The 55865-nt window shown below is 72.1% G+C and carries 56 protein-coding genes and 1 pseudogene (1 of these 57 cut by a window edge); 35 read left to right on the top strand and 22 right to left on the bottom strand.

The genetic code is table 11. From position 1 onward, the window contains the following. Window positions 1-118: 118 nt before the first annotated feature. Entirely contained in the window at window positions 119-1057 is a 939-nt protein-coding gene (locus Pen02_RS42800; protein ID WP_203865716.1) for a golvesin C-terminal-like domain-containing protein, read from the top strand. Window positions 1058-1181: 124 nt separating this feature from the next. Here Pen02_RS42800 and Pen02_RS10285 read toward each other — a convergent pair whose 3' ends face one another. Further along, on the bottom strand, window positions 1182-2216 hold the full coding sequence (locus Pen02_RS10285) for a TRM11 family SAM-dependent methyltransferase (RefSeq protein WP_203865715.1): 1035 nt from the start codon (window positions 2214-2216) through the stop codon (window positions 1182-1184). Window positions 2217-2446: 230 nt separating this feature from the next. Between Pen02_RS10285 and Pen02_RS10280 the strand changes: the two genes are divergently transcribed. Continuing rightward, window positions 2447-4843, top strand: coding sequence for a M64 family metallopeptidase (locus tag Pen02_RS10280; protein WP_203865714.1), 2397 nt, complete (start codon window positions 2447-2449; stop codon window positions 4841-4843). Between the two features lie 67 nt (window positions 4844-4910). Here Pen02_RS10280 and Pen02_RS10275 read toward each other — a convergent pair whose 3' ends face one another. Further along, complete coding sequence (locus Pen02_RS10275) at window positions 4911-5762, bottom strand: SAM-dependent methyltransferase (protein WP_203865713.1); 852 nt, start codon at window positions 5760-5762, stop codon at window positions 4911-4913. Window positions 5763-5910: 148 nt separating this feature from the next. After that, on the bottom strand, window positions 5911-6717 hold the full coding sequence (locus tag Pen02_RS10270; protein WP_239140409.1) for a hypothetical protein: 807 nt from the start codon (window positions 6715-6717) through the stop codon (window positions 5911-5913). A 187-nt stretch (window positions 6718-6904) separates the two neighbouring features. Here Pen02_RS10270 and Pen02_RS10265 point away from each other — a divergent pair, with 187 nt between their 5' ends. From Pen02_RS10265 to Pen02_RS10240, 6 genes are all read left to right on the top strand, one after another. Then, window positions 6905-8077, top strand: coding sequence for an NsdA family TPR-like regulatory protein (locus Pen02_RS10265; protein WP_203865712.1), 1173 nt, complete (start codon window positions 6905-6907; stop codon window positions 8075-8077). A 245-nt stretch (window positions 8078-8322) separates the two neighbouring features. Then, complete coding sequence (locus Pen02_RS10260) at window positions 8323-8532, top strand: hypothetical protein (protein ID WP_203865711.1); 210 nt, start codon at window positions 8323-8325, stop codon at window positions 8530-8532. Next, window positions 8529-8978 carry a hypothetical protein gene (locus Pen02_RS10255; RefSeq protein WP_203865710.1) on the top strand — a complete coding sequence of 150 codons (450 nt, stop codon included), beginning with the start codon at window positions 8529-8531 and terminating at the stop codon, window positions 8976-8978. Before Pen02_RS10260 ends, Pen02_RS10255 begins: the two co-directional genes overlap by 4 nt. 329 nt (window positions 8979-9307) lie before the next feature. Then, on the top strand, window positions 9308-9805 hold the full coding sequence (locus Pen02_RS10250; protein WP_372445599.1) for a (2Fe-2S)-binding protein: 498 nt from the start codon (window positions 9308-9310) through the stop codon (window positions 9803-9805). Next, the gene (locus tag Pen02_RS10245) at window positions 9802-10779 is read left to right on the top strand and encodes an FAD binding domain-containing protein (RefSeq protein ID WP_203865708.1); all 978 of its coding nucleotides are present in this window, start codon (window positions 9802-9804) and stop codon (window positions 10777-10779) included. Before Pen02_RS10250 ends, Pen02_RS10245 begins: the two co-directional genes overlap by 4 nt. Continuing rightward, window positions 10776-12992, top strand: coding sequence for a xanthine dehydrogenase family protein molybdopterin-binding subunit (locus Pen02_RS10240; protein ID WP_203865707.1), 2217 nt, complete (start codon window positions 10776-10778; stop codon window positions 12990-12992). The genes Pen02_RS10245 and Pen02_RS10240 overlap by 4 nt, the downstream gene beginning before the upstream one ends. Here Pen02_RS10240 and Pen02_RS10235 read toward each other — a convergent pair. Next, window positions 12960-14423 carry a hypothetical protein gene (locus tag Pen02_RS10235; RefSeq protein ID WP_203865706.1) on the bottom strand — a complete coding sequence of 488 codons (1464 nt, stop codon included), beginning with the start codon at window positions 14421-14423 and terminating at the stop codon, window positions 12960-12962. The genes Pen02_RS10240 and Pen02_RS10235 overlap by 33 nt on opposite strands. Window positions 14424-14492: 69 nt before the next feature. On the opposite strand from Pen02_RS10235, the gene Pen02_RS10230 reads away from it, so the two are divergent. Then, on the top strand, window positions 14493-14843 hold the full coding sequence (locus Pen02_RS10230; protein WP_203865705.1) for an MmcQ/YjbR family DNA-binding protein: 351 nt from the start codon (window positions 14493-14495) through the stop codon (window positions 14841-14843). Between the two features lie 148 nt (window positions 14844-14991). On the opposite strand, the gene Pen02_RS10225 is transcribed toward Pen02_RS10230, so the two are convergent. After that, window positions 14992-16479, bottom strand: a complete 1488-nt coding sequence (locus Pen02_RS10225) for an MFS transporter (protein ID WP_203865704.1) — start codon at window positions 16477-16479, stop codon at window positions 14992-14994. A gap of 244 nt (window positions 16480-16723) precedes the next feature. Here Pen02_RS10225 and Pen02_RS10220 point away from each other — a divergent pair, with 244 nt between their 5' ends. Beyond that, window positions 16724-17317 carry a TetR/AcrR family transcriptional regulator gene (locus Pen02_RS10220; RefSeq protein ID WP_203865703.1) on the top strand — a complete coding sequence of 198 codons (594 nt, stop codon included), beginning with the start codon at window positions 16724-16726 and terminating at the stop codon, window positions 17315-17317. 17 nt (window positions 17318-17334) lie between these two features. Here the strand turns inward: Pen02_RS10220 and Pen02_RS10215 are convergent, their stop codons facing one another. Genes Pen02_RS10215 through fabG form a run of 4 tightly spaced genes read right to left on the bottom strand, consistent with a single transcriptional unit; the run spans window position 17335 to window position 20032 of the window. Next, entirely contained in the window at window positions 17335-17661 is a 327-nt protein-coding gene (locus Pen02_RS10215) for a TetR/AcrR family transcriptional regulator (protein WP_203865702.1), read from the bottom strand. After that, complete coding sequence (locus Pen02_RS10210) at window positions 17607-18074, bottom strand: MaoC family dehydratase (protein WP_203865701.1); 468 nt, start codon at window positions 18072-18074, stop codon at window positions 17607-17609. The genes Pen02_RS10215 and Pen02_RS10210 overlap by 55 nt, the downstream gene beginning before the upstream one ends. Then, a complete protein-coding gene (locus Pen02_RS10205; protein ID WP_203865700.1) occupies window positions 18071-19243 on the bottom strand; it encodes an acyl-CoA dehydrogenase family protein in 1173 nt (390 codons plus the stop codon). The genes Pen02_RS10210 and Pen02_RS10205 overlap by 4 nt, the downstream gene beginning before the upstream one ends. Before the next feature lie 30 nt (window positions 19244-19273). Continuing rightward, window positions 19274-20032, bottom strand: coding sequence for a 3-oxoacyl-ACP reductase FabG (fabG, locus tag Pen02_RS10200; RefSeq protein WP_203865699.1), 759 nt, complete (start codon window positions 20030-20032; stop codon window positions 19274-19276). 245 nt (window positions 20033-20277) lie between these two features. On the opposite strand from fabG, the gene Pen02_RS10195 reads away from it, so the two are divergent. Beyond that, complete coding sequence (locus Pen02_RS10195) at window positions 20278-20940, top strand: TetR/AcrR family transcriptional regulator (protein ID WP_203865698.1); 663 nt, start codon at window positions 20278-20280, stop codon at window positions 20938-20940. 17 nt (window positions 20941-20957) lie between these two features. On the opposite strand, the gene Pen02_RS41700 is transcribed toward Pen02_RS10195, so the two are convergent. Beyond that, on the bottom strand, window positions 20958-21425 hold the full coding sequence (locus Pen02_RS41700; protein ID WP_239140407.1) for a hypothetical protein: 468 nt from the start codon (window positions 21423-21425) through the stop codon (window positions 20958-20960). Here Pen02_RS41700 and Pen02_RS10185 point away from each other — a divergent pair. The 3 genes and pseudogenes from Pen02_RS10185 to Pen02_RS10175 all read left to right on the top strand — a co-directional run bounded on the left by Pen02_RS10185 (window position 21349) and on the right by Pen02_RS10175 (window position 22227). Continuing rightward, window positions 21349-21749, top strand: a pseudogene (locus tag Pen02_RS10185) (DUF5753 domain-containing protein). The gene Pen02_RS41700 and the pseudogene Pen02_RS10185 overlap by 77 nt on opposite strands. Next, window positions 21749-21973: a DUF397 domain-containing protein gene (locus Pen02_RS10180; RefSeq protein ID WP_203865696.1), complete on the top strand. Its 225-nt coding sequence runs from the start codon at window positions 21749-21751 to the stop codon at window positions 21971-21973. Before Pen02_RS10185 ends, Pen02_RS10180 begins: the two are co-directional and overlap by 1 nt. 29 nt (window positions 21974-22002) lie before the next feature. Beyond that, window positions 22003-22227: a DUF397 domain-containing protein gene (locus Pen02_RS10175; protein WP_203865695.1), complete on the top strand. Its 225-nt coding sequence runs from the start codon at window positions 22003-22005 to the stop codon at window positions 22225-22227. 31 nt (window positions 22228-22258) lie between these two features. On the opposite strand, the gene Pen02_RS10170 is transcribed toward Pen02_RS10175, so the two are convergent. After that, window positions 22259-26767, bottom strand: coding sequence for a serine protease (locus Pen02_RS10170; protein ID WP_203865694.1), 4509 nt, complete (start codon window positions 26765-26767; stop codon window positions 22259-22261). A gap of 96 nt (window positions 26768-26863) precedes the next feature. On the opposite strand from Pen02_RS10170, the gene Pen02_RS10165 reads away from it, so the two are divergent. After that, window positions 26864-27190: a CU044_2847 family protein gene (locus tag Pen02_RS10165; RefSeq protein ID WP_203865693.1), complete on the top strand. Its 327-nt coding sequence runs from the start codon at window positions 26864-26866 to the stop codon at window positions 27188-27190. 28 nt (window positions 27191-27218) lie between these two features. Here the strand turns inward: Pen02_RS10165 and Pen02_RS10160 are convergent, their stop codons facing one another. Next, window positions 27219-28118: a LysR family transcriptional regulator gene (locus tag Pen02_RS10160; protein ID WP_203865692.1), complete on the bottom strand. Its 900-nt coding sequence runs from the start codon at window positions 28116-28118 to the stop codon at window positions 27219-27221. 68 nt (window positions 28119-28186) lie between these two features. Between Pen02_RS10160 and Pen02_RS10155 the strand changes: the two genes are divergently transcribed. Then, on the top strand, window positions 28187-29302 hold the full coding sequence (locus Pen02_RS10155) for an EamA family transporter (protein ID WP_203865691.1): 1116 nt from the start codon (window positions 28187-28189) through the stop codon (window positions 29300-29302). A 207-nt stretch (window positions 29303-29509) separates the two neighbouring features. Here the strand turns inward: Pen02_RS10155 and Pen02_RS10150 are convergent, their stop codons facing one another. Together Pen02_RS10150 and Pen02_RS10145 are read right to left on the bottom strand one after the other, a co-directional pair. After that, window positions 29510-30160, bottom strand: coding sequence for a DsbA family oxidoreductase (locus Pen02_RS10150; RefSeq protein ID WP_203865690.1), 651 nt, complete (start codon window positions 30158-30160; stop codon window positions 29510-29512). Window positions 30161-30176: 16 nt separating this feature from the next. Then, complete coding sequence (locus tag Pen02_RS10145; protein WP_203865689.1) at window positions 30177-30374, bottom strand: hypothetical protein; 198 nt, start codon at window positions 30372-30374, stop codon at window positions 30177-30179. A 75-nt stretch (window positions 30375-30449) separates the two neighbouring features. Here Pen02_RS10145 and Pen02_RS10140 point away from each other — a divergent pair, with 75 nt between their 5' ends. Beyond that, a complete protein-coding gene (locus tag Pen02_RS10140; RefSeq protein ID WP_203865688.1) occupies window positions 30450-30845 on the top strand; it encodes a winged helix-turn-helix transcriptional regulator in 396 nt (131 codons plus the stop codon). A gap of 245 nt (window positions 30846-31090) precedes the next feature. Here the strand turns inward: Pen02_RS10140 and Pen02_RS10135 are convergent, their stop codons facing one another. Beyond that, window positions 31091-31963 carry a sigma-70 family RNA polymerase sigma factor gene (locus Pen02_RS10135; protein ID WP_203865687.1) on the bottom strand — a complete coding sequence of 291 codons (873 nt, stop codon included), beginning with the start codon at window positions 31961-31963 and terminating at the stop codon, window positions 31091-31093. A gap of 156 nt (window positions 31964-32119) precedes the next feature. Here Pen02_RS10135 and Pen02_RS10130 point away from each other — a divergent pair, with 156 nt between their 5' ends. From Pen02_RS10130 to Pen02_RS10120, 3 genes are all read left to right on the top strand, one after another. Continuing rightward, the gene (locus Pen02_RS10130; RefSeq protein ID WP_203865686.1) at window positions 32120-32578 is read left to right on the top strand and encodes a carboxymuconolactone decarboxylase family protein; all 459 of its coding nucleotides are present in this window, start codon (window positions 32120-32122) and stop codon (window positions 32576-32578) included. A gap of 34 nt (window positions 32579-32612) precedes the next feature. Beyond that, window positions 32613-33329: an alpha/beta fold hydrolase gene (locus Pen02_RS10125; RefSeq protein ID WP_203865685.1), complete on the top strand. Its 717-nt coding sequence runs from the start codon at window positions 32613-32615 to the stop codon at window positions 33327-33329. A 229-nt stretch (window positions 33330-33558) separates the two neighbouring features. After that, complete coding sequence (locus Pen02_RS10120; protein WP_203865684.1) at window positions 33559-34233, top strand: RICIN domain-containing protein; 675 nt, start codon at window positions 33559-33561, stop codon at window positions 34231-34233. Window positions 34234-34297: 64 nt separating this feature from the next. Here Pen02_RS10120 and Pen02_RS10115 read toward each other — a convergent pair whose 3' ends face one another. From Pen02_RS10115 to shbA, 3 genes are all read right to left on the bottom strand, one after another. Next, entirely contained in the window at window positions 34298-34732 is a 435-nt protein-coding gene (locus Pen02_RS10115) for a hypothetical protein (protein WP_239140405.1), read from the bottom strand. 153 nt (window positions 34733-34885) lie between these two features. Further along, complete coding sequence (locus Pen02_RS10110) at window positions 34886-36115, bottom strand: hypothetical protein (RefSeq protein WP_203865682.1); 1230 nt, start codon at window positions 36113-36115, stop codon at window positions 34886-34888. Next, window positions 36112-36690: an RNA polymerase sigma factor ShbA gene (gene shbA / locus Pen02_RS10105; RefSeq protein WP_203865681.1), complete on the bottom strand. Its 579-nt coding sequence runs from the start codon at window positions 36688-36690 to the stop codon at window positions 36112-36114. The genes Pen02_RS10110 and shbA overlap by 4 nt, the downstream gene beginning before the upstream one ends. A gap of 297 nt (window positions 36691-36987) precedes the next feature. Here shbA and Pen02_RS10100 point away from each other — a divergent pair, with 297 nt between their 5' ends. The 12 genes from Pen02_RS10100 (at window position 36988) to Pen02_RS10045 (ending at window position 50519) form a co-directional block, all read left to right on the top strand. Then, window positions 36988-37962: an ABC transporter ATP-binding protein gene (locus Pen02_RS10100; RefSeq protein WP_203865680.1), complete on the top strand. Its 975-nt coding sequence runs from the start codon at window positions 36988-36990 to the stop codon at window positions 37960-37962. Beyond that, a complete protein-coding gene (locus Pen02_RS10095; protein ID WP_239140402.1) occupies window positions 37959-38852 on the top strand; it encodes an MlaE family ABC transporter permease in 894 nt (297 codons plus the stop codon). The genes Pen02_RS10100 and Pen02_RS10095 overlap by 4 nt, the downstream gene beginning before the upstream one ends. Before the next feature lie 7 nt (window positions 38853-38859). Continuing rightward, on the top strand, window positions 38860-39657 hold the full coding sequence (locus Pen02_RS10090) for an MlaE family ABC transporter permease (RefSeq protein ID WP_203865679.1): 798 nt from the start codon (window positions 38860-38862) through the stop codon (window positions 39655-39657). 4 nt (window positions 39658-39661) lie between these two features. Then, window positions 39662-40987: an MCE family protein gene (locus Pen02_RS10085; RefSeq protein WP_203865678.1), complete on the top strand. Its 1326-nt coding sequence runs from the start codon at window positions 39662-39664 to the stop codon at window positions 40985-40987. Next, window positions 40984-42018 carry an MCE family protein gene (locus Pen02_RS10080; protein ID WP_203865677.1) on the top strand — a complete coding sequence of 345 codons (1035 nt, stop codon included), beginning with the start codon at window positions 40984-40986 and terminating at the stop codon, window positions 42016-42018. Before Pen02_RS10085 ends, Pen02_RS10080 begins: the two co-directional genes overlap by 4 nt. Then, window positions 42015-42998: an MCE family protein gene (locus tag Pen02_RS10075; protein ID WP_203865676.1), complete on the top strand. Its 984-nt coding sequence runs from the start codon at window positions 42015-42017 to the stop codon at window positions 42996-42998. Before Pen02_RS10080 ends, Pen02_RS10075 begins: the two co-directional genes overlap by 4 nt. Continuing rightward, window positions 42998-44260, top strand: coding sequence for an MCE family protein (locus Pen02_RS10070; RefSeq protein WP_203865675.1), 1263 nt, complete (start codon window positions 42998-43000; stop codon window positions 44258-44260). Before Pen02_RS10075 ends, Pen02_RS10070 begins: the two co-directional genes overlap by 1 nt. A 32-nt stretch (window positions 44261-44292) precedes the next feature. Then, window positions 44293-45741, top strand: a complete 1449-nt coding sequence (locus Pen02_RS10065) for an MCE family protein (protein WP_239140400.1) — start codon at window positions 44293-44295, stop codon at window positions 45739-45741. Then, window positions 45738-47024 carry an MCE family protein gene (locus tag Pen02_RS10060; protein WP_203865673.1) on the top strand — a complete coding sequence of 429 codons (1287 nt, stop codon included), beginning with the start codon at window positions 45738-45740 and terminating at the stop codon, window positions 47022-47024. The genes Pen02_RS10065 and Pen02_RS10060 overlap by 4 nt, the downstream gene beginning before the upstream one ends. Before the next feature lie 20 nt (window positions 47025-47044). Beyond that, window positions 47045-48049 (top strand): Rv1363c family protein, encoded by a 1005-nt coding sequence (locus Pen02_RS10055; protein WP_203865672.1) that lies wholly within the window; start codon window positions 47045-47047, stop codon window positions 48047-48049. Between the two features lie 27 nt (window positions 48050-48076). Continuing rightward, on the top strand, window positions 48077-48718 hold the full coding sequence (locus Pen02_RS10050; protein ID WP_203865671.1) for a hypothetical protein: 642 nt from the start codon (window positions 48077-48079) through the stop codon (window positions 48716-48718). Window positions 48719-48815: 97 nt separating this feature from the next. After that, window positions 48816-50519, top strand: coding sequence for a metallophosphoesterase family protein (locus Pen02_RS10045; RefSeq protein WP_203865670.1), 1704 nt, complete (start codon window positions 48816-48818; stop codon window positions 50517-50519). A gap of 199 nt (window positions 50520-50718) precedes the next feature. On the opposite strand, the gene Pen02_RS10040 is transcribed toward Pen02_RS10045, so the two are convergent. Beyond that, window positions 50719-50988 carry a hypothetical protein gene (locus Pen02_RS10040; protein ID WP_203865669.1) on the bottom strand — a complete coding sequence of 90 codons (270 nt, stop codon included), beginning with the start codon at window positions 50986-50988 and terminating at the stop codon, window positions 50719-50721. A 228-nt stretch (window positions 50989-51216) separates the two neighbouring features. On the opposite strand from Pen02_RS10040, the gene Pen02_RS10035 reads away from it, so the two are divergent. Continuing rightward, window positions 51217-51522, top strand: coding sequence for a hypothetical protein (locus Pen02_RS10035; protein WP_203865668.1), 306 nt, complete (start codon window positions 51217-51219; stop codon window positions 51520-51522). 77 nt (window positions 51523-51599) lie between these two features. After that, a complete protein-coding gene (locus Pen02_RS10030) occupies window positions 51600-52628 on the top strand; it encodes a phosphotransferase family protein (RefSeq protein WP_203865667.1) in 1029 nt (342 codons plus the stop codon). 17 nt (window positions 52629-52645) lie between these two features. On the opposite strand, the gene Pen02_RS10025 is transcribed toward Pen02_RS10030, so the two are convergent. The 3 genes from Pen02_RS10025 to Pen02_RS10015 all read right to left on the bottom strand — a co-directional run bounded on the left by Pen02_RS10025 (window position 52646) and on the right by Pen02_RS10015 (window position 55428). After that, entirely contained in the window at window positions 52646-53878 is a 1233-nt protein-coding gene (locus tag Pen02_RS10025; protein WP_203865666.1) for an SGNH/GDSL hydrolase family protein, read from the bottom strand. Window positions 53879-53907: 29 nt separating this feature from the next. After that, window positions 53908-54705 (bottom strand): class I SAM-dependent methyltransferase, encoded by a 798-nt coding sequence (locus Pen02_RS10020; protein ID WP_203865665.1) that lies wholly within the window; start codon window positions 54703-54705, stop codon window positions 53908-53910. A 147-nt stretch (window positions 54706-54852) separates the two neighbouring features. Continuing rightward, complete coding sequence (locus Pen02_RS10015; RefSeq protein ID WP_203865664.1) at window positions 54853-55428, bottom strand: TetR/AcrR family transcriptional regulator; 576 nt, start codon at window positions 55426-55428, stop codon at window positions 54853-54855. Window positions 55429-55488: 60 nt separating this feature from the next. Here Pen02_RS10015 and Pen02_RS10010 point away from each other — a divergent pair, with 60 nt between their 5' ends. Continuing rightward, window positions 55489-55865, top strand: the 5' portion of a protein-coding gene (locus Pen02_RS10010; protein WP_203865663.1) for an FBP domain-containing protein. 109 nt of this gene lie beyond the right edge of the window; 377 of the gene's 486 nt are visible here — the first part of the coding sequence; it begins with the start codon at window positions 55489-55491; its stop codon lies off the right edge, out of view.

The following is a 55865-nucleotide window of genomic DNA, read 5'->3' as shown; positions in this document are numbered from 1 at the left end:
GTTGACCTCGGCGCCGACCTACACAGCCGTGTATCGATGTAGAAGTCTTTCCAAGCACGCTTGCGATTGGTTAAATACCTTCAACTTTTCGCCTCGCCTGCGCCCGAAGGGCTCATCGATGAAGACCGGATACGCACGTAGCCTGGCCATCCTGACCGCGGCGGCACTGGCCGCCCCGATCCTGCTCACGGCGACTCCCGCCAGCGCCGCGACGGTGACCGTGGACAACGCCACCGCCGGCCGCTTCACCGCCAGCGCCAACTGGGGTACGTCCACCTGGTCCACCGACCGGCAGGGCCCCGACTACCGCTTCGCCACCCCCGACACCACCGCCAGCGACGCCGCCTGGTTCAAGGTCAACGTCCCGAGCGCCGGCAGTTACCTGGTGGAGGTCTTCTACCCCGCCGACCCCGGTTACAACAACGCCACCCCGTTCATCGTCGCCGCCACGAACGGCAACCAGAGCATCGCGGTCAACCAGCGGACCAACGGCGGCCGGTGGGTCGCCCTGGGCACCTTCCCGCTCGCCGCCGGGGACTACAACGCGGTCGGCGTCAGCCGGTGGACCAACGGCACCGGGTACGTCGTCGCCGACGCGGTCCGGATCACCACCGCCACCGGTGGCGGCACCAGCTTCTCGATGCCGCTCCCCAAGTCCGCGCTGCCGCGCAGCGAGTACGACGACCCGCACCACGACTACCCGGCGATCGACCTGCCGGTGCCGACCGGCACCGCCGCGTACGCCGTCCGGGCCGGCACCGTGGTCCGGATCAACGACAGCAGTTGCGGCCAGGGCATCAACCTGACCGGCACCGACGGGGCGGTCTACACGTACTGCCACTTCTCCGCCTGGTCGGTGGCGTCCGGTGCCACCGTCACGGCCGGACAGCGGATCGGCTCGACCGGCAACACCGGCAACTCGACCGGCCCACACCTGCACTTCGGCATCCGCACCAGCGGTACCCTCCGCTGCCCGCAGAACTTCCTGCTGGCTCTCTACGACGGCGTCACCCCGCCGGCCGCGACCAGCCTGCCCACCAGCGGTTGCAGCTACTGACCCGGTAACCGGGCACCGTCCGGCCACCCCGCCCCGGCCGGACGGTGCCCGGCCCGATGTCCGAGCCGCGCACACCGCCGGACGGTGCCCTACCTCACCTCCGGGTCGGGCACCGCAAGCGCGGTCAGTTCCTGCGGGCGACCAGCACGTCCCGGACGATCGCCTGGTCGACGCGGTGGCCGAACTCCAGGTACGGGCCGTCGTCCAGCACCTCCAGCCCGGCGTCGGCGAGGATCCGGGCCGCCTCGGACCGACGGGCCACGTTGGTGTTCCAGGAGATGCCGAGCGCGCCACCGGGCCGGAGCAGGTCCGCCCAGACCGGCACCGCCTCGGCGAGCAGGTCGAGCGGGCTGCGCGCCAGCCCCCGCCCGGCGCTCCGGCTGCCGTGCTGTACGCCGTACGGGGCGTCCGCCACCAGGACGTCCTGGGTGCCGGGCCGGAAGAACTCGCCACTGCGCACCGTGTCCGCCTGCACCACGTCCAGCAGTTGGGTCTGCCCCGCCCGGTAGGACTCCTTGTCGGCGGCCAGGCTGACCTGCAACCGGCGGGCCACCACCTGCCGGTTTCGGCGTACCGGCCCGGACTCGGCCCGGTGCTTCACCCGCTTACGCTTCAGCCACGTCTGGATGTACGTCGAGTACGCCTCGAAGTCGGTCCGGTCGTGGTCCACCCCGGCGGCGTCGTACCCGTACATCAGCGCCTGGTTGAGCGTGGTGCCCCGGCCGCAGAGCGGGTCGAGCACCCGGATCTTCCGGTCCAGCATCTCGGGGGCGAACGCCGAGCCGAGCAGCGTCACGTTGAGCAGCAGTTTCGTGAACTGCTCGTTGGTCTTGCCCGGGTACTTCGGGATGGTCAGCAGGTCGTCGTCGAAGCGGTCCAGCGGGCGCAGCTCGACCGGCCGGAGCAGCCCACCGGTGACCTCGAACAACACGTAGATCGACGACAGGTTCGCCAGGTACGCGACGTCCCGTTCGTCGAGCCGGTCGGCGGCGAAGGTGACGTAGCGGACGCCGCCGAGCACCGTCTCCGTGATGTCGGAGAGCCGGCCGCCGAGCACGGCCCGGTCGAAGACCGCCAACTCGGCCCGGGTCAGCGCGACCGAGGCGTCCGCGTAGACGCGGTTCGACGACGGGGAAATCAACAACGCGTACTGGCTCATCTGCCCTTCCGGCAATTCGCGTGGCTGCGACCGGTAGATGGTAGACGGCCGCCCGGAACCGCTCCGGGCGAGGTCAGCAGTGGTGTCGGGACGGCGGCGGATACTTGCGGCAATTGATGGATGACCGGCCGTGCCGCACCGGGTTAGCCTTCCCCGATGATCTATGCCGACTGTTCCGTTCCGGGCATGATCCCGGAGCCGACCACCCCCGAGTCCGGCAGGTGACGTCGATGAGACCACAGTTCCTTTCGCGCAGACCGACGATGTCGGGCCGGTTGAGGATCGCCGGGCTGGCCACGCTCGCCCTGGTAGCCGGGATGCTGACCCTGGCCCAGCCCGGCCGGGCCGCCGCCGAGCCCGAGGTCGGCAGTGCCCGCCTCGTTCCGCTCCAGGTCACCGGCCCGGCCAGCGAGCGGCTCAACCTGATCCTGCTCGGTGACGGCTACACCGCCGCCGAGCTGCCGAAGTTCCACGCCGACGTGGACCGGCACATGAACGTGCAGTGGAGCATCGAGCCGTACCGCAGCTACCGGAACTACTTCAACGTCTACGTGATCGAGATCGTCTCCGGTGCCTCCGGCATCCGCTGCGACCCGGACGACGACCCGCCGGACCCGAACCGGATCACCCCGCTCGGGCTGCACTACTCGGACGGCTGCACCAACCCGTTGGCCCGGGGCATCACCTTCCAGCAGTACGGCACCCAGGCGCTGAACCGCTATCTCCAGCAGCTCGTCGCCCCGCTCGGGGTGACCGCCAACAACCGGCAGATCCTGGCGATCGCCAACACCGACACGTACGGCGGGATCGGCGGCACCAACGCCACCACCTCGGGCGGCGCACCGCAGGGACCGCTGATCAGCCCGCACGAGCTGGGCCACTCCCTCGGACAGTTGCAGGACGAGTACCCGTACTCGAACCGGCCCGACCCCGGCGGACCGTACTGCACCACCAACTGCGCGGAGCCGGACTCCCGGCACCACACCCGGCTCACGGAACAGCAGATGATCGACCAGCAGGCGAAGTGGTGGCGCTGGCTCGGCGAGGAGAGCGAGTCCGGCGGGAAGATCGGCCGCTACGAGAGCGGCATGTACTCCACCTCCGGCGTCTGGCGGCCCAGCGAGCACTCCATCATGCGTTGGATCGGCTTCCACTACGACCAGGTCAGCCGGGAGATCATGACGCAGCGGATCTCCGGTCGGCGGGGCACCAACGCGCTGGCGCTCTCCTCGACCCCGACGGACCGGGCGGTCGGGCGCGACGACGTGCTCTGGGTGGAGACTCCGCATCCGGCCTACCACGAACTGGACGTGCGCTGGGCGGTCGACGGTGTGGCGGTGCCGGACACGAACAACAGCCGGAACCTCGACCTCGCCGACCTGGACGTCCAGCCCGGCGACGTCGTACGGGTGACGGTCTCGGACCCGACCGAGTTCGTCCGGGACCCGGCGATCCGCAACGGGCCGGCGTTCACCCAGAGCCGGCAGTGGACGGTCGGCGCCGAGCCGACCGCACCGTCGCCGGTGGACGTGGCGTTCACCGCCTCCACCCAGACCGACGAGCGCTCGGTCGGCGGCCAGGACGTGGTGTACGTCGAGACCACGCACCCGGTCGACCGGGTGCTGGACGTGACCTGGCGGCTGGACGGCAAGGTACTGGCCAACCCGCACAACAGCCGTAACCTCGACCTCGGGGCGCTGCGGCTGGTGCCGGGCAGCTACCAGCTCACCGCCACGGTGACCGATCCGGCCGCGCCGGGCGGCGACTCGGACACCCGGACCTGGACCGTCGACAACATCGAGGCGGGCACCACGGCGACGCTGTCGACCCCGGTCACGACGCTGCCGGGCGCCACCCCGCACCCGGTCTACTTCGAGCGGTTCACGATGGGGCTCGACCCGACCGACGACCGGCCCGGGTTCACCGTCGGCGAGTTCCGGCTGGACCGGGACGGCTGGTTCAACTACTTCGGCTGGCCCGACGCCCCGGCCGGTACGCCGTTCCTGTTCACCCCGACCGGTACGGTCGTCAAGTCGCTGGTCTACGGCAACCTCGGCTCGGGCGGGCTGTCCAAGGCGGTCTTCGAGGAGACCGAGCCGGGCTACGGCACGCACACCGTCGAGCACCGGGCGATCGACGCGGCCGGCAACATCGGCTCGGCGGACGAGTTCAAGGCCACCGTACTGCCCGGTTCGTCACCGGCCTGCACCAGGACGATCTCCGGGGCCCAGGCCGGCAACCTGACCGTCGACAGCGGGGTGACCTGCCTGCGGGACGCGCGGGTGGCCGGCCGGATCAGCGTACGTCCGGGGGCCTCGCTGGTCGTCTCGGGCGGCACGGTGGCCGGCGGGATCAGCACCGACCGGGCCGCCGTGGTGCAGTTTCTCGGCACCACGGTCAGCGGATCGGTCCAGGTCAGCGGGACGACGGGCTCGGTCACGAGCGCCGGCAGCACGTTCAGCGGCGCGGTCCGGTTGACCGGCAACGCGGCCGGTGCACACGGGCTGACGCTGGCCGGCAACCGGATCACCGGCGCGCTCTCCTGCACCGGCAACGGCACGGTCGCCGACTTCGGCGCCCGCAACGAGGTCCGGGGGCTGCGCTCCGGCGACTGCGCCCGGCTCTGACCTGACGCGGTGACACCTGTGGTGGGGCGGTGCCCCGGCATCGTCCCACCACAGGCGGCCCGAGCCGTCAGGGCCGGCGCAGCACGCCACCGTACTCGTAGAACCGGGTCTCCTCGGCACCCTTGCCCAGGTAGGGGCGGAGCGCCTCGTCGACCGGCGCCAGCGGCGGCTGGTCGGGATCCGGGCGCCACGTCTTGACGTCGACCAGCCCCGGCTCGACCGGCTCGAAGTCGCGGACGAACTCGGCCACCTCGTCGACCATCCGGTTCTTCCAGGTGATGCCCATCTTCGCCACCATCGCGTTGCCGGCGTCCACCCCCGCCTGGTCCGTACCGGCCAACTGCGAGTAGCACAGGTAGCTGTCCGAACTCATCGCCTCGCGGATCACTGCGAGTAGGTGCCGGATCTTGTCGTCGTCGACGATGGAATGGGTCACGGAGAGCAACAGCACTCCGACCGGCCGAGAGAAGTCGATCATCTTGCGGACGTCCTCGTCGGCCAGGATCCGCTCCGGCTCGGTGACGTCGGCGGCGATCACCCGGGTCGTCTCGTCGTCGGCCAGCAGGGCACGCCCGTGCGCCAGCACGATCGGGTCGGAGTCGACGTAGACCACCCGGGCGCCGGGCTGGAACCGCTGCGCCACCTGGTGCACGTTCGCCTGGGTCGGCAGCCCGCTGCCCAGGTCGAGGAACTGCTGGATGCCCAGGTCACGGGCGAGGAACCGGACCGCCCGGTAGAGGAAGAGCCGGTTCTCCCGGGTCACGTCCAGACTGGCCGGATACTGCGAGTTGACGAACTGCACCGCCGCCCGGTCCACCGGGAAGTTGTCCTTGCCGCCGAGGGAATAGTCGTACATCCGGGCGGAGGTCGGGACGTCGATCGGGAAGGCGGGGTAGCCTCCGTCGTTGGGGGCGGTCACGAGAGGTCGGGGGCGGTCACGAGATCAACTCTCCGTACGGATCAGGGGGACGGAACACCAGGGTATCCCCTCCGTCGACCCTCGCTTTGCGAGCGTTGATCGGATCGCGTGTCACGCTCCGTGCCGGAAGGCGCCGCCCCTGGCGGACTCAGCGACCGCAGCCGACCCGGTGCGGGGCGAGGGCGATGTCGTCCAGCCACAGGTCGAAGTGGTCCGGCGTGGGGCCACCCTGGTAGAGCTGCCAGCCGATCTTCACCGTGTCGGCCCGGGGCAGCACGAAGTCGACCGGGTTGCCGCCGTGTTCGGTGGTGTTCACCGTCATCTCCGGCTGGGCGACGCCGTCGATCCAGACCGCGACCCGGTTGTCGGCGGCGTCCCACTGCCACTCGAAGCACTGCCACCGGTCCTCGACGGTCGGCGCGGACTCCCGCCAGTTGGTCCAGTCGCCGGTCGGGCCGCCGTCGGCGCCGATCCCCCAGTACGACGCGCCGAGCGGTGGGGCCCACTGGCCGCCGATCGGCCGGACCACCTCGGCGCTGCCCGGACCGGTCGCCTCCACGAGGGTGAAGTGCGCCCAGTCGGGTGCGGTCGGGAAGGCGTCCACCTTCAACCGGATCCGGCCGTAGAAGCTGTTGCCGGGTGCGGCGAAGTCGTCCACCTTGAGAAAGGCCCGGCCGTTCCCCTCGGTGTGCACCCGCAGCACCTTGTCACGCCGCTGCCGCTCGACGGTCAGCGTCCCGTCCTTGGTGTCGATCCCCCAGGCCAGCGACGCGGCGCCGCCGGTCGGCAGCCGTTCGAAGTCCTCGCAGAACAGCAACGTACGCGGACCGCAGGCGCCTGGACCGCCACCGCCGTGCCCGGACGGGCCGTCGCCGGCCTGCGCGGCGCCGCCGCTGGCGAGCACCGCGACGGCGGTGAGGAGGATCAGGGGAACCCGCTTCGTCAACCCGGCCATGGCGCAGAAGCATGACAGATATCGATGGAGGTCGCTACCCCGCCTCAACTGGTGGGCGGCGAGGGGCGGCGGCACGCATCCCACAACCGGCAGAACCGGTACGGTGACGTCGCCGCTCTTGTACCGTCCGAACCAACGGCCCGCCACAGTAGCGGCCGGCGGGGCGTCACCCAGTCCGCTACCTGGGATGGGATCCACCGTGCCCGACGTCGACCCGTACTTCGCCCAGACCCTCCGTCGACTCCGACTCGACCGTGGCCTGTCGCTGCGCGACCTCGGTCGGCTGGCTCATCGCGCCAAGAGCCACCTGCACGAGTTGGAGACCGGTCGGAAGCAGCCCAGCACGGAAGTCGCCCACCACCTTGACCAGGTTCTGGACGCGAACGGCCGCCTTGCCTCGCTTGTCGCGGCATCGACATCGGACCGGGACGAGGCCGAGGCGCTGGAACTGCTCCGCCTGGCCGACGCAAGTGGCGTAGGCGCGGATGTGCTCGACCACATCGAGCGCGCGGTCGACGATCTGGCGAGCGGGTACGCGACGACCCGTCCTACGGATCTGCTTCCTCAGGTCCGGCAGGCTCTGGCCCAGATCGGCAGGCTGTTGGGCAGCCGGTGCACGCTCGAACAGCACCGTCGGCTGCTCGTGGCCGGCGGATGGTTGGCACTGCTCCGGGCCACCGTGCACATCGACCTGCGGCAGCGGGCGGCGGCGGATCGACACCTGGCCGCAGCCGCGCAACTTGCCGGTCACGCCGAGCACCGGGAGATCCAGGCGTGGTGCCTGGAGACCCGCGCATGGGAGGTGTTGACCGGCGGCGACTACCGCCGGGCGCTCGACCTGTCCCGGCAGGCGCAGGCTGTGGCACCACGGGGCAGTTCGGCGTACATCCAGGCGACCGCCCAGGAGGGGCGCGCCTGGGCACGGATGGGACACCGACGCGAGACCCGTTCGGCGCTGGACCGGGTCGCCCGACTGGCTTCCCCGCTGCCGCCCCCTGACCGCCCCGAACACCACTACCGGTACGACCCGGGCAAGGCACTGTCGTACACCGCGACGACGCTGGCCTGGGTCGGCGACCCTGCCGCCGAGAGGTACGCCCGCGAGGTGGTCGCGGATCTCGACGGCGCCGGCCGGCCGAGACGTACGGCGTCGGCACGGCTCGACCTCGGCTTGGCGTTACTGGCCGCAGGCAAGCCCGACGAAGCTTCAGCCGTAGCCGAAGCCGCGATCACGTCCGGCAGGGTGGTGGCGTCGAACTGGTGGCGCGCGACGGAGGTCGTCACCCGGGTCGAGGGCACCGGCATCAGCGAGGCACGAGATCTTCGAGATGCCTACGAGACGTACCGGCCGTATCGCTGACGTCTCCCACGCCGCCAGCGGACGGCGGCCTACGCCAGCGGACGGCCTTACCCTGGCCTGGCACCCTGCGTTGCTCTGAGACTACCGACAGGAAAGCGTGATCGGGCTCCCAGCGGAGCCCACCGCACACGCCTTCCGGCCGGTCCGGGCTTGGTCCCCCGTTCAGGCCCGGACCGGCGCCGAATCAGGTGGAGAGTGGCGCTCCGTGATCTGAGATCCGGGGCGCCACGACCGGAAGGAGCGTGATGGTGACTATTCCGGAGCTGCTGGCCACAGACCAGCGGATATTCGAGGCGCACACCAACGGCGGCCGGTGCGACGAGTGCGCTCCTCGAGGTGGGTGCATGGCACTGCTCGGCGCGGTACGCCGACGGACCGACCAGGAGTGGTTGCGGAGCCACGCGGCGGCGATCCTGATGAACGCAACCTGGCCGAGCCCGGACGGGACGCCGTGAGCATGGTGCCGGAGGAACCGGAGGGATCCCCGAGCACCGCCGCCCACCGCATTGTCCGCGAGCACGCCGAGGGCGACTGCCGGCACTGCCGCGACCGGCGCTGCTGGATGCTGGAGTGGGCGTTGAAGGTGACGATCCTGGAAGCCGGCAAGGTCCCGGACGACCTGGAGTGGCCGGTCAGGTTGGCGGCCCGCCGGGTGGCCGAAGTGCACTGGCCCGGCGACGACGGGCTCTGCTCCCCATGTCTGCTGCCGGACTGCGAGCCCGGCGGAATCGCCTTGACCTGGTTGAACACGGTGCACGACTCGTGGATGCCACCGATACCGAACCCGCGCATCGAGCGGGCGTTGCGGGGGCCAACCCCGTCGGTGGCCGACCTCCGCCGGATCACCGGCCTGGGGTCGGACGGACGCGACGTGTACGGATCGGAAGCCGGACCGGATTGACCGATCGCGATCATTCGAGCACGATCGGTACGAATGCGGGCCGACAGAGCGTCGACATCGACGATCTTCTTTGGTTAACTGGGAGGCCCCGGCCGTGTTCCGGTGCCCCACCGCACCGCGCGTACCCGTACGCGCCCCGCACCGGCCGGCGGCACGTCCGGAGGTGTGTCATGAGTAGTGGGTCCGGATCGGGCTCGCCCCCTGTCGACTTCCCACCGTCCACAGTGTCCCGGCGCGGGGTGCTGCGCGGTACCGCCGTCGCGTCGGCCGGACTGGCCGTCGGCAGCACCGCCGGGACGGCGATCGACACCGGACTCGCGGCGCCGGCCGTGGCGGCACCGGCACCCGAGCCGGCCGGCACGGCGACCGTCGAGATCGCACTGGTGGTCAACGGCCGTACCGAGCGGCTGCGGGTCGACGCCCGGGTGACCCTGCTGGACGCGCTGCGCGAACGGCTCGGCCTGACCGGCTCGAAGAAGGGCTGCGACCGGGGCCAGTGCGGCGCCTGCACGGTGCACGTCGACGGTCGCCGGGTGCTCGCCTGCCTGACCCTGGTGGCGGCCACCGCCGGCCGCCGGGTCACCACCGTCGAGGGCCTGGCCGACGGCGACCAACTGCACCCGGTACAGCAGGCGTTCATCGACTGCGACGCCTTCCAGTGCGGGTTCTGCACCTCCGGGCAGATCATGTCGGCGGTGGCGCTGCTCGACGAGGGGCACACCGGCTCGGACGACGAGATCCGCGAACACATGTCCGGCAACATCTGCCGCTGCGGGGCGTACGAGAACATCGTGGCGGCGGTCCGGCAGGCGGGAGCGGACCGGTGAGGCCCTTCGAGTACGCGAGCGCGCAGAGCGTGCCGCAGGCGCTGGCCGGCGGCGGTACCGGCACGGCGTACCTGGCCGGCGGGACGACCCTGGTGGACCTGATGAAGCTGGAGGTGATGACCCCGCAGCGGGTGGTCGACATCAACCGGCTGCCACTGCGCGGCGTCTCGGCCGACCGGGACGGGCTGCACATCGGCGCACTGGAACGGATGACCGACGTCGCCGGACACCCACTGGTCGGCACGGGCTATCCGGTGATCGCCCAGGCTCTGCTGCGCAGCGCGTCGCCGCAGTTGCGCAACATGGCGAGCATCGGCGGCAACCTGCTGCAACGGGTCCGCTGCGGATACTTCCGGGACACCAGTACCCCGTGCAACAAGCGGCAGCCCGGTTCCGGCTGCCCGGCCGTCGACGGCGAGAACCGGGGGCACGCCATCCTCGGCACCAGTGACTCCTGCGTCGCCACCCACCCCAGCGATCTGGCGGTGGCCCTGGTCGCGCTGGACGCCCGGGTCCGGCTGACCGGCCGCACCGGAACCCGGGACGTCCGGCTCGCCGACTTCTACCTGCTGCCCGGGGACACCCCGGAGCGGGAACACGACCTGCGCCCTGGCGAACTGGTCACCCGGATCACGGTGCCGGCGCTGCCCTGGGCGACGCGGTCGGCGTACCTGAAGATCCGGGACCGGCAGTCCTACGAGTTCGCGCTCGCCTCGGCGGCGGTGGCGCTGGACCTGCGCGGTGGCGTGATCCGGGACGTACGGGTGGCGGTCGGCGGGGTCGGCACCCGGCCGTGGCGGCTGCCGACGGTGGAGGACGCGCTACGCGGCAAGGCGGCCCGGCCGGAGGTGTACGAGGCGGCAGCCGCACTCGCCGTCGAGGCGGCCCGCCCGCTGGCGCACAACGGGTTCAAGACGACGCTGGTCCGGCGCACCATCGTGCGCGCCCTGACGAACCTGGGAGGATCGAGGTGAGCGGCACCGCACGGACGGTCTCGGTCAACCGGGTCGACGGCCGACTCAAGGTCACCGGCGCCGCCCGGTACGCCGCCGACCAGCCCGTCGAGCGGCTCGGCTACGGCTACCTGGTGCTCAGCACCGTCGCCCGGGGCACCATCCGGGCGATGGACGTCGCCGCCGCCGAACGCTCCCCCGGGGTGCTGGCGGTCTACACCCCCTTCCAGTCACTGGCCCTGCGCGGCGGGGGCAACCCGTTCAGCGTCGGGCACAGTTGGCTGCCGTTGCAGGACGCCGAGGTGCGCTACCACGGCCAGGCGATCGGGCTGGTCGTGGCGGAGACGTTCGAGCAGGCCCGGGACGCCGCCGCGCTGGTCCGGGCCGACTACGAGGTACGCCCGGCGGCGGTCTCCTTCACAGACGGCATTCCGGGGGCCACCGACCCGGGCCCGTTCATGGGCGAGCCGGCCCGGCTGGAGTTCCTGGCCGACGGGGTCGACTCGATCGACGAGGCGCTGGCGGCCAGCGAGGTGACCGTCACCGGCACCTACCAGCAGCCGGGCAAGCACCACAGCGCGATGGAGCCGCACGCCTGCGTGGCCGACTGGCAGGGCGGGCAACTCGTGCTCTACAGCGGCACCCAGAGCACCTCGCTGACGGTCGGCACGATGGCAGCGGCACTGGGCATCGAGGCGGCCCAGGTGCGGGTGGTCAGTCCACACGTCGGCGGCGGCTTCGGCAACAAGATCGCCACCTGGGCACATCCGCTGCTCGCGGCGGCTGCCGCGCGTACCCTGGGCCGGCCGGTGAAGGTGGTGCTGACCCGGGAGCAGACCTTCACGGTCAGCGGCAACCGTTCCGCCGTACGCCAGACGGTCAGCCTCGGCGCCCGCCGCGACGGCACCCTGGTCGCGGTCAAGCACCAGGTGTGGTCCAGCCAGTCCGCCTCGGGCGGCATCTTCGAGAGTTCGGCGCACACCACCTCGCGCTACCTCTACAAGACGGAGAACCTGCACCTGGACCAGAAGATCGTGACGCTGGACGTACCGCCGCCGACCTGGATGCGGGCGCCCGGCCAGGAGTCCGGCTCGTTCGCCCTGGAGACGGCGCTCGACGAACTCGCCACCGAACTGCGGCTGGACCCGGTCGAGCTGCGGCTGCGCAACAATGCCACCGTCTATCCCGGCCGGAACGTGCCGTGGTCGAGCAAGCACCTGGCCGAGTGCTACCGGGTCGGGGCACAGCGGTTCGGCTGGGACCGCCGCAACCCGGTGCCGGGCGCCGTCGTACGCGGCGAGTGGCTGGTCGGGATGGGGACGGCGACCGCCAACTATCCGGGCGAGCGGTTCCCGGCCTCGGTGCAGGTACGGTTCCAGCCGGACGGGGACGTGTCGGTCTCCAGCGCCACCGCCGACCTCGGCACCGGGATGTGGACCGTGCTGGCCGTACTCGGCGCGCAGGCGCTCGGCCTGCCGATCTCCCGGGTCCGCAGCGACCTCGGCGACTCCACCCTGGCCGCCAACATCGGAGCGTTCGGCTCGGGGGCCACCGCGAGTACCGGACCGGCGGTGGCCGCCGCCGCGCAGGCCGCGATCACCGCGCTGATCACCCTCGCCGTCACCGACGAACGCTCGCCGCTGCACGGCGTACCCGCCGCCGACGTCCGGTACGACCAAGGGCAACTCGTCGCCCCCGACCAGCGGATCGCCTTCCCGGACCTGTTGCGCGCGGTCGACTCGCCCGGTGTCGGGGCGACCGGCACCGCCGCCCCCGGCCCGGAGCACGGGCAGCACGCGTTCACCTCGTTCGGCGCGCACTTCTGCGAGGTCCGGGTCAACCGGTTCACCGGCGAACCTCGGCTGAGCCGGATCACCACCGTGATCGACGGCGGCGCGATCATCAACGCCAAGACCGCCCGCAGCCAGATCGTCGGCGCCGTCATCTTCGGCATCGGCCAGGCGCTGCTGGAGGGTGCCGTCGTCGAGCCGGAGACCGGCCGGATCGCCAACGGCAACTTCGCCGACTACCTGCTGCCGGTGAACGCCGACGTCCCCGCGATCGACGTGCACTTCCTGAACCACCCGGACCTGCTGTTCAACCCGTTGGGTGCCCGGGGCATCGGCGAACTGGGCACGGTCGGCGTCGCCGCCGCGATCGGCAACGCCGTGCACAACGCCACCGGCCGGCGGATCCGCGAGCTACCGATCACCCTGGACAAGCTGCTCGCCTGACCCCGGCGGCCCGCCCGACGGCCGCGCCCCGCCACCGGGAGGCAGCACCTCGGCAGAAGGTCGCACTTCAGCAGGAGGCGGGGCCTCGGCAGAAGGCAGCACCCCGGCAGAACGCAGCAGCTTTGCGGGAAGCGGCGCCTCGGCAGAGGGTGGCGGGCCACCCCGGGACGGCGCGGGCCGGCGGCGGCGCCGGGCGAGGAGCGCCGGCAGCCAGGGGGCCGCGCCGACCAGCACCAGCAGGGTGAGCAGCGGCAGTCGCCACCAGCCGGAGATCGATTCCGGCGGAGCGGCGGCGGGCGCCGACACCCATGGCCTGGCCGTCTTCGACCAGGCCAGGAAGGCGTCGCCGATCGGCATCGCACCGAAGGCGTACCGCTTGGACCACGGAGTGTCCACGGGTACGCCGGCCAGCTCGCCGTAGTTCGCCAGTGCGCCGGCGAGGGCGGCGTCGCCGTGCACCTGGGCGGTGCCCAGGGTCACCACGGTCGCGGAGAGGCTGACCCCGAGCAGCAGCGGGCCGGAGTCGACGTCACCCGGGCCGGACATCCCCGTCGGGTACTCCCGGACGGCCGGGCCGAGCCCGAGCGGGGTGGGCACGAACCGGTCCCGGAAGCCGAGATACTGCTCGCGGGCGAAGGCCGGGTCGACGTCGACCAGGAAGCGCAGGAGCATGCTCTGCGACGTGGCCCGGGCCACCTCCACCGGCTCCCCGGTCTCCGCGTCGACCCGGTGCGGCAGCAGCCCGGTCCCCGGATCGAGCCGCTGGCGCACCCCGGCCAGCCAGCGGTCGACGGTACCGCCGAACCGGGCCGGCAGCAGTGCGTCGTGCAGCCGCAGCGAGGCGACCGCCACGGTGGAGTCGACCGGCCACGCCTGTCCCGGGTACGCCGGCAGGTACGGCGACGCCGACGCGTCGAAGGCCGCCCCGAGCGCGACCGAGTCGTCGGTGAACCGGGCCAGTTCGGCCGGATCGCGGGACCGATCGGGTTGCAGGCTCAGTACCCCGCCGCGCAGCCAGTTGGCCCAGCCCCGGTAGAAGACCCCGTACGACGGGGTGAGGTCGGGGCTGAACGGTTCACGGCCGGCCGGTGAATCCAGCCGGTCCAGCGCCCAGCGCGCCTCCCGCAGCGCGGTTTCCCGGTCGTCCTCGGCCGCCCGCTGACCCAGCTCGACCCAGCTCAGCCCGTAGAGGGTGTGCAGGAAGAAGTAGCCCTCGGGAAAGAGCTGCTGTGCGGCCGTACCGGCGCCGCTGTCCAGTTCGGCGCGGAGGAAGGAGAGCTGGCGGCGTACCCCGGGCGGGTCGGCGGTGGGACCGGCCGTGGCGGGCGCGACCAGCCGGACCACCCCGATCGCCGCGCCGGCCGTGACCACGACGGCGAGGAACAGGTACGACCAGCGCAGCACCCGGCGCGCGACGGATCTTCCGGACACCCCGCCGAGGCTAGGTCGTCTGTCAAGATGGGCCGGTCGAGCGTTTGCCGATCCGCGAGGAGGATGCCGGTGACCTGGGCGGATATCCGCGACTACTGCCTGGCGAAGCCGGGCGCCTGGCCGGACGAGCCGTGGGACGGCGACGTGGTGGTCAAGGTCGGACCGAAGATCTTCGCCTTCCTGGGCCAGGAGTCGCGGTCGGCCGTCGGCGTCAAGTGCGGCCCGAACCGGGAGGTGGCCGACGAGTGGCTGCTCCGGTTCCCCGACGACGCGTCGGTGATGGCCTACATCGGCCGGTCCGGCTGGAACACCCTGCGGATCGGCGCCGGCATCCCCGACGACGAACTGTGGGAGGCGGTCGACGCCTCCTACGCCGCCGTGGTGGCCAAGCTGCCGAAACGCGACCGCCCGACGACCTGACCGCCACAGCGGGGGCCGTCGGGCGGGGCCGAGCGTGCTCAGTCAGCCGTTCACCGGGGACGAGCCGATCGCCGATTGCCCGCCGGCCGAGCGTCAGCCGATCGGCGGTCGCTCGCTCGCCGGTCGAGCGTCAGCCGTTCGCCGGCCGTCAGCCGTTCGCGGGTGCTGGCAGGGCCGGCCCGACCACTGCGGCGGGTACCGGCTCGTCGGTCTGGGCCGGCTGTTCGGTGCCGGCCCGACGGAGGTCGCGGACGGTCCGGCGGCCGGAGGGCACCAGCAGCGCCGCCGCCATCGCGGCCAGGGACAGCACGGTCAGCATCGCGAAACCGGCGGTGAAGGCGGCCTCCCGGGGCAGGCCGTTCGGCTGCGGATGTGCGGTGACGATGCTGCTCATCACGGCCGCGCCGATCGCGCCGCCGATGGTGCGGATGTTGGCGTTCATCCCGGTCGCGGCCCCGGTCTGGCTGCTCGGGACGCTCCGGACCACGAGGTTGGTCATCGACGAAAAGGCCAGCCCGATGCCGAGGCCGAAGAGCCCGGCGGCGGCCGCGATCTGCCAACGGGCGTCGTGGGCGAAGACCAGCGAGGCGCCGGAAAGCGTGCTGAGCGCGGTACCGGTGGCAAGCTGGGCGCGGGCGCTGAACCTCGGCTCCAGCCGCCCGCTGACCAGCCCGGCCACGAACATGGTGACCAGCATCGGCAGCATCAGCAGTCCGGCGGAGGTGATGCTGGCGCCGAAGCCGTAGCCGGCACTGGTCGGGGTCTGCACGAACTGCGGCAGGAAGGCGTAGATGGCGAACATCGCCGCGCCGTAGAGCAGCGCCACCAGGTTGGTGGTCCACACCCCGGGGTGGCGCATCATCCGCATGTCGATCAGCGGATTGGCCGAGCGGCTCTCCACCAGTACCCAGGCGACCAGGCCGGCGAGGCCCAGGGCCAGCAGTCCGAGCACCCTGCCCGATTCCCAGCCCCACACCGGGGCCTTGCTGACGCCGAGCAGCAGCGCGACCAGCCAGCCCGACAGGAGTACGGTGCCCGGCCAACTGATCCGTCCGGTGGACCGGACCGGCGACTCGGGCACGAGGAGGTACGCGGCCACCGCCGTCGCCGCCACGACGACCAACGGGATCCAGAACAGCCAGCGGTAGTCGAGGGCGGCCACGATCGGCCCGGCGGTCACCACGCCGAGGCCGCCGCCGACGGCGATGATCGCCGACATCGCGCCGACGGCCGAGGGCATCCGGTCGGCCGGGAACTCGTCGCGGATGATCCCGAACGAGAGTGGGAAGACGGCACCGCCGACACCCTGCACGACCCGGGCCAGCAGCAGTACGCCGATGTTCGGGGCGAGCGCGGCCAGCAGCGAGCCGGCGGCGATGGCCAGCAGTGAGACCACCAGCATGCGTTCCTTGCCGACCAGGTCGCCGATCCGGCCGAAGATCGGCGTGAAGATCGACGCCGACAGCAGGTACGCGGTCAGCACCCAGGTGACGGTGTTCTGCGAGGTGTGCAGGTCGTGCTGGATCGTCGGCAGCACCGGGCTGATCAGCGACTGCAACATCGCGAAGAACCCGGCGCCGGCGGCGAGCACGGCGAAGGTCAGCCGCCGGGAGGCGGGACGGGTGAAGCGGGTCACGGATGGATCCCCCAGTGTTCGTTGCTCCGGGAACCGGTCGGGTCGGATGCGCGTCGGCGACTGTCGAGTCGGTCGGCGACGTTCCGTCCGGTGGGATCGCGATCGTCCGGTTGGATCGCGCGCGTCGGCCGGTCCGAGGTACGGTATGCGGAGGCACGGCTCCGGAAGTTACCGGAGGGGTGCCTCCGGATTAACGTAGCGGAGGGATGCCTCCGCCTGCAACCGAGACGGGGTGAGGTGTGTCATGACCAGCTCCGGTCCGGTCTCCGCGAACCTCGCCCGCCGGCCCAAACGGGCCGACGCGCGGCGGAACTACCAGGCACTGGTCTCGGCCGCCCAGGAGGTGTTCGCGGAGCACGGCGCGGCCGGGTCGCTGGAGGAGGTGGCCCGTCGGGCGGGAGTCGGGATCGGCACCCTCTACCGGCACTTCCCCACCCGCCGCGACCTGTTCGAGAGCCTCTACGTCGACGAGGTCGAGGCGCTCTGCCGGACCGCCGCCGAGCTGGCCGACCTGCCGCCCTGGGAGGCGCTCGCCGGCTGGCTGCGCCGCTTCGTCGGCTACACCGTGACCAAGCGGGCCCTCGCCGAGGAACTGACGCACGACTCGGACTTCTTCCGGACCTGCCGGACCGAGATCTACACGGCGGGCGAACCGCTGCTGGCCCGGGCCCAGGCGGCCGGGGTGGTCCGGTCGGACGTGACCTTCGACGACACGGTACGGCTGCTCAGCGGGATCACCAAGGTCCAGTACACCGATCCGGGGCAGCTCGAACGGGTGCTCGGCGTCGCGTTGGACGGCCTGCGCGCCCCCGGCTCCACCACCGCCCCGACCCGATAGCCGCCCCCGCCCCCGGGTCAGCGGGTGTGCAGGTGGCGGATCGCGGCCGTCAGAGCCGGGCCGTCGAGGTCGGCGTCGGTGACCAGGGCCTGGAGCATCGCCCCGTCCAGCAGCGCGACGACGGCGCGGGCCGCCTCCAGGCCGAGCCTCGGCTCCAGCAGGTCGCGGAAACCGTGCAGCCACGCCTCGGCGAGCGGGCGCAGCGCGGGATCGCGGGCCGCCGCGAGATAGAGGTCGTACTCCAGCCGGACCCGCCGCCGGTCGGTCAGGTACTCCTCGACCAGCCCGGTCAGTCCGGCGCCTCCTGCGGGTAGAGCCTGGTCACGTACTCGGCCACGCAGCACGGCTTGCCGCCCCGATCCGGTTCGACGGTGGCCCGGACGACCACCTGCACCCCGCCCGGCGCCGGTTCGACCTGGAGCAGTTCGGCGGTACACCGCACCGCGTCACCGGTGCGCAGTGGCGCGGGGAACCGCACCCGGTTCAGCCCGTAGTTGATCCCCATCCGGATCCCCTCGACCCGGTAGAGGTCGCCGAGCAGCACCGGCAGCAGGGAGAGGGTGAGGAACCCGTGCGCCACCGTCGTCCCGTACGGGCCGGTGGCGGCGCGCTCCGGGTCGACGTGGATCCACTGGTGGTCACCGGTCGCCTCGGCGAACGCGTTCACCCGGTCCTGCTCGATCCGGTGCCACGGGCCGGGTCCGAGTTGCTCGCCGACCGCCCCGGCGAGTTCCTTCAGCGAGCCGAACGTCCTCATTCCAGGTGCCCTCCGAGCTTGGTGTACCCGCGGAGCAGGTCCCGCGAGATGATCAGTCGTTGCATCTCGTCCGTGCCCTCGAAGATGCGCAGCAGCCGGACCTGCCGGTACCAGCGTTCGATCGGCAGTTCACGGGTGTAGCCCATGCCGCCGTGGATCTGCAACACCCGGTCGACCACCCGGTTGATCATGCCTGCGCCGTAGAGCTTCGCCATCGAGCTGGCGTGCCGGGGGTCGCGCCCGGTGTCGACCGTCCAGGCGGCCCGGAGAACCAGCCAGCGGGCCGCCTCCAACTCGGTCTCCGAGTCGGCGATCATCCACTGGATGGCCTGGTTCGCCCCGATCGGCCGGCCGAACGTCTCCCGGGTGTTGGCGTAGTCGATCGCCATTCCGAGCGCCCGTTCGGCGATGCCGAGGGCGTGCGACGGGATCAGGTAACGCCCCTTGCCGATCCAGCGCATGCCGAGGGTGAAGCCCTGGCCCAGCTCGCCGAGGATGTTGCGGTGCGGCACGCGTACGTCGTCGAAGACCAGCGACGCCGGCCCGCCCTCCCCCATGGTCTGGATCGGTTCGGACTTCCAGCCCATCGCCCGGTCCACCAGGAACGCGGTCGCGCCGCCGTCGTGCACCTTCCGGTCCGGATCGGTGACCGCGACGACGATGGCGAAGTCCGCGTCGTTGCCGTTGGTGATGAACGTCTTCTCGCCGTTGAGCACCCAGTCGTCGCCGTCCCGCCGGGCCCGCAGCCGGATGTTGGCGACGTCCGACCCGGCGCCCGGTTCGGTGATGGCGAAGCAGGAGATCCGCTCGCCCTCGATGGTCGGGACCAGGAACTCGGCGCGCTGCGCGGCGTCCGCCTCGAAGAGGATGTTGTCCGCCTCGCCACCGAACCGGAACGGCACGAAGCTGCGGCCGGTCTCGGTCCAGAGCAGCGACTGGGTGACGGCGGGCAGCGCCATCCCGCCGTACTCCTCCGGGGTGTCCAGGCCCCAGAAGCCGAACGCCTTCGCCTTGAGTTGCAGTTCCCGGAGTTCGTCGCGGCGCAGTCCGGGCTGGTGGGCCCGTTCCCGGCGCAGCACCTCCGGCTCCAGCGGCATCACCTCGTTGCGGACGAAGGCGCGGGCGGTGTCCCGGATCGCCCGCTCCTCCTCGCTGAGTGAGAAGTCCATGGTGTCGTCGTCCTCCCCTCGGGCTGGCCGCTAGCGCGCACCACCGTTGACGTAGAGGGTCTGGCCGCTGACGTACGACGCGTCGTCGCTGGCCAGGAAGGCGATCACCGCCGCGACCTCCTCGGGCTGGCCGACCCGGCGCAGCGGGGTCTGCTCGGCGGCGAACTTCTGGTGCTCGGCCGGGGTGGCGCCGACCCGCTCGGCGGTGGCCGCGGTCATCGCGGTGGCGATGTAGCCGGGCGCGACCGCGTTGACGCTGATGTTGAACGGGCCGAGTTCGATCGCGAGGGTGGCGGTGAGCCCCTGCACCCCGGCCTTGGCCGCCGCGTAGTTGACCTGGCCCCGGTTGCCGAGCGCGGAGCGGCTGCTGAGGTTGACGATCCGGCCGTACTTTGCTGGCACCATGTGCCGCTGCGCGGCCTGGCAGCAGTGGAACATGCTGGTCAGGTTGGTGGTGATGACGGAGTCCCACTCGTCGGCCGGCATCTTGAACAGCAGGTTGTCCCGGGTGATCCCGGCGTTGTTCACGAGTACGTCCAGTCGGCCGTGTGCCGCCACGATCTCGTCGAAGGTGGCCGAGACCGCCGCGCCGTCGGTGACGTCGCAGCCGTACCCGATGGCTTTTCCGCCGGCCTCGACGATCTCGTCGGCGGTCTGCCGCGCCCGCTCGGCGGCCAGGTCGACGACGGCCACGGTGGCTCCCTCGGCGGCCAGCCGCCGCGCGGTGGCCGCACCGATCCCCTGGGCCGCCCCGGTGACGACGGCGACCCGGTCGGCGAATCTGCCCACTGTTGCACTCCTCGCTCTGCGTGCGGGAACCCGGCAGGACTCCTTCGGGCGAAGGGCTTCCTGTCCGCTACCCCGGGCCGGCGGTGTCCCGGCCGTTGCCCGCTAAACTAGCGCTGGAAGTTTTCCCGCGCCAGTCCCCCGGGCGCCGTGGACGCCACCGACGGCGGCCCGGCGTCTGCGGACCAGGCAGCCAGCGGGCCGGTCCGGCAACGGATTCCGGTCACCGAGAAGAAGGGCGAACGCGCATGCCCCGACCCCGCCAGGCCCTGTTGAGCCGGCAGCGGATCGTCGACGCCGCCGCCGCGCTCGTCGACGCCGAGGGCCTGGAGGCGCTCTCCACCCGCCGACTGGCGACCGCGCTCGGGGTACGTGGCCCGTCGCTCTACAACCACTTCGCCACCAAGGACGAGATCCTCGACGCGGTGGCCGACGCCATCACGGCAGAGGTCGACGTCTCGTTCTTCGCCACCCACGACTGGCGGGCCGCGCTGCGACTGTGGGGACACTCCTACCGGCGGGCCCTGGCCGCACACGCCAACATCGTCCCGTACCTGGCCCAGGGGCCGGGACGCCGGCCGGCCGCACTGGCCATGGCGGACGCCGTCTACGGCGGGCTGGTCAAGGCCGGCTGGCCACCCGCACGGGCCACCCACATCGGGGCGCTGATGCGCTACTTCGTCGCCGGCTCGGCGCTCGGCTCGTTCGCCCGGGGCTTCGTCGAGGACCCGCAGCTCTACGCCGCGCACTACCCACACCTCAGCCAGGCGCACCGGCTCGCCGAGCACCAGCAGAGCGTCGACGAGGGCGCCTTCGCGCTCGGCCTGGACGCCCTGGTCGACGGCCTGGCCCAGACCTACGAACGGATCGTCGGCCCGCTGCCGCCACTCCCGTCCGCCGGGTCTCGCTGATCGGTCAGGAGCGGCCGTCAGCCCGGTGGCTCGGCGGCGCAGGGTCCGTCGTGCTCGGTCCGCAGGCCGCAGCGCCGGGCCTCGGACAGCAGCCGGTCACAACAGACCCGATGGCGTACGTGCGGCGCGTCCTCCGCGCAGACCGTGGTCTGCCCCGCGTCGATCTGCGGCAGGAAACCGACCGACCGGGCCAGCGCGTACGCCAGGTCCACCGCCCCGGCGAGGTCCGCGCTGGTCGCCGGAAGCTGGATGACGTACCGGGGAACCGCGCCCTCCCGCCCCGGTGACGCCGGCCCGGCGCTCCGGAGCGGTACGTCACAGATCCGTTCCACGATCCGGTTCGGTGCCGTACGGCGGCTCGGCCCCTGGCTGGAGACCCGGGCCGAGCAGATCTGCTCGTTCGACGCGATGCTGATGCCGGGACTGATGCAGACCCCGGAGTACGCCGAGGCGGTGATCCGCAACGCCGAGGGTGCTCGGGCCACCGCGTTCTCGGTCGGCAAGTGGATGCAGTTGCGGCTGGACCGCCAGCGGTGCTGGAACCCGCGTTCGGGGTGACCGTCTCGGCGGTACTCGACGAGAGCGTGCTCCGTCGCCCGGTCGGCGGCCCGGCGCTGATGCGCGGCCAACTCAAACACCTCGGCGAACTACTACGTCGACCCAATGTGGACGTCCGGGTGCTGCCCGCCACCGTCGGCCTGCACCCGGAGTCCAAGCGCTACGCGGAGGCGTACGCTCGATTGCAGCACATCGCGCTGGACCCGTCCGGGTCGGCGAAGCTGATCGCGACGATCGCGGAGGAGCTGTGATGAGCGATTCCCTGCCGGCAGTTGCCTGGCACATCAGCACGAAGAGCGCGAGCAACGGCGGGAGCTGTGTCGAGGCTGGGCCGGTACTGGACGGCTCCGGCCGGATCGCCGTACGGCACAGCAAGGCCCCGGACGCAGCGGTAATCGTCTACACCCGCGAGGAGTGGGACGCCTTCCTGGCCGGCGCCAAAGACGGCGAATTCGACTTCACCCCGCCCGCCTGACGGTTCGCGACGATCGCGGAGGAGCTGTGATGAGCGATTCCCTGCCAGCGGTTGCCTGGCACATCAGCACGAGAAGCAACAGCAACGGCGGAAGCTGCGTCGAGGCCGGTCCGGTACTGGACGGCTCCGGCCGGATCGCCGTACGGCACAGCAAGGCCCCGGACGCAGCGGTAATCGTCTACACCCGCGAGGAGTGGGACGCCTTCCTGGCCGGCGCCAAAGACGGCGAATTCGACTTCACCCCGCCCGCCTGACGGTCACCGGTCACCGGTCACCGGTCACCGGTCACAGCAGTACGGCGAAGGTCTGGAGCAGTTCGGCGGCGGTGCCGGCCGCGTCGCGTACCCGCTCGGCGAGCGTTGCCGCCGGCACGCCGGAAAGCCACACCGCAGCCGTGACCAGCAGTCCCAACTTCCCGACGAAGAGCAGCCGGCGTGCCCCGCGCCCCGGTGCGTACCACCACCTGTCGCCGAGCCTGCGTCGGGCCAGCCACACACCGAGGACAAGCCCGGCCAGGCCGATCGCGGGAACCGGCGGTGGAGCCGAGAACTCGACGAGTGCCGCGAGCGCCAGGTTCCCTTCGCGCAGGAACGACGTCGGCACGTCGACCAGTACCGGAAGATCGTCGATCGCCAGCGGAAGATCGAGGTGTGGTTTGCCCCAGACGAGCCCGGTGGTCAGCAGCCCCGCCTGCCAGCCGAGGGTACGTCCCCGAAGCAGGCTTCTGCCCCGGTCCACCGGCAGGATGGCGAGCCAGGCGACCACGGCCAGGACCGGCGCGGCGAGCGATGTCTGCACGTCGACCAGTCGAGCCACCTGGTCCGACGCGTCCTGTCCGGCGAAGCGCGCTCCGACGAGCCAGCCGACCGCGACGACGAGGTACGCGCGGATCAGCAACGAGGCCGCGTCCAGCGCGGTTCCCCAGGTCAGGACGATCGGCTGCACTGCTCGGCGCAGCCGCCGCGACCACAGGCTACGCCGGATCCGGCGACCCTGTGCGACTGCCTCGGGCAGCAGCGCCTGGGCCAGCGCGACTGCGGCAAGACGTTCCGGCGGGGTACCCTCCTGCGCCTCGGTCACCAGCCGGCGCCACCAGTGGCAGGCAGCCGGGGTGCGCTTCTGGAGCAGCCGTCGTACGGCCTGGTCCGGATCGGGGGTGCCGGCGAGTGCCGCCTGGACGCGGCTCGCCGCGTCAGCCCCGATCAGGTCGGCCAACTCCCCGGCCAACTCCGTGGAGCCGAGGTCACGAGGCCGGCTCTTCGGCGGTGGAAGATAGAGCCGGACCCGTCGGGCACAGCGCCGTACCAACTCCTGAACGTCGACCGGCGCCGACTGCCCGGTCGACTCGGCAGGCGTGGGATCGTGCGCTGGGCGGGGCGCCGGTGGGTCGAGCACCGGCGGCGACGGCGGAATCCGGATCCTGCGGCCGTCGAGGTCGAGCGCGAGCGCACTGGCGCCCGCGAGGAACCGGTGCCGGAGGGTACGGTCCCGGTTGCGGGCCTCCCTGCGGAGTACGGCATGGGCCTCACGGCGGCGATTGAACTCGCGGGCCAACGTCCGGGCGACCCGGATGCGGGTCGAATCCTCGATCCCGTCCTCGCGCAGCCAGGCTCGGGCGATCGCCAGGCCGGCATCGGCCTCGCCGACCCTGGGCAGCAACGCCAGCGCGGCCAGTCGCAGTTCGAGCGGGCCGCTCCGCGCCCAGGTGCAGGCCATCTCGGTGGCCCAGGGCACGGCGTGCCGGTGCAGGATGTTGAGCGTGGCCACCCGGTTGACCGGAACCACCGTCGGGTCGTCGGCCAGGTTGCGCAGCAGGTGCGCCGCCAGGGCGTCGACACCGGATCGCGCCAGCAGGCGGGCGTAGGAGAGCCGCCTGGCCCATCCTGCCTCGGGATCGATGAGGTTGGGATCGAGCAGTTCCTCGGCCCGCGCCGGGTTCCGCCACCACAGCATGATCGCGCCAGCGAGAAGCCGCTCAGGCACAGGGTTTCCGGGAGCACCGAGGATCGACCAGACGATCTCGTCAGCGGGCCAGGCCGGATCGAACAGAGGCTCGAAGAGGTAGTTGCTGCTCCGACTGCTCGGTAGCAGCCCGGCGCTGCCCCCGTCGGTCCGTTCGGTCAGGACATCGAGCGCCACCCGACGTACCGGCAGCGGCCCGACCGGGCTGAGGGCCCGCTCCAGGAGCGCGAAGTCGGACTCCTCCGGGGCGGCGAGCAGGTCGAGCAGATGAGCGGCCCGGTACATCTCGTGCGCCATCGAGGTGGTGCGGATGGACAGCGAGAGCGTCCGGATCCCCGCCCGGAGCGCCGCGTCGTCGTCGATGCTGCCCAGCGCGTAACCGGCCCACTGCCGGAACTCGATGCTGGTGGCCCGGTCGAGGCCGAGGTCGGTCAGCGAGCTGACAGCCTCCCGCGTGGCGGTGTCACTCCCGATGCTCGCGAGAACCTCGGCGGCGGCGATCCGCACCAACGGGTTGGCTCGACGATCCCGAGCCAGCGCGGAGATCCGCCCGGGGTCTCCCGACACGGACAGCAGCGTGGCGAGGACGTACCGCAGCGCCGCACCGGCGCCCTCGTGCCAGACGTGCATGTTGCGCACCGTTCGGTGCAGCCGCTCGGTCACCCGCCTGGTGCCGTCCGGCGTCAGGCGCAGCCCGTCGTTCAGCACCGCGCAGAAGGCGAGCAGTCGCGGGCTGACCAGCCGAGGTCGGAGTGGATCCATCGGATGGATCCGCCAGCGCAGCGCGAGCAGTGGCGTCAACAGCTCCGACACCTCGTGCCCCTGCTCCGCCCAGCGGGCGAGCGAGAAACTGGTGCGGTTGTCCGCACCGGTTCGACCGACCCGACTGAGCCACCAACGACGACGCAGGCCGCGCCGGACGATCTGGCCGGCCGCCAGGTATTCGGCGAAGCCCCGATGGGTGAACGCCAGTCCGGTCCCGGACGGCATGATCAGGCCCGTACTGAGCATCGCCGTGCGAACGGCCTCGGTCACCCCGGCCGGCTGGTCGGCCGCCGCACGCACGGCCAGCCGGACCAGCGCGTACCGCAACACCTCGTCGTGGTCGCCGTCGACGACATCGGCGGCAACGTCCTCCAGGCAGCGTTCGGTCTCCTCGAAGAAGCGGGCGATGGGTTCGCGTGCCGACGCGCCGATCAGGGTCGCCTCGTCGAGCAGGGCGTCCCGCACCGTCGCGCGGCGCTCCCTGGCGAACACCAGATTGTGTACGAAGCGTCCGTAGAGCGCGGCGCGGCCGGCGGGAAGCTCCACGTCCGGCTGACGTTCGAAGACCGCCGCCGCGACCGTCGCCAACAGCGGCACCCGGACCAGTCCACGCAGCCGCCGACGGTGCACCTCCGCGAGGAAGGCGGCGGAGTTGGCGGCGGCGTCCTCCGGCGTACGGATTCCGAACCATCGTTGGGCGAACAGCCGTACGTCGTCCGCGTCGAACGGCTTCAGTTGGTACTCGCCGAGCCGGTCCCGATCCCCGATCCGGTCGACGTCGTGGCGCAGCCCGTCGAAGTCGCTGCGCAGCAGTGGACGGGTCGTGATCAGAAAACGCCAACGGTCGCCGTACTCGGCGACCCGGCGCGACAGCAGCGCGATGAGCCGCTGCCGCTTCTCGCTGTCGACGACCTCGTCCAGACCGTCGACGAGCAGCAGCCACTGCACCCCGGGTACGGACTCCGGGTCGAACACGTCGTCCGGAAGGTCCCGGTCGAGGTAGGGTCCGAGGTCCTGGCGTGCCGCCTCGGCGATGGTGCGTAGCCAGGGGCGGGTGGTGCCCAGCGCCGCCGCCGGCAGCCGGATCGTCAACACGGCACCGAACGGCGCCTCCGCGTCCCGGTCGTCCGCCAACCACCAGGCGCTCGTCCGGTGCACCAGGTGCTGGAGCAGCGCCGACTTACCCGTGCCGGGACCGCCCACGAGGAGCAGGTGCCGGTGCCGGCGTACGACGTCCTCGATCCGCTCGGCGCCGTGCCCGGTCCACTCGGCGTCCGAGGTCGATCCACTGTGCTGCGACCGGGGCTGTGTCCACTGCCGGACGTAGACGTCGGAGAGTCGGGGCACCGGTCCGGTGACGATCCGGTACGGCGGCGACTCGCTCGCCGCCACCTGGGCGCTGAGCAGGGCGAACAATCCGCTCCCCGGTGCGGGTCGGAAGGTCGGAATGCTCGGCCGGGCCGGTCGGCCGAGGCGTGCGGCGTGCCGTCGGCGGGACACCGCCAGATCGGTGGCCTGGACGATCCAGCCGCCTCGGCTGTCCCGCTTGTCACGGGACGCCTTCACCACGCCGTAGACCTGCCCGGTGACCTCGTCGAGTGCCAGAGCACCGCTGAGGCCGTCGACGATCTCGTCGTTCTTCACCCGGAGGAACTGACCGGACCGCCCGGCGAGTTCCAGTTTGAGGGTGTCCTCGACGACCTGCTCGTGCGGGGTCGCCCGGCTGAAGCCGTACGCCATCAGGTGGTTCGGCGTCGAGATCGAGTCGCCCAGTCGGACGACCGGGTGGTCCGGAGCCCGGGGCAGTACGAGAAAGGCGAGATCCGGATGTGCGTAGAACCGGCCCCTCCCCCGCTCCGGCGGGTCGAGCACCGCGACGCCGGCCGGCAGGTGATGCTCACGCCACCGTAAGGTCAGCTCTCCCTGAATCCCCGACACCACGTGGGCACAGGTGACAACGATCCGGTCTTCGAGAAAGAATCCACTGCCCAGAAAGTCGTCCGCCGACCAGATCGAGACCACCGCCCAGCGCGCCAGCTCCGCCGGTGACGAGGCCAGTGCAGCCATCGCGCGCTCCCTCACAATCTGGCTGGCGACAGTGCGGAGACTCTATGGTCGGCGGCCAGGCCCCGGAGGCGAACCATGCCCAAGGACATCGATCGCGTGACGATCGTACCCATCGGCCAGCTGGACGGAGGACCGATCTTCGCCGAGGTGGTGGTCAACTCCGACGGCGACGTGGGGGCGGACCGTTTCGGCAGGCTGACCGAGCTCGGCGGGGAGATCTCCCGGATCAGCCGGTTCGTGGCCGGTGCCGTCCGGGACAACCTGCCGGACCCGCCCCGCCGATACGGCGTCCAGTTCGGCATCAAGCTCTCCGCCGAGACCGGCCCGCTGGTCGCGGTACTGACCAAGGCGACCGCCGAGGCGAACCTCGTGGTCCACCTGGAGTGGGAGGAGGACAATCCTCCGGAGTCGCCGACCACCTGACCCGCCACCACCGTCCGAGATGGACGAATCAGCGGGTCACCGGGTCACCGGTTGTGGGGTCGCCCGGTCCGGGTCGGCCGGCGCGGTAGACCTCGCAGGTCAGGTTGACGAGTTCGGTGAGTTGGGCCGGCGGATCGTCCTTCCACCAGGCGAGCCAGACCGGTATCGGCTGCGCGTCGCGCACGGCCCGGTAGGCGACCCCGGGCCGGGGATTCTGGTTGGCGGTGGCCTCCGAGGTGACCCCGACGGCCTGACCGGCGGCGATCAGGGTGAGCCACTCGTCGACCCCGTGCGTCGTACGGATCGGCGGCGCCGTACCCGGCTGCCACAGCTCGGGCGTGGTCGTGCCGGTACGGCTGTCGATCGCGACGGTGTACCTGGCGATGTCGGCGATCCGCACCGACCGTCGCCGCGCCAGCGGGTTGTCGGTCGCCACGGCGGCGTACCGGGCCTCCACGCCGATCAGGGCGGTGTCGAAGCGGGGATCGGCCAGTGGCCGGCGGATCACGGCGACATCGGCGGTCCCCTCGCTGAGCCCTCCGGTCGGGGTGTTGGACTGCACGAACACGAGCGGCACCCCGGGATGGGCGGCCAGCCACGTCTTCTGTAGCCGCCGAGTGTGTCTGCCGAGCGCCGCCCAGGCGTAGCCGACGCGCAGTTCGGTACGGGCCTCCTCGACGATTCGCCCCAGGTGGGCGACCTCGTCGAGGACCCGGCGCGCGGCGGCGAGGACCCGGGTGCCGGTGACGGTGAGCGAGACGCTGCGGGTCGTCCGTTGCAGCAGGCGGGCGCCGAGCGCGGCTTCCAGCGCGGTGACCGAGCGCGAGACGGCCGCCTGGGAGACCCCCAGCACGGCCGCCGCGTCGGTGAAGGTGCCGGCGTCGACCACCGCGACGAACGCGCGGAGTTGACGCACCTGGACATCCATACGCGCAGCGTATAGGTGCGGCCTGTTGTGCATTTCTCGTATCGATCGACGGCGCCGACACTGGGGCGATGACGACGAAGACCGCGCCCGAACCCGTCGGCTGCTCCGGGTCGCGGGCAGCCGCGTCGACGACGGCGGCGAGCGGCCCCGCACCGGCCAGCGAGGGGCGGGGCGCGATGCTGCGCGGGATCGCCACGATGCTCGGCAGCGGAGCGAGCAACCAGGTCGGGGCGGCGGTCGGGGCACACGCGTTCGGCACGCTCGGGCCGGCCGGCGTCGTCGCGGTACGGCAGTTCGTCGCGGCGGCGGTGCTCTGGTCGGTGGCCCGCCCGAAGCTGCGCCGGTTCACCTGGGCGCAGTGGTGGCCGACGCTGCTGCTCGGGCTGGTCTTCGGCACGATGAACCTCAGCCTCTACACCGCGATCGACCGGATCGGGCTCGGTCTGGCGGTCACCCTGGAGTTCCTCGGGCCGCTCGCCGTCGCCCTGGCCGGCTCACGGACCCGGTTCGACCTGCTCTGCGCGGCCGGCGCCTGCCTCGGCGTGTACGTCCTCGTCCTGCCCGGCCCGGCCAGCGACTACCTCGGGGTGGGGCTCGGACTGCTCGCGGCGGCGTGCTGGGCGGCGTACATCCTGCTGAACCGGGTGGCGGGGGCACGGCTGCCGGGTCTGGCGGCGCCGGCGGCGGCAACCCTGGTGTCGGCGACGCTCTACCTGCCGGTCGCGGTGACCCTGGTCGTCCGGGGACACCTGGACGGCACCGCGATCCTCTACGCCGTCGTCGCGGGAATCCTCAGCTCGGTCGTGCCGTACGCCGCCGACCTGGTCGCCCTGCGTCGAGTACCCGCCCGGCTCTTCGGGGTGTTCATGAGCGTCCATCCGGTACTCGCCGCGCTGGCCGGCACGGCGATCCTCGGCCAGTTGCTCAAGCTGCACGAGTGGATCGGAATCGCCGTCATCGTGCTGACCAACGCCGTCGCCGTACACGCCGCGTCGACATCTCGGAACCCCGCCGTCGCGCGTGGCGGTGAGGGTCGAGAGGTGGCGGGTCGACCGGGCGAGCGGCTACTTCCGTCGCATGGCGTACCAGACCGCGCCGGCCACCACGACGGCGAGCGGTACGAGGCAGCAGACGAGGGTCAGCAGATGCCACGGCTTGAGAGCGCCCATGGCGGACGACCCTAGTCGATCGAGGTTCCCCGGATCCGGCCGGCCGCCCACGAACGACCGGACCGGAGACACACGTGTCGCGGAGCAGTCCGCCGGCTCCGGGACACCCGGCCCAGAGCGGTCGACCGGCTCCGGGACACCCGACCCAGAGCGGTCGACCGGCTCCGCGAAACGGGGCGCAGAGCAGTCGGCCGGCTCCGGGACACGTGCGGGAGAAACGGGTCAGCGCGCCCCGGCGGCCGAGTCCTGGTGGGCCCTGCGCAGGGCGGAGAGGAACGCCTCGGTCGGCTGCGCGCCCGAGATCCCGTACCTGCGGTCGAGCACGAAGAACGGCACGCCGTTCGCACCGAACGCCCGTGCCTGGCGGATGTCGGCCTCGACGTCCTGGGCGTACTCGTCACCGGTCATCACCCGGCGGGCCGCTTCGGCCGGCACCCCGACCTCGGTGGCGAGCCGGACCAGGGTCTGCGCGTCGTCGACGTTCTCGGCCTCGATCAGGTTGGCCCGCATCAGCCGCTCGTGCATCTCCGTGCCGAGCCCGTGTTCCCGGGCCAGGTGGGTCAGCCGGTGCGCGTCGAACGTGTTGGCCATGATCGACCGGTCGAGGTGGTAGTCCAACCCCTCCTCGGCGGCGAGCGCGGTCACGTGGCCCTGCATCGCGGCGACCTGGGCCGGCGAGGCGCCGAGCTTCTCCCGCAGGGCCTCCGGCACCGGCCGCGGCTCCCCCTTCGGGTACGACGGGTCGAGCTGGAAGCTCCGCCAGACCACCTCGACCTCGTCGGCGTGCTCGAACTGCCCGAGTGCCGTATCCAGCCGCCGCTTGCCCAGGTAGCACCAGGGGCAGACGATGTCGGACCACACTTCGAGTTGCACTGATCTTCTCCTTGCTCTACAGACAGGTTCCGTCCGAGCACACCGACGCGTCCTCGGCGGCGGCGAGCATCACCAGGCCCGGCACCGCCGGCAGGGCAGCCGTCGACGGTGCCGCCGGCTCTGTCCACCCTTCACCTGGTACGTCCGGTTCGGTGGCCGGACGGACGGCCGAGCCGGCCGCCGACGCTTCCGCCTCCGACCTGGTCAGACTCATTCCGGCTCCTTAGTTACTCCTTGTTAGTAACCTAATTCTGCGTCAGTATCATGCCAGCGGTAAGGAGGCACTTCCATGGCGGTTACGCACACCCGTGTGCCCTTCACCCCGGACGCGGACGGGGACTGCCCGGTCCGGGAGGTGCTCGACCGGGTGGGCGACAAGTGGAGCGTGCTGATCGTGGTGCTGCTCGGTCGGGGTACCCACCGCTTCACCGAACTGCACCGGGCCGTCGAGGGCATCAGCCAGCGCATGCTGACGCTGACCCTGCGCGCCCTGGTCCGGGACGGCCTGGTCAACCGTACGGTGCACGCCAGCGTTCCGCCCCGGGTCGACTACGAGCTGACCGCGCTCGGCCGTACCCTGCTCGTACCCCTCGTCGCGCTCGACGAGTGGGCCAGCACCCACCGCGACGACATCCGCGCCGCCCGGCGCCGCCACGACGAGGCCGCCGCCGCCGAGCGGGCCTGACCCCGGAGGGGCAAGCCGCCTCGACCGGGCAGAACCGCCGTTGCCGAGCGGGCCTGACCGGCGGGGCAGCCGACCCGGTCGACCGGAACCGCCGGACGATCCGGCGGCCCGGCCAGGCTGCGGCCTGGGTCAGACTGCGGCCCGGCCAGGCTGCGGCCCGGCCAGGCTGCGGCCTGGGACAGACTGCGGCCCGGCCAGGCTGCGGCCCGAGTCAGGGTGCGGCCCGAGTCAGGGTGCGGCCTGGGTCAGCCGTCCGCGAGGGTGATGTCGAGTTCGCGTAGCTGGTCGGGGTCGGCGACCACGTCGATGCCGATGATCCGGTCGTTGCCGACGATGAAGCTGAGGACGATCCGGACCTGCCCGCCCACCGACACCACCGCACCCGGAGCCCCGTCGACCACGGCCGCCCGCGCGGTCCGGGCTTGGCCGGCGAAGAAGGTGGCCACGAGTTCCGCACCACGCACCTCGGGAGTACCACCCATCCGGACGGCGGCGCTGTCGGCCCGGACCACCACGTCCGGGTCGAGCAACCTGAGCAGCGTGCCGAACTCGCCGCCGCGCGACGCGGCGAGGAAGGCGTCGACGATCTCCCGCTGGCGTGGCAGGTCGGCCTCCGGAGTCGCGGCGCCGGCCTGGACCCGGCGCCGCGCCCGGCTGGCGAGTTGCCGCGACGCGGCGGAACTGCGCCCGACGATCGGGGCGATCTCGTCGAAGGAGACGGCGAAGAGGTCGTGCAGTACGAAGGCCAGCCGCTCGGCCGGGGTGAGCGTCTCCAGTACGACCAGCAGGGCCAGGCCGACCGAATCGGCGAGCAACGCCTCCCGCTCCGGATCGGCCGGCCCGGAGGTCGCGACCGGCTCGAACGGCTGGGCGTCCAACGGCTCCTCCCGGCGGGAGCCCCGGGACCGGAGCATGTCCAGGCAGATCCGGCCCACCACGGTGGTCAGCCAGGCACCGAGGTTGTCGACCTCGGAGGTGTCGGTCCGGCTCAGCCGCAGCCACGCCTCCTGGACCGCGTCGTCCGCCTCGGCGGCCGAGCCGAGCATCCGGTAGGCCACGGCACGCAGGTGTGACCGGTTCGCCTCGAACCTTTCGGCCAGCAGGTCCTTGTCGTTCACGGTTGAGCCTCGCTTCGTTGTTACTTGTCGTGTTTGTGAGCCATGCCACTTTTGTCACAGCTCACCGTCGCGGTCCGTCAACCAGCCGACGGACGAGAACGTGCCGATGTGACAGCGGCACCGGTCGTCCCCATCGAGATCGTGGAGGAGATTGTCATGCAAGCACGGTTGAATGCCGCGAACCTCGTCCAGCCGGAGGTACTCAGCGCGGTGAACGCGCTCTACAAGGCGTCCCACTCGGCCGGGCTGCCGGGATCGACGCTGGAACTCGTACACCTGCGGGCCAGCCAGATCAACGGGTGCGGCGTGTGCGTGGACGCCGGCGCCCGGGCGGCGAAGAAGAACGGCGAGACCGACGACCGGCTCTTCGCCGTGGCGGCCTGGCGGGAGACGCCGTACTTCACCGACGCCGAACGGGCCGCGCTGGCGCTCGCCGAGGCGGCCACCCGGCTCGCCGACAAGGCGGACGGGGTACCGGACGACATCTGGAACGACGCGGCCGAGCACTTCACCGAGCAGCAGCTCGCGGCGCTGGTGCTCTGGATCGCCACCACCAACTTCTTCAACCGGATCAACGTCACCACCCGGCAGCCCGCACCGCAGAACTGGGGCTGAACCCGGCAGCACTGAGGTGGATAGGGTGTCCCGCATGACCGGAGCGATCATCGGGACGACCCATGTCGTCGAGGTCGACGGGGTAGCCATGGCCCATCGGGTCGTCGGCGACCCCGCCGACCCGCCCATGGTGCTGCTGCACGGCCTCGGTGACGACGAACGGGACTGGCACGGCGTACTGCCCGGCCTCGCCGCGCGGCACCGGGTGTACGTGCTGGACCTGCGAGGCCACGGCCGCAGTTCCCGGCCGGGCCGGTACTCCTTCGAGCTGATGCGCGACGACGTCCTCGGCTTCCTCGACGCACTCGACGTCGGGCGGTGCGTCCTGGTCGGCCACTCCATGGGCGGCGTGGTGGCGATCCTGCTCGCCGAGACCGCACCGCACCGGGTGACCCGCCTGGTCGTGGAGGACGTCTTCGTGCCCCGGCCGGGCGACCTCGATCGACCGCCGCTGCCCCCGCCGGACGAGCCCACGCCGTTCGACTTCGCCGCCGTCAACGCCATCCGGGCCCAGCTCAACGACCCTGACTCGGTCTGGTGGGAGCGTACCGAGGCCGTCGACGTGCCGACCCTGGTGATCGGCGGCGGCCCGGACAGCGCCATTCCGCAGAAGTTGCTCGCCGAGATGGTCGAGCGGATGCCCGAAGCCGTCCTGGTGACCATTCCGGCCGGCCACAACGTGCATGCCAGTCGGCCGGCCGAGTTCCTCGCCGCCGTCGACGGTTTCCTCTCCGTCGACAACCCGCGCTGACCCCGGTCGGGGCAGACCTCCGGCGATTCGTCGCATCCAACAGCCGAAGTAGCGACGTCAGAATCTGTTTCGGCACCGGTCGCTCGGAACGACGCGCCGAACAGCCGCCTTGTAGTCAGTCCTCTTGGCGACAGCCGAGTCCCCCGATATCCGGATACCGTCGTCGACATTCGACAAAACAGTCCATCCACGACGGAAACCAGAAAAAGGATCGGGGAAGAATATGAAAATGTCATCGCCCCATCCGGACGCCGGCCCAGTACGCCTCGTCCGGCGGTTCGGTCGCGCCGTCGCCGCGACGATCCTGGCGGTCGGACTCGCGTCGGCCTCCACCGCCACGGCGCACGCGACCCCGGAACCGGCGTCACCCGCGCCGGCGCGACCGGCGGCGTGGACCGGCGAGGAGCCGCTACGGCTGACCGACCTGTCCCAGCTCCCCCGGCTCGACGCGGCGCGACCCGGCCCCGGGACCAAGGCCAGCTACCTCTTCCAGTACGTCCGCAACCGCTATCGCGGCCAGTGCCTCGACGGCGACCGGCACACCATTCCCGCCGACGGTTCCAAGGTCCAACTCTGGGCCTGCAACCGCTGGACCAACCAGGCCTGGATACTCACCACGGTCAACGGTTATCCGGCCGGCTACTACTGGATCCAGAACTACCATCGCGGCCAGTGCCTCGGCGGGGACCGGAACACCATTCCCGCCGACGGCGCCAAGGTCCAACTCTGGGCCTGCAACGGCTGGACCAACCAGATCTGGATGTGGAACGGCGCGCAGTTCCGGAACTACTACGGCCGGCAGTGCCTCGACGGCGACCGGGCCACGATCCCCGCCGACGGCTCCAAGGTCCGCCTCTGGGCCTGCAACGGCTGGACCAACCAGAACTGGTCGCTGCGCAACTGACGCTCCTCGCGGCGGCCCACCCGCCGAACACGGCCCGGTCGGGTGGTTCGACGTCGTGGGCCGGTCAGGTGGTCGGCGTGGTGGGCCGGCGGGACAGCCGCACGGCGGCGGCCACCAGCAACGCCAGGCTCGGCAGGTAGCAGAGCCCGATCGACGCGAGGCTCACCAGGACACCCATCCCGAGCAGCACCGTGACGGCGACCGTCAGCGGTGGCCGTACGGACCCGGGGGCCAGCAGCGGCACCGCGCAGAGCAGCACCGGAACCAGCAGCAGGACCGCCACACCCCACCCGCCGACCTCCAGGAGGCTCTGTCGCACCTCGGCGGAACCGGTCAGTTGACCGCCGCCGTCCGGGTCGCCGACGGTGCTGCTCCGGGACCCGAGCACCACCGGCAGGAACAGCAGCAGAACACTGACCAACGCGGTGAGCAGCAGAGCGGCGAGCAGCCAACGGGTGCCCGGCGGGGCGGGTGAGCGTACCGAGGTTGCCTGGTCCATCGCCATCCTCCCGTGGGCATCGTCGGAAGTGCGGGGCGACTCCGCCGCTGTACGTCAGCCTACCCGCGTAACACTGCGGCCACCGCGCTGCCGGTGGATGCCGGGAGTCGATCCGTCCGTCCCGGGTAGCCGGTCCCGTGCCGGGCGACGGCGTCAGTCGGTCGGGCAGAGCAGCACACAGCCACCGCTGGGCAGCAGCGGCAGGCCGGACGGCAACAGCGACGGCAACACGGGTACCGGCAGCGGCAGCACCTGCCGATCGGACGGGCTGGCCGGCGGGGGCTGCACCGGACCGGACCGCACCGTCGGCGGCGGGACTTCGGCCGGAGTACGGGCCGGAACCGGCGTACGGGCCGGAGCGGGTGTCGCCGCCGGTCCGGGGCCGTCCGGAGTGGACGGTTCACCGGCCGGCGTTTCCGGCGAGGTGGCGGCGTCGGGCAGCCCGAGTCGGATCCGCTCGATCTCGGCACGCAGCCGCCCGGCCATCTCCGGGTCACGGATCTCGGTCACCTGCACGGTGGCCCGGGCCAGTTCCTCACGCGCCTGGGCGTACCGGCGGGCTGCCGCCGCCTCCCGGGCCAGCAGGATGGTGTGCTCGACGGCGCGGACCGCCGACCGGTCCGGGTAGACCGCCGCCGCGACCGGCCACAGCGGGCTGGTCGGCCCGGCGTGGTTGACGCCGAGCCCGAGCAGGGCGGTCACGACGATGCCGACCACGCTGGACAGGACCAGCCGACGCACCAGCCGCCCGGCCCGTACCGGAGGACGGGTCGCGCCCGGTCGCGCCGGGCCACGGCGTGCGACGGCCTCCGAGCTACGGCGGACAACCGGCGGGTTACGGCGTGCGGCGACCGGCGGACGGGCACCGGGCGGCGACGGCGGCCGGCTCGCGGTCGCTGCGGGGCGAGGCCGGGCGTCGGGCACTCCGGAACGGACGGCCGGGATGGTGTCGAACTCGGGCAGGTCGGCGTCGAGTTCCGCCCGCCAGGCGCCGAACAGCCCGGCCAACGGATCGGTCCCGGGGGTCGGCTCACCCCGTCCCCAGGCGTCGAGCAACAGGTCATCCGAGACGACCACGTCAGGATCGACCTCGACAGCCGGACCGGGGTCGAGAACCGGCCGTCCCCAGGCGTCGAGCAACAGGTCATCCGAGACGACCACGTCAGGACCGACGTCGACAGCCGGACCGGGTTCGAGAACCTGTTGGGAGCCGAGAACGGGATCGGAGCCAACTGCCGGATCGGGGTCGACAGCCGGATCGGGGTCGGCGGTCCACCCCGGCATTCCGTCCCGGCCGGTCACCTGTCCGTCCCGTCCCGGCGCGGCGGCGCCGTGCGCGTGCGTACCGTCGTCCTGGTTCGCTCCGCTTCGCAGCGTACTCATGCGGCGACCTCGTCCAGGGCGGTGCCGGCGAGTACCCGGAGCCGGGCGAGCGCCCGGGACTGGGTGACCCGGACGGCGGCGGCCGACATTCCGACGATGACACCGACCTCGTCGGCGGTGAGGCCGACCGCCACCCGGAGCAGCACGATCTCCCGATGCACCTCGGGGAGCCGGGCCAGCAGCGCGGAGAGTCGCCGGGCCAGGTCGGTGGCGACGGCCCGCTGCTCGGGACCGGGCTCGGCGTCCGGCCCGTCCGGCGGCGGGCCGTCGGTGGTGACGGCCGAGTCCCGGATGGCGGCCCGCTGCGCGTCGGCGACCTTGTGCGCGGCGATGCCGTAGAGGAAGGCCGAGAAGGGTCGGCCCTGGTCCCGGTACCGGGGCAGTGCCCGGAGCACCGCCAGGCAGACCTCCTGGGCGACGTCGTCGGCGGTGGCGTACGCGCCGCCGATCCGGCCGAGCCGGGCCCGACAGTACCGGACCAGCCCGGGGCGTACCTCGGTGAGCAGTGCCGCCGTCGCCTCGGGGTCGCGTCGGACCGCGCGGGCGACCAGGTCGGTCTCGGCTGCTGCGGTCATCTATGGGGTCGCACCTTCGTCGGGGCCACACCTTCGTCCGGCACCGCCCCTGGAGTTACCGGCGGGTTAACCGCACCGTATCGGGAGGCACCTGATCGCACCACCGGCGGGGGGCGGTTCTCCGACGTTCCGGCTCGACAATTCCGTTCCGGATCGACAACTCGACGACGTACCCACGGAAAGTGATCGAAGAATTACCTGCGACCGCTGTTACGCGCGGCGCGCTCCGCGCGATGTCCACCAGAGACGGCGGTGGGCGGACGGTCCACCGGGGATCTGCGGCGGGCGGGTGTACGGATGGGCGTCGAGGTACGCGTCGAGGGGCTGACCAAGTCCTTCGGCGGCCAACCGGTCTGGTCCGACGTCAGTCTGACCCTGCCGGCGGGCGAGATCTCGGTGCTGCTCGGCCCCTCCGGCACCGGCAAGTCGGTCTTCCTCAAGACGCTGGTCGGGCTGCTGAAGCCGGACCGGGGAGCGATCTGGATCGAGGGCCGGGACCTGGCCCGGCTCTCCGAGCGCGCCCTCTACGAGGTACGCAAGCTCTTCGGCGTGCTGTTCCAGGACGGCGCGCTGTTCGGCTCGATGACCATCTACGACAACGTCGCCTTTCCACTGCGCGAGCACACCCGCAGGTCGGAGTCCGAGATCCGGGCGGTGGTGCACGAGAAGCTGGAGATGGTCGGGCTGCTCGGCGCGGAACGGAAGCTGCCGGGCGAGATCTCCGGTGGCATGCGCAAGCGGGCCGGGCTGGCCCGGGCGCTGGTGCTGGATCCGCAGATCATCCTCTTCGACGAGCCGGACTCCGGGCTCGACCCGGTCCGCACCGCCTATCTCAACCAGCTCATCATCGACCTCAACCAGCAGACCGGGGCGACGTTCCTGATCGTCACGCACGACATCAACACCGCCCGTACGGTGCCGGACAACATCGGGCTGATCTACCACGGCCACCTGGCGATGTTCGGGCCGCGCGAGATGCTGCTCTCCAGTACCGAGCCGGTGGTCCGGCAGTTCCTCAACGCGCAGCGGATCGGCCCGATCGGGATGGCCGAGGAGAAGGACTCCGACGAGTTGCGGGCCGAGGCCGAGGCGGGGGTGGAACTTCCGCCGCTGCCGCCGATCCCGCTCCAGCTCGCCCCCTCGGACGGGCGCCCGCGCCGGGCGGAGCAGTCGCCGGGCCGGTGGTGCGAGGAGCACGACGTCGTACCGCCGGCCGGCTCGTTCCAGGGTGTGCGAGGTAGCGTCTGGCAGCCGACCGAGGCGCTGCGATGAGCCCGCCGACCGGCACCGGCCGATCCGCCTCCAACACCAGCACCAGCACCAGCACCAGCACCAGCAGTGGACCCGGCAGCGGCACCGGCAAGCTCGCCGCCGGCACCGGAGGGGGCGGTCCGACCCGGTTGACGAGCGGGCTGCGCGGCTTCGGCCACTTCTTCGCCTTCTGCCTCGACGCGCTGCGCGGCCTGGTCCGGCGCCCGTTCCAGGTGCGGGAGTTCGTGCAGCAGGCATGGTTCATCAGCTCGGTGTCGATCCTGCCGGCCGCGCTGGTGGCGATCCCGTTCGGCGCGGTGATCGCGCTACAGCTCGGTTCCCTGGTACGTCAGCTCGGCGCCCAGTCGTTCACCGGGGCCACCTCCGTGCTGGCCGTGGTACGCGAGGCGAGCCCGATCGTCACCGCGCTGATCATCGCGGGTGCGGGTGGCTCGGCGATCTGTGCCGACCTCGGCGCCCGGAAGATCCGCGAGGAACTGGACGCGATGGAGGTGCTCGGCATCGACCCGGTACACCGGCTGGTGGCGCCCCGGATCGTCGCCGCCGCACTGGTCGCGGCGCTGCTCAACGGGCTGGTCAGCGTCGTCGGGGTGGCCGGCGGCTATTTCTTCAACGTGGTGATGCAGGGCGGCACGCCGGGGGCGTACCTGGCCAGTTTCCAGGCGCTGGGGCAGCTCTCCGACCTGGCCGTCGGCGAGGTGAAGGCGGTGCTGTTCGGTGCGGTGGCGGCGCTGGTCGCGTCGTACCACGGGATGACGGCGAAGGGCGGGCCGAAGGGGGTCGGCGATGCGGTCAACCAGAGCGTCGTACTCACCTTCATGCTGCTCTTCGCCCTGAACTTCGTGATCACCGCTGTCTACTTCCAGCTCGTGCCGCAGCGGGGGATGTGAGCTGCCGATGCTGCGTACCCTGGACAACCTCGGCGGGCAACTCGCCTTCTACCTGCGGGCGTTCGCCTGGACCCCACGGGCGCTGCGCCGTTACCGCCGCGAGGTGGTACGCCTGCTCGCCGAGATCAGCTTCGGTCGGGGCGCGCTGGCGGTGGCCGGCGGTACGGTCGGGGTGATCTGCTTCCTGACCTTCTTCACCGGCACCGAGGTCGGGCTACAGGGCTACCAGGCGCTCGACCAGCTCGGCAGCAGCGCCTTCACCGGCTTCATCTCGGCCTACTTCAACACCCGCGAGATCGCCCCGCTGGTCGCCGGGCTGGCGCTGTCGGCGACCGTTGGTTCCGGCTTCACCGCCCAGCTCGGCGCGATGCGGATCTCCGAGGAGGTCGACGCCCTGGAGGTGATGGGCGTACCGTCGCTGCCGTTCCTGGTCACCACCCGGATGATCGCCGGCTTCGTGGCGGTGATCCCGCTCTACGTGATCGGCCTGCTCTCCAGCTATCTCGCCACCCGGGCCATCGCGGTCTTCTACTTCGGACAGTCGGCGGGCACCTACGACTACTACTTCCACCTCTTCCTGCCCCCGGTGGACGTGCTCTGGTCGTTCGGCAAGGTGCTGGTGTTCAGCGTGATCGTGGTGTTGGTGCACTGCCACTACGGCTACCACGCCAGCGGCGGGCCGGCCGGCGTCGGAGTGGCGGTCGGCCGGGCGGTGCGTACCGCGATCGTGGCGATCAACATTGTCGACTTCTTCCTGTCGCTGGCCATCTGGGGCGCGACCACGACCGTCCGGATCGCGGGGTGAACGCATGAACACGCGCGGGTCGGCAGTGGGCCGGCGTTTCCTCGGCATCGTCTTCGTCGTGGTGCTCGTCGCCGCGCTGACGCTGGCCGTCCTGCAATACCGCAAGGCTTTCACCCCGGTTGCCTGGGTGACCCTCTACACGGCGCAGACCGGGATGCAGCTAAGCCCCGGTGCGGAGGTGAAGCTGCGCGGGGTGCCGGTCGGCGAGGTACGCGAGGTCGGCAGCGACGGGTCGCGGGCCCGGCTGCGGCTGGCGCTCGACCCGGACCGGATCGGACACGTTCCGGCCGACGTCGCCGCCCGGCTGCTGCCGAAGACCCTCTTCGGCGAGCGGTACGTGGCCCTGGTCGCCCCGGCCGGCTCCACCGCCGGGCCGCTGCGGGCCGGCGCCACGATCGACCAGGACCGCAGCCGCAACGGCGTGGAGCTGGAACGGGTACTCGACGAGGCGCTGCCGCTGCTCCAGCGGATCCGGCCGGACAAACTGGCCAGCACGCTCGCCGCGCTGGCCACCGCGCTCGACGGGCGCGGCGAGCAGCTCGGGCAGACCCTGGAGACGCTCGACGGCTACCTGACCGAACTCAACCGCGAGCTGCCGACGCTCACCGAGGACGTCCGCCGGCTCGCCGCCGTGCTGGACTCCTACGACGCGGCCCTGCCCGACCTGCTGGCCATCCTCCGGGACGTCACCCCGACCGCGCGGACCGTCGCCGACCAGCGGACCCAGCTCGCCGCGTTCCTGGCCGAGACGACCGACGCCGCCGACGTGACGCGGCTGTTCCTGGACCGGCACGGCGAGCAGGTGATCCGGCTCGGCGAGCTGGGCCGGCCGGTACTCGAACTGCTGGCCGCGTACGCGCCGGAGTATCCGTGCCTGATGCGCGGGCTGGTGGGGGCGCAGCCGCTGGCCGAGGAGGTGTTCCGGAACGGCCGGATGCACGTGACCCTGGAGATCACCCGGGACAACGGGGCGTACCAGCCCGGCCGGGACGACCCGGTGTACGGCGCCTCGACCGGGCCGCAGTGCCGGGAGTTGCCGAACCCGACACCGCCGGCTCCGGAGGTGCGGATCGAGGACGGCTACGACCACGGCGGCTCCCGACCCGGCCCGGTCAAGCTCCCGGTCGGCAAGCCACCGACCGGCACCAGCACGGGTACGCCGGCCGCCGACAGTCCACCTTCGATGGGCTCCGCCGGCACGACGGACGAGAAGGACCTGCTCAAGCCGATCATCGGCGCCGCCACCGACACCCTCCCGGTGCAGGTACCCGACATCGCCGTACTGCTCTGGGGGCCGCTGCTGCGCGGCGCGGTGGTGAACGTCCGATGAGCCGGATACCGGTCGGACCGCTGGTCAAGCTGGTCGCGTTCGCGGTGCTGACGGTGCTGCTCACCGGGGTGCTCGGCCAGGCGCTCGGGTCGTTGGAGTTCGGCGGCACGAGTTACCGGGCCCGGTTCACCGACGTCACCGGCCTGCTGCCCGGCGACGACGTGCGGATCGCCGGAGTGCGGGTGGGGCAGGTCGACGAGATCCGGGTGGTCGAGAACACCGTCGCCGAGGTGACCCTGACGCTGACCGAGGAGGTGCCGCTGAGCGGCACGGTGCGGGCGAAGATCCGCTACCGCAACCTGATCGGCCAGCGGTACGTGGCGCTCGCCGAAGGCCCCGGCGGTGGACCGCCACTCCGGCCCGGCGGGCTGATCCCGCTGAGCCAGACCACCCCGGCCCTCGACCTGACCACACTCTTCAACGGGTTCCGGCCACTGTTCACCGCACTGACGCCGGAGGACGTCAACAAGCTGGCGTACGAGATCATCCAGGTGCTCCAGGGCGAGGGCGGTACGGTCTCCAGCCTGCTGGCGCACACCGCCTCGCTGACTAACACCCTGGCCGACCGGGACGCGGTGATCGGCCGGGTGGTGACCAACCTCAACTCGGTACTGGCCACCCTCGACTCCCGGGACGCCGAACTCGACCAGACGATCCGCTCGTTGCAGCAGTTCGTCACCGGGCTGGCCGGCGACCGCGAGGCGATCGGGGCGGCACTGGTCAACCTCGGCAAGCTCACCGGCAGCACCGCCGCGCTGCTGACCGACGCCCGGCCGGCGCTCGCCGCCGACGTCACCGAACTCGGCGAACTCGCCGGCACGTTGAACCGAAACGCGGCGGTCATCGACGGCACCCTGGGCCGGCTGCCGGACCGGTACGAGGCGCTGACCCGGGTCGCGTCGCACGGGTCCTGGCTCAACCTCTTCGTCTGCGACTTCGACGGCCGGCTGGCGCTGGGCGGGCAGGGCGTCAATCCGGCGACGTTCAGTTCCCAGGCCGCCCGCTGTGCCGGATCGGGAGGTGCCCGGTGAAGCCGTTCCGGGAACGGAATCTCGTCGCCGTCGGCGCGGTCGGGCTGGTGCTGCTGACCGGGGTACTGCTGACGGCGTTCCGGCTCGACGACCTGTCCGCGATCGGCGACCCGGCGTACGCGGCGGCGTTCCGGGACGCCAGCGGGCTGACCGAGGGGAACGAGGTGCGGGTCGCCGGGGTACGCGTCGGCGAGGTGACCGAGGTCGACCTGGCCCGGGGCGACGCCGGCCCGTACGTCCGGGTGCGGTTCCGGATCGACGACGGCGACCTGCGGCTCGGCCGGGAGACCGGTGCGACGATCCGGATCAAGACGGTGCTCGGCCAGAAGTACCTGGCGCTGGCGCCGGCCGGGCCGGGTCGGCTGGCCGAGGACGCGGAGATCCCGCTGGACCGCACCGCGTCGCCGTTCGACGTGATGCAGGCGGTCACCGGGCTCGCCGGCACGCTCGACGAGATCGACACCGCGCAGTTGGCGACCGCGTTCCGCACCCTCGCGGAGACGTTCGCCGACACCCCGGGAAGCGTGCGTTCCTCGCTGGACGGGCTCTCCCGGCTGTCCCGCACGGTCGCCAGCCGGGACGCCGAGCTGCGGCAACTCCTGGAACGGGCGCGGGGTGTGACGGACGTACTGGCCGACCGGGACGAGGAGTTCCGCGCCCTGGTCGCCGACGGGACCGCGCTGCTCGACGAGGTGCACCGACGGCGGGACGCCATCCACGAGTTGCTGGTCGGCACCCGTGACCTGGCCGCCCAACTCTCCGGGCTGGTCGCCGACAACCGCGCCACGCTGGAGCCGACACTGCGGCAGTTGCGCGGGGTGGTGGCCACCCTGCAACGCAACCGGGACGACCTGGAACGCACGTTGCAGACGATGGGGCCGTTCCTGGACGCGTTCACCAACGTGCTCGGCAACGGCCGGTGGTTCGACTCCTACCTTCGCGGGCTGCTCCAGCCGTACGTGCCGACGGGAGGTCGCTGATGGGCCGGTTCGCCGGGTTGCCGAACCGTCGACGGGCGCTGCTCGCCGCCGGGGTGACCGTGCTGGTGGTCGCCTCGGCGGCGTTCGTGGTGCTGCACCCGGGCACACCTCAACGTCACCTCGTAGCGCACTTCACCCGGGCAGTCGGCATCCACCCCGGCTCCGACGTACGGGTGCTCGGGGTGCGGATCGGCGAGGTCGTCTCGATCGTGCCGGCCGGGCGTACGGTCCGGATGGAACTGCGCTACGACGCCCGGCATGACATCCCGGCCGACGCGTCAGCGGTGATCGTGCCGCCGAGCCTGGTCAGCGACCGGTACGTGCAGCTCACCCCGGCCTACTCCGGCGGCGCCCGGCTGCCCGACGGCGCGGAGCTGTCGGTGGACCGGACGATGGCGCCGATGGAGATCGACGACATCTTCCGGGCGCTGGACGAGTTCAACCGGGCGCTCGGGCCGGCGGGCGCGAACGCCGACGGCGCGCTGGACGACCTGCTCGGCACCGCCCGGGCGAACCTGGCCGGCAACGGCGAGGAGCTGCACGACACCCTGGACGGGCTGTCCCGGGCCCTGGACACCCTCGCCGACGGCCGGCAGGACCTGTTCGGCACGGTGGCGAACCTGCAACGGTTCACCACCGCGCTGGCCCGCAGCGACCAGCAGGTGCGGGCGTTCAACTCCCAACTCGCCGAGGTGGCCGCCCAGCTCGCCGCCGAACGGGACGACCTGGCCGCCGCGCTGCGCAATCTCGCCACCGCACTCGGCGAGGTGACCCGGTTCGTCCGGGACAACAGAGCCGCCCTGAAATCCAATGTGGACGGGCTGGCGGAGGTGACGAACGTACTGGTCCGGCAGCAGAAGGCGATCATCAAGATCCTCGACCTGGCACCGCTGACGCTGTCCAACCTGAACCTGGCGTACAACGCCCGCTCCGGCACCCTGGACACCCGGGACAACCTGCTCGGTCCGTACGACCCGGCCGCGTACGCCTGCGCGGCGCTGGCCGACGCGCTGCCTGCGCCGAAGGTGCCGAAGCGCTGCTTCGAGCTGGCCGAAACCCTGAACCTCAAACGGCTCCCGCTCCCCGAGGAACTGCGCAAGCTGCTGAACCTGCCGCCCGGCGCGAAGCCGGCCCCGGCGACGCCGCAGCCGCCGGCCACCGGTTCCCCGACCGACGGCAGCACGTCACCGGCACCGGGAGCGCCCGGCCCGGAGGTGTCGCTCGACCGCACCCTCGGCGGAATCCTGCGAGGTGTCGCATGAACCGCGCCGGGTGGACTTGTGCGGGGCGTCCGGTGCGGCGAGCGGCTCGGGTGGGGGCGGCGCTGCTCGCGGCGACGGTCGGGGTTGCCGGCTGCACCGCGCCGGACCTGGCCGATCTGCCGCTGCCCGGCGGCGCGCCGAGCGGGCCGGCCTACCGGGTCACGGCGGAGTTCACCGACGTGCTCGACCTGGTGCCGCAGGCATCCGTCAAGGTCAACGACGTCACGGTGGGCAGCGTGGAGAAGATCTCGCTACGCGGCTGGACGGCCCTGGTCCGGCTCCGGATCGACCGTGCGGTGAAGCTGCCGGGCAACGCCACCGCCGCCGTACGCCAGACCAGCCTGCTCGGCGAGAAGTACGTCGCGCTCGCCGCCCCGGTCACCGAGGCACCCGCCGGGCAACTCGACGACGACGCCGTCATCCCGCTGGCCCGGACGAAACGGTCGGCGGAGGTCGAGGAGGTACTCGCCGCGCTCGGGCTGCTGCTGAACGGCGGCGGGCTGGCCCAGCTCAAGACGATCAACCAGGAGCTGTCGGCCGCGCTGGAGGGCCGGGAGCCGGCCGCCCGGGACGCGCTGCGCCAGTTGGACGCCTTCGTGACCGGACTCGACCGGCAGAAGGCGGACCTGGTCCGGGCGGTGGACGCCCTCGACCGGCTCACCGGCCGGCTGGCCCGGCAGCGGGCCGTGATCGGCGACGCTCTCTCCGCGCTCGATCCCGGCCTCACCGTACTGGCCGAGCAGCGGGAGCAGCTCAGTGACGCGCTGACCGCCCTCGGCGAGTTGGGCCGGGTGGGCGCACGGGTGGTCACCGAGAGCCGGGAGGATCTGGTGGCGAGCCTGAAGGCGCTCCAACCGACCCTCGAACAACTCGTCCGGGCCGGCGACGCCCTGCCGAAGTCGCTGGACTTCATGCTGTCGTACCCGTTCCCGCCGAACGTGACCGGGGCGATCGTCGGGGACTACATCAACCTGTCGCTCACCGCCGACCTGGACGCCGCCGCCATCCTGGCCAACCTCTTCTCGGCCAAGCCGGTGGCGAAACCGCCGTCGAGGAGCGGCACCCGGCCGGGCGGCAGTACGAGCGGCGGCCGGCCCGGATCGACGGGCGGCGGGCAGCGCCCCGGCGGCGGCACCGGAAACGATCGGCCGGGCGGGGTCGGGCCACTGCTGCCCGGCGTACTGCCACCGGTCTGCCTACCGGTCGGCGGGCTGCTGCCGATCGACTGGCTGCCACCGCTGTTGCCGGAGTGCGAGTTGCCGCCGGACTGCGAACTGCTCCGCCCCGGGTCGGTGCTGCCGCCCGGCGGGCTGTTGCCACCGGGCGGGGTGGTGCCGCCGGGCACGATCTTCCCGCCCGGCACCAAGCTGCCGCTGGGCGCCATCCTCTCCCCCGGCTGCCTGCTGCCGCCGCCGGACGGGGCGACGAACGGGCGGACCGGCGGGCTGCTCGACGTACTCGGCGGGGGGTTGCTGAGATGATCGGACGTACCGCGCGGCTCCAGGTGCTGGCGTTCCTGCTGGTCAGCGTGCTGGGCATCAGCTACGTCGCGGTCCGCTACGTAGGGCTCGGTGACCGGCTGCTCGGGCACGGCTATCTGGTACACGCCGACTTCGCCGACGCCGGAGGCATCTTCCCGAACGCGTCGGTCAGTTACCGGGGCGTACCGGTCGGCCGGGTCGAGGCGGTCGACCTGCACGCCGGGGCGGTCCGGGTCACGCTCCGGCTGGACCGGGACATCCGGGTACCCGACGCACTGCGGGCGGTGGTCTCGCAGCGTTCCGCCGTCGGCGAGCAGTACGTCGACCTGCGCCCCGACCGCGACACCGGTCCCTACCTGCGGGACGGCGCGGTGATTCCGCAGGACCGCACCGGCGTTCCGCTGGCCCCGGAGACCCTGCTGGCCAACCTGGACGCCCTGGTCCGGTCGATCGACCCGGACGACCTGGCAGTGGTGATCGACGAGCTGGGGGTCGCCTTCGAGGGCAACGAGGCGGCACTGCGCCGGATCCTCGACGCCAGCGGCGCGCTGCTGGCCGAGGCGACGGTACGGCTGCCGGAGACGGTCGCGCTGATCCGGGACGGGCGCACGGTGCTGCGTACCCAGCAGGAGTCCGCCGCCGCGCTGCGGCGCTGGGCCGACGGTCTGGCCCGGCTCGCCGAGACGGTCCGGGCGGCCGACCCGGACCTGCGGCGCATCCTCGCCGACGGGCCGCCCGCCGCCACCCAGCTCGTCGGGCTGCTGCGCGACCTGGACCCGTCGATCGGCACCCTGCTGGGCAACCTGGTCACGGTGAACGGGGTGGCCGCCCGGCGGCTGCCCGGCATCGAGCAACTGCTGGTGGTCTATCCGCTGGTGGTGGACGGCGCGTTCACCGTCACCCCCGGCGACGGCACCGTGCACTTCGGACTCGTGCTCAACGTCGCCGACCCGCCGGCCTGCGTCTACGACGACTCCACCCGCTGCACGGCGGCGGAGTCGGCCCGTGGTTCCAGCGTCCGGGGCAGCGCGGCGGCGCCCCGGCCCGGTGGGGCGGCGGACCCGCCACCGCCGTCGCCAGGGCCGGCGCTGCCGGAGCCGGCCGAGCCGGCCGACGACGTACCGCCGGTCTCCCCTGCCACGGTCGCCGGTTACGACCCGGGGACGGGGTTGGCGCTGGGGCCGGGCGGCAGCCCGTTGACCTTCGGCTCGACCGGCGGGCAGTACCAGCTCGCCGGCGACCAGTCCTGGAAGCAACTCCTACTCGCCGGCCTCGCGCCGTGACCGATCCGAGGAGCCGACCGATGCGCAGCGGTGCGGAACGCAGGTTGAAACTGGTGAAGGACACCTCCACGACCACCGATCAGACCGGCACCGACCAGGACCGGCAGCCGCCGGCCGAGCCGCCGGACGCCGCCGCCGGGGTACGCCGGCCGACCGACGGCACGCGACAGCCGCCCGACGCAACGACCGACCGGATGCGGCATTCGACCGACGGAGCGCGGCAGCCGACGGACCGGACGCGGCACTCGACCGACGGGGCGCGGCACTCGGGTCGAGGTGGGCGGCCGGCCACCCGGCGTACGGTCACCCGCCGGCTGCCGGCCGCCAAGGATCCGGTGGAGGCGATCCTGGAACGGCTCGACCAGGAGACGGACGGCACCGATCAGGAGGCGGACGGCACCGACCAGGCCAGCGACGACGAGCCGGGCACCGACAGGGCTGACGAGGCGGGGTCGAACGCCGTGCGGGCCGACGAGGCGGGATCGAGTGCGGACGAAACGACGGCGAACCGGGCGACGGCGAACGGGCCGACGGTGCCGGGCCGGCGGCGTGGCGTCACGGTCGCACTCGTCGCCGTACTCTGCGCGGTGCTCGCGCTGGCCGGCCTGTTCGGCTACCGGTGGTGGCAGGACCGGGCGGTCGAGCGGGCCCACGGGCAGGCGCTGGCCGCCGCGCGGCAGACGACCGTCAACTTCGTCTCGGTAAGCGCATCCAGTGTGGACAGCGATCTCCAGCGGATCACGGCCGGCGCCACCGGGGAGTTCAGGGAGGAGTTCGTCCGGGGCCAGGCCAAGGTACGGGCGGCGGTGCTGGAGAACAAGGTGGAATCCAGGGGTACGGTGCTGCGCGCCGGCCTGGTCTCCGGGGACCGACGGCACGCGGTGGTGCTGGTGGCGATGGACGCGACCGTCAAGAACGTCAACGCGCCGGACGGGCGGCCCGCGCACTACCGGATCCAGGTGGACCTGACCAGGGAAGACGACTCCGACACCTGGCTGGTCTCCCGGCTCCAGTTCGTCGGCTGAGCGGAGTTTCCGATGAGAGGAGTTCCGATGCGAGGGGTTCGGTTGCGATCGTCCATCGCCACGCTCGTCCGGCGGCTGCGCCCCGCCCGTCGTACCGCCGAGGCGCCGACGGCCGAGGCGCCGACCACCGAGGCGTCGACGGCCGACGGCACGGAACGGGCGTCCGACGGGGAGGCCGCGCGGCGCCGCCGGCACGCCGGCAGTCGCCTGCACCTCGTCCTCGTGCTCGCCACCGTGCTCGCCGCCGCTGCCGCCGGCACCGCCTGGTACGCCCAGCACCGCGCCGACCAGCGCGACACGGCCGTACGTCAGGCGCTCGCCACCGCCGCCCCGGCCGCCAAGGCGATCTTCTCCTACGACTACCGCAGTTTCGACGCCAGCGTGGCGAACGGACGGTCCTTCGTCACCGGCGCCTTCGCCGACGACTACGCCGAGACGACCTCGGCGCTGAAGTCGACCGCCGTCGCCGAACAGGCGGTGGTGCTCGCCGAGGTCTCCGCCAGCGGGGTGGTCCGGGCCGGGACGGCAGAGGTGGAGTTGCTGGTCTATCTGAACCAGTACCGGCGCAACGCGAACACCGACGGCGAGAAGGTCGACCAGAACCGGGTGATACTCGAACTGCGCCGGGTCGGCGGCGACTGGAAGGTGGCCCGGGCAACCGCCATCTGAGCCCCGCCGACCCCCGGGTGTGGTGCCGGTCCCACCGCGTCGGCCGGCTCCGGGACCGGATGGTTGACTTGTCCGCTGTGACGGAAGATCGCGTGCGATGACGGCGGAGTCGACACCGCTGCTCTGCGAGCCGTACCTGTTGGATCCGGGACCGACGGAAGGATACGTCGCCTGGCACACCGAGGAGCCGGGTACCGGCCAGTTCGTGCTGGTCGGGGCCGGGGTGACCGCGATGTCGCCCCGGCAGGCCCGGGAGGCGGCGACCGGCGACCGGCCGTCCGGCCCGGGTTGGCGGCGGTTCGCGGCGGAGACACAGGCGTTGTCCCGGACCCGCGAGGACGCCGAGTCGCTGGTGCCCGGCCGGCACTACCCGACGGTGACGCACCGTCCGGTGTACCGGCACCTGGCCCGGATCACCGACCTGCCGCCCGGCCGTACGCCGTACCGGGTGGTCGCGTTCGACGGTCGGGGCCGGGGCACGGTCACGGCGCCGTACTCGCTGGCTCCGGCGGCGCCGACCGGCACCGGGGTACGCCTGCTGCTCAGCAGTGACCACCAGCTCAAGACGATGACCCCGGCCAACCTGGAGAAGGTCGCCGAGACGGTCGGGGTACGCCTCGACGGCGTGCTGATGGCCGGCGACATGGTCAACGTCGGGGACCGGGCCAGCGACTGGTTCGACGCGGGCACCGGTCCCGCCTTCTTCGCCAGCATGACCGGGCGGGCGCAAACGCCGATCGCCGGCCGGACCTACCGGGGAGCGCCGCTGCTGCAACACACCCCGATCTTCCCGGCGATCGGCAACCACGAGGTGATGGGCCGGTGGTCCGAGACCGCCAGCCTGGACAGCCAGTTCAACGACCCGCAGCCCCGGGAGGTGGCCCGGGAACGATGTCGGGCGGACGGGATGGACGATTCCGACGAGGCTGAACTCGTCCGTCGGTCCTGGGACGTCACGACGTACGAGGAGCTTTTCCCGTACCCGCGCAGTGCGGCCGGTGGCCCGCGCTGGTGGTCCCGGACGATCGGGGACGTGCACCTGGTGACGCTCTTCGTCACGTCGATCTGGCGGCCGGCGGGGCCGGTCGGGCGGGGAAAGTTCCAGGAGGACGTCGCCGACCTGACCCGTCCGGAGCGGTGGGGGCACGGCCAGTTCGTCTTCGAGCCGGTGCACCGGGGCTCCGCCCAGTACCGCTGGCTGGAGCGGGAGCTGACCTCGGCGCAGGCTCGCGCGGCGCGGTTCCGGGTGGTGATGTTCCACCATCCCAGCCACGGACTCGGTGGCAACTCGGCGCCGCCGTACACCGATCCGGTGCAGACCGTGGAACGCGACCCGGGCACCGGCGAGATCAGCGCGATCCGGTACGCGTACCCGCTCGCCGAGGACCACATCCTGCGCGACCTCGAACCGCTCTTCTCCGCCGCCGGCGTACACCTGGTGCACAACGGCCACGCGCACGTCTGGAACAGGTTCCGGAACCCGGCCGGGGTCAACTGGCTGGAGACCTCCAATGTCGGCAACAACTACGGTGCGTACGACGTGTCCTCCGGCGAGTCCCGTCCGCTGCCGGCGGGGCCGGACCACGTCCTACAGGGTGATCCGGGCGGGTTGCCGGCGGTGGTGCCGACGATCGCCCCGCTGACCGGGCCGACCGGTGCTCCGCTGCCGTACGTGGCGAGCGACGACATCACGGTCTTCTCCGTCCTCGACTCGGTCGCCGGAGTGGTCCGGTCCTACCGGTTCGACACCCGGGAGCCCGATTCCCCGGTGCTGCTCTTCGACGAGTTCCCGCTGGCCTGATCGGCCGAAGCCGTCGCCCTGCCCGAGCCGTCGCCCTGCCCGGTCCGACAGGGCTCCGGGCCGGTCCAGCGCTCGGGGCCGGTCCAGCGCTCCGGGGCGGCGAGTCCATCACCCGGTCGACCGCCTGCCGGCGGGCCAGGAACTCCGACTCGCTCAGGATCGGTCGCCATGCTGGCGAGTCGGCCCGGATCTGGGCCGATCAGTCCGGCGGCTCCGGGGTCAGGGTCTGCTCCGAGGTGCGTCGTTCCAGGAACGAGTCCGGGGCCGCTGCCGCCTCGGCGATCCGGCGCTCCGCCTCGGTGGTACCCGGATCGGACTCGGCCAGCGCCGCCGCGCCCGCCTCCCGCCGGTCGGACTCGGCCAGTACGGCCGCGGCCTGCGCCTGCGGGTCGTCGCTGCCCACCGACCGTTCCTCCGGCAGCAGGCGGGCGGCCCGGTTCTCGACCCGGTCACTGGTCTCTTCACTCATGTCGTGATCCATACCCGGACCGTCCCTCCGCTACGCGCCGACTCCGGTCCGAGCCCCCGCACCGCGCCGCCGGGCCGGAAGCAGCCGCAGAGCGGACGACAGAACCTACCCGTCAAGTATGTCAATGTAAAGCTTACTGGCATGAATAAGACTCTTCGGGCATTAAGTGGACAATTAACTACAATAGATGGAGATCTCCGTCGAACCCGATCGAGCCGAGGAGCAGAGATGAGCAGAGGAAAGACCACCAGACTCGTCGCCACCGTCAGCGGTGTCGCGCTCACCGGCGCGGTGCTGGCGGCATTGCCGGCCACCGGGGCGTCGGCCTCGGGCGGCTGCTCCGGCAGCCTCATCACCATCAACTCCGGCAGCGGCGCCGAGGCCCCGTCCCGGGCCTACGGCCACCGCCACGCGACCGGCAACCACTACATCAGATACCGCGTCGGCCGGTACATCGGCTGGTACGCCGACAACAACGGCGGCTGGGACGGCGACACCCGCGACACGTTCTACACCGAGACGTACTGCGGCTGACCGGCCGGGAACAACCGGCGGGCGGCGAGCCGGGAAAGCCGGTGCGCGGTCGCGCCGCCAGCCACTAGCGTGACGGCGTGACGTTGGAGATCTCGGCGGAGGACCGGCTCGGGGCCGACTGGCGGGCCGAGAGCGACGCCTGGATCACGGAGGCGCTGGCCGCGCGGGGCGTCGTCGCCACCGGCCCGGTGCAGACCGTCCGGGTCCGCGCCTGGTCGATCGTACGGCGGCTGGAGACCAGCGCGGGCCGCGTCTGGTTCAAGGCGAACGTACCCACCAACGGCTTCGAAGCGGCCGTGGTGGAGGCGCTCGCGGACCGGGTGCCCGAACTCGTCGTGCCGCCACTGGCCGTCGACCGGGAACGGGGCTGGCTGCTCGGCCCGGACGGCGGGACGATCCTGCGGGAGGTCGCGGCGGACCGGCCCGAGCCGGCCCGCTGGGTGGAGCTGCTGCGGACGTACGCCGGACTGCAACGGGCGGTGGCCCCGCACGGCGACCGACTGGTCGGGCTCGGCCTGCCGGACCTGCGGCCGGACCGGATGCCCGGCGCGCTGGCCGGGCTGCTGGCCGACCCGACGGTACGGCTCGCCGAGCCGCGCCGGGCCGCCCTGGTCGCCCTGCTGCCCGAGTACGACCGCTGGTGCGCCGAGCTGGGCGCCGACGGGCTGCCGGCGTCGATCCAGCACGACGACCTGCACGACGGCAACGTCTTCGTCGGTACCGGCGGGATGCGGTTCTTCGACTGGGGCGACGCCTGCCTGGCCCACCCGTTCGGCACCCTGCTCGTGGCGCTGAACGTCGCCGCCGACCAGCTCGGCTCCGATCCGGCCGGACCGGAGCTGGCCCGGCTCCGGGACGCCTACCTGGAGCCCTGGACCGACCTGTGCGACCGGACCGGCCTGCTCCGCTCGGTCCGGCTGGCCCTGCGGGTGGCGAAGGTCGGGCGGGCGGTCTCCTGGCAGCGGGCGCTACGCGGTGCGACCCTGCCACAGTGGCAGCGGGCGCTCGGCGGGCCGGCGCTGATCGCCCCCGAACACACGACCGCACCCGCCGCCTGGCTGGACACCCTCACCGAACCCGACATCCTGCCGCCCGGGAACGGGTAGCCGACGCTCCCAGATCCTCACTGCTCGAAGAGGCTGGCCGGGACGGCGTCGGCGAGCAGGCGGTAGCCGGCCGGGTTCAGGTGCAGATGGTCGCCGGTGTCGGCGACCGGCAGCAGGTGGCGGGGGTTCGCCGGATCCCGGACGGCACGGTCGAAGTCGATCACGGCGTCGAACCTGCCGCCGTCGCGGATCCACCGGTTGACCGCCTGCCGGGTGGCCTCCCGGAGCCCCGCCCGGTCGTCGTACTCGGCGTTGCCGCCGAACGGGGTGAGCGTGCCGCCGTACACCCGGATGCCGTGCGCGTGTGCCCGGGTGACGATCTGGTCGTACGCGGTGATCAGATCGGCGGTGACCGCCCGCTGGGCCGCCTCGGTGGCGTCTGCGGTGCCGATGTCGTTGACCCCCTCGAACACGACCAGCCAGGCGACCCCGCTCTGCGCCAGTACGTCCCGGTCCAGCCGGGCCAGCACGCTCGGCCCGAGCCCGTCGTCGAGTACCCGGTTGCCGCCGGCCGCCTGGTTCGCCACCGCGACGTCCCCGGTGCCGGCGTACCCGTGCAGCCGGTCGACGAGTTGGTCGGGCCAGCGGTCGTTCCCGTCGGTGGTGGAGCCGCGCCCGTCGGTCAACGAGTCACCGAGCAGTACCGCGACCCGTCCGCCGGGCCCGGCCGGCACCTCCAGACCGCTGAGGAAGTACCAGTGTTCGACCGGGGTGGCACCGGGCAGCGCCGTGGCACCGACGTGGTTGCCGCGCAGCAGGTGGGAGGTGGTCCGCGAGCCGGGGTGCGCGGTGATCCGGTGCGACGCCTGCCCCTCGGCGAGATAGAGCGTCACGCTGACGTTGGACCGGGCCGCCACCGCAAGCTCGACCGGATCGGAGACCAGGTGTGCGCCGACCGGAATCCGCACCGACCCGCGACCGCTGAACGTCACCGGTCGCGCGCTGCCGGGCCGGATCGCGCTGATCCCGGCCCGACCGTCCGCCGGCAGCGCTACGGTGGCCGAGGTGACCGGCAGCGGCGACCCGCCGAACGCGTTGCTGAGCCGCAACCTGACGCGTGCTCCGGCCAGCGTCACCCGGACGGTCTGCCGGAGCGTGCTGTCGGCCAGCACCAGCGCGTCCCGGGTGAACGGTGCCGGCGGCAGGTTGTGCGGCTCGGCGACCTGCGGCATCGACGTCCAGCTCGCCACCCAGCGTTCGACGGTCCGGTCGGCACCCGCGCCGCCGGGCAACGGCTCCATCCGCCTCATGTCGTCGTCCTCCCCAGCACCGGTCGCGGTCAGGCTGTCTTTTGCCCGAGGGTCAGCCGGGTGAGATACCGCTTGCTGACCTGGCCGTCGTGGTCCCGGTCGACGAGACCGGCGAGGCATTCGAGCAGCCCTTCGCGTGCCGGTCGCGGCAGCGAGCGGGTGCCGGAATAGGTCATGAGCAGGTCGAGGTAGGCGCGGGTGGAATAGGTCTGCTCCCATTCGTAGCGGCGGAACCGGGCGGGGCCGAAGCGACCGGAGCGGTCGAACTCGCTCGGATCGTCGGGGATGTCGGCGGCGGGTGTCTGGCGCAGCCCCGGAGGCGTCCTCGGGTCGAAGCGTTCGTAGCAGCCCTGGGCGTCGACGAAGAACCGTTCCGTGCCACCGGCGACATGCTCGGAGTGGATCAGGGCCAGGGTTCCCCCGAGACGCAGCACGTCCGCCGATTTGCCGACCCGGACGTCCGGGTCGATCCAGTGGAACGCGGTCGCCGAGACGACGAGGTCGAAGGGGGTGAGGGGCGGTGTCCACTCCTCGAACGCGGCCACCTCGACGGTGACGTTCGGGAAGTCGCGGAGGTGGCGTCTGGCGACGGCGGCCATCTCCGCGCTGAGTTCGACGGCGACGACGGTGCAACCGAGCCGCGCGAGCGGCCGGGTGGCCTGTCCGGTGCCGCAGCCGATCTCCAGCACGCGGGACTGCGGACCCAGCCCGGCCAGCGCGACCAGGTCGGCGAACATCTGGTCCGGATAGCCGGGGCGTGCCCGGTCGTAGAGATCCGCGTCCTGGCCGAACGTGGCACGCAGGAGTTCACGATCGATGTCGGTCACGGTGGGACATTACCCGCCAAGCTCGGCAGGACCGGAGGTCCCGGAACCGTGCGGAGCACGGATCGGCGGGGTCTCGGGCCCGCAGGGTGGCCCGGACTGCCGGCCATCCCGCACTGCCTCGGCGTCGAGATCACCGTTCTCGGCGGCTCACTGTGGCGGCCAGTTCCGGAGCACGGCGTCCAGGGCGTCCAGCATCCGGGACCAGGAGGCGTCCGCCGGGCGCGGGTGGTGCCGGAACCCGCCCATCCGCTCCAGCGACACGTAACCGTGGAAGGCGCCGTGCAGCATGCGTACCGCATCGGTCTGGTCGGGCTCGGGGAGCCGGTAGCCGCGCAGGATCGCCCGGGTCATCTCCGCGTGCCGGCGGGCCGCGTCCGCGGCTGCCGTCTCCGTCTCCGGATCGAGGTCCAACTGTGCCGCGGCGTACCGGCCCGGGTGTTGGCCCGCATAGTCCCGGTAGGCGTCGGCGAAGGCCACCAGCGCGTCCCGGCCCGCGCGACCGGCGAGTGCGGCGGCGGCCCGGTCGGCGAGTTCCGTCAGGGCCAGCGTCGCCAGCCGAACCCGCAGGTCACGGGCGTTCCTGAGGTGGGAGTAGAGACTCGCGTCCTTGACCCCGAAGCGGCGGGCCAGCGCGGAGACGGTCACGTTTTCGAGGCCGGCCTCGTCGGCCAGTTCCGCCGCCGCCAGGGTCAGGCGCTCGGCGGTCAGCCCGGCACGTGTCATACCACCCATCCCACACCTAGAGAAGTTATCCGGTTGCCTAGGAGAGCTAGGCTGGTTCCTATGCTACCCCTAACCGAGTCGGTCATCCGCGCCTCGTTCGTCAACTGCACGAAGGGCGAGGCGAAGCGCCTCGCCGTGCCTCGCGATCTGGACGAGCGCCCCTGGGCCGACCTCGACTTCTTCGGATGGCGGGACCCCGGCGCCGACGAGCGGGCCTACCTGGTCGCCGAGCCCGGCCCGGGACTCCTCGGCGTCGCGCTGCGGGTCGCGCCGCAGACCGGACGGGTCCGCCGCAGCATGTGTTCGCTGTGCCTGACCACCCACACCGGAGACGGCGTCTCGTTGATGACCGCGCGCAAGGCCGGTCGGGACGGCCGGCAGGGCAACTCCGTGGGGGCGTACATCTGTGCCGATCTGGCCTGCTCGCTCTACCTTCG

Source organism: Plantactinospora endophytica, from assembly GCF_016862915.1.
In the GTDB taxonomy this organism is placed as follows: Bacteria; Actinomycetota; Actinomycetes; order Mycobacteriales; family Micromonosporaceae; genus Plantactinospora; species Plantactinospora endophytica.
Note: the sequence above shows the minus strand (reverse complement) of the source record. Positions and strands in the feature narration are given on the sequence as shown.

What these genes read in the sequence shown, in the direction of transcription:
- Pen02_RS10110 (WP_203865682.1), bottom strand. Translation starts at nt 36,115, where the DNA reads ATGAGTACGCTGCGAAGCGGAGCGAACCAGGACGACGGTACGCACGCG.
- Pen02_RS10265 (WP_203865712.1), top strand. Translation starts at nt 6,905, where the DNA reads ATGGGATCCACCGTGCCCGACGTCGACCCGTACTTCGCCCAGACCCTC.
- Pen02_RS10260 (WP_203865711.1), top strand. Translation starts at nt 8,323, where the DNA reads ATGGTGACTATTCCGGAGCTGCTGGCCACAGACCAGCGGATATTCGAG.
- Pen02_RS10285 (WP_203865715.1), bottom strand. Translation starts at nt 2,216, where the DNA reads ATGAGCCAGTACGCGTTGTTGATTTCCCCGTCGTCGAACCGCGTCTAC.
- Pen02_RS10175 (WP_203865695.1), top strand. Translation starts at nt 22,003, where the DNA reads ATGAGCGATTCCCTGCCAGCGGTTGCCTGGCACATCAGCACGAGAAGC.
- Pen02_RS10125 (WP_203865685.1), top strand. Translation starts at nt 32,613, where the DNA reads ATGACCGGAGCGATCATCGGGACGACCCATGTCGTCGAGGTCGACGGG.
- Pen02_RS10270 (WP_239140409.1), bottom strand. Translation starts at nt 6,717, where the DNA reads ATGGCCGGGTTGACGAAGCGGGTTCCCCTGATCCTCCTCACCGCCGTC.
- Pen02_RS10025 (WP_203865666.1), bottom strand. Translation starts at nt 53,878, where the DNA reads ATGAGGCGGATGGAGCCGTTGCCCGGCGGCGCGGGTGCCGACCGGACC.
- Pen02_RS10080 (WP_203865677.1), top strand. Translation starts at nt 40,984, where the DNA reads ATGAGCCGGATACCGGTCGGACCGCTGGTCAAGCTGGTCGCGTTCGCG.
- Pen02_RS10055 (WP_203865672.1), top strand. Translation starts at nt 47,045, where the DNA reads ATGCGCAGCGGTGCGGAACGCAGGTTGAAACTGGTGAAGGACACCTCC.
- Pen02_RS10085 (WP_203865678.1), top strand. Translation starts at nt 39,662, where the DNA reads ATGAACACGCGCGGGTCGGCAGTGGGCCGGCGTTTCCTCGGCATCGTC.
- Pen02_RS10280 (WP_203865714.1), top strand. Translation starts at nt 2,447, where the DNA reads ATGAGACCACAGTTCCTTTCGCGCAGACCGACGATGTCGGGCCGGTTG.
- Pen02_RS10070 (WP_203865675.1), top strand. Translation starts at nt 42,998, where the DNA reads ATGGGCCGGTTCGCCGGGTTGCCGAACCGTCGACGGGCGCTGCTCGCC.
- Pen02_RS10155 (WP_203865691.1), top strand. Translation starts at nt 28,187, where the DNA reads ATGACGACGAAGACCGCGCCCGAACCCGTCGGCTGCTCCGGGTCGCGG.
- Pen02_RS10220 (WP_203865703.1), top strand. Translation starts at nt 16,724, where the DNA reads ATGACCAGCTCCGGTCCGGTCTCCGCGAACCTCGCCCGCCGGCCCAAA.
- Pen02_RS10060 (WP_203865673.1), top strand. Translation starts at nt 45,738, where the DNA reads ATGATCGGACGTACCGCGCGGCTCCAGGTGCTGGCGTTCCTGCTGGTC.
- Pen02_RS10090 (WP_203865679.1), top strand. Translation starts at nt 38,860, where the DNA reads ATGCTGCGTACCCTGGACAACCTCGGCGGGCAACTCGCCTTCTACCTG.
- Pen02_RS10120 (WP_203865684.1), top strand. Translation starts at nt 33,559, where the DNA reads ATGTCATCGCCCCATCCGGACGCCGGCCCAGTACGCCTCGTCCGGCGG.
- Pen02_RS10205 (WP_203865700.1), bottom strand. Translation starts at nt 19,243, where the DNA reads ATGGACTTCTCACTCAGCGAGGAGGAGCGGGCGATCCGGGACACCGCC.
- Pen02_RS10210 (WP_203865701.1), bottom strand. Translation starts at nt 18,074, where the DNA reads ATGAGGACGTTCGGCTCGCTGAAGGAACTCGCCGGGGCGGTCGGCGAG.
- Pen02_RS10100 (WP_203865680.1), top strand. Translation starts at nt 36,988, where the DNA reads ATGGGCGTCGAGGTACGCGTCGAGGGGCTGACCAAGTCCTTCGGCGGC.
- Pen02_RS10180 (WP_203865696.1), top strand. Translation starts at nt 21,749, where the DNA reads ATGAGCGATTCCCTGCCGGCAGTTGCCTGGCACATCAGCACGAAGAGC.
- Pen02_RS10195 (WP_203865698.1), top strand. Translation starts at nt 20,278, where the DNA reads ATGCCCCGACCCCGCCAGGCCCTGTTGAGCCGGCAGCGGATCGTCGAC.
- Pen02_RS42800 (WP_203865716.1), top strand. Translation starts at nt 119, where the DNA reads ATGAAGACCGGATACGCACGTAGCCTGGCCATCCTGACCGCGGCGGCA.
- Pen02_RS10040 (WP_203865669.1), bottom strand. Translation starts at nt 50,988, where the DNA reads ATGAGTGAAGAGACCAGTGACCGGGTCGAGAACCGGGCCGCCCGCCTG.
- Pen02_RS10170 (WP_203865694.1), bottom strand. Translation starts at nt 26,767, where the DNA reads ATGGCTGCACTGGCCTCGTCACCGGCGGAGCTGGCGCGCTGGGCGGTG.
- Pen02_RS10095 (WP_239140402.1), top strand. Translation starts at nt 37,959, where the DNA reads ATGAGCCCGCCGACCGGCACCGGCCGATCCGCCTCCAACACCAGCACC.
- Pen02_RS10115 (WP_239140405.1), bottom strand. Translation starts at nt 34,732, where the DNA reads ATGGACCAGGCAACCTCGGTACGCTCACCCGCCCCGCCGGGCACCCGT.
- Pen02_RS10145 (WP_203865689.1), bottom strand. Translation starts at nt 30,374, where the DNA reads ATGAGTCTGACCAGGTCGGAGGCGGAAGCGTCGGCGGCCGGCTCGGCC.
- Pen02_RS10130 (WP_203865686.1), top strand. Translation starts at nt 32,120, where the DNA reads ATGCAAGCACGGTTGAATGCCGCGAACCTCGTCCAGCCGGAGGTACTC.
- Pen02_RS10140 (WP_203865688.1), top strand. Translation starts at nt 30,450, where the DNA reads ATGGCGGTTACGCACACCCGTGTGCCCTTCACCCCGGACGCGGACGGG.
- Pen02_RS10015 (WP_203865664.1), bottom strand. Translation starts at nt 55,428, where the DNA reads ATGACACGTGCCGGGCTGACCGCCGAGCGCCTGACCCTGGCGGCGGCG.
- Pen02_RS10160 (WP_203865692.1), bottom strand. Translation starts at nt 28,118, where the DNA reads ATGGATGTCCAGGTGCGTCAACTCCGCGCGTTCGTCGCGGTGGTCGAC.
- Pen02_RS10045 (WP_203865670.1), top strand. Translation starts at nt 48,816, where the DNA reads ATGACGGCGGAGTCGACACCGCTGCTCTGCGAGCCGTACCTGTTGGAT.
- Pen02_RS10035 (WP_203865668.1), top strand. Translation starts at nt 51,217, where the DNA reads ATGAGCAGAGGAAAGACCACCAGACTCGTCGCCACCGTCAGCGGTGTC.
- shbA (WP_203865681.1), bottom strand. Translation starts at nt 36,690, where the DNA reads ATGACCGCAGCAGCCGAGACCGACCTGGTCGCCCGCGCGGTCCGACGC.
- Pen02_RS10050 (WP_203865671.1), top strand. Translation starts at nt 48,077, where the DNA reads ATGCGAGGGGTTCGGTTGCGATCGTCCATCGCCACGCTCGTCCGGCGG.